The sequence below is a fragment of the Lysobacter sp. P5_B12 genome, from assembly GCF_056400425.1.
Genome location: NZ_JBFULG010000006.1, coordinates 110,357 through 163,674 on the forward strand (window position 1 = coordinate 110,357; position 53,318 = coordinate 163,674).

Here is a 53,318-nt window from a genome sequence, read left to right on the forward strand (position 1 = left end):
ATTCGACGTAATCGCGTTGCGCGCTCGGCGGAAATGCTTCGTACGCCTTGCGCGCCTTCGCGTTTTTCTTCAGCGCCGCAGCCATGTCCTCCGGCAACTGCGGCGGCGGCTTGGGCGATGACGCCTTGCGCACCGGCGGCGTCTTCTCGAGGTTCAACTGCATGGCCTTCTTCAGATGTGCGATGAGCGTCTTCTTCGGCGGCAAATCCTTCACCGAGGTCATCTTGCCGTAGCTGCCCATGCCATCGCGGGGCGCGCCCTCGCCCACGACGAGCGCATGCTTCCAGTAACCGAAGGACACATGCTGCTTGAATGCCGCCATCCCGCAGAGGATGCCGCCGCCGTAAACGAAGGTCGGCATCGACCACTTGATCGTTTCCTCGACGTCAGGGCACGCCTCGTGCACGAGCGCACGCACGCGCTCGAGGATCGGCCGTGCGAAGTCGGCCTGCTTGTCGATGTAAGCGTCGATGCGGGGATCGCGGGTCATGATTGCAAGGGCCATCTGCCGAGGATTTCGTAAGCGCCTTCGGCGCTCGCCATCAATGCGAAGTCGCGGACGCGCCAGGGCAACGGATCGATCGCGTGCGGCGCGGGCGTGCGCGGGTCGCGCGAGATGGTCACGTGCGGCGTGTAGTGGTTTTCGCGGCGCACGGGCGCACCGGTGGCGAAGCATGCGTCGACGAGTGCTTCGTGCAAGGTCTTCAATGCAGGCGGCAGGTGCGAACAGCCGAGCCAGCCGACGCGGTGGCCGAAGCGATCGGCGCGATCCACGACCAGCTCGAATCCCGGCAGCGCGATCGATGCGCCGGCGGCCCGCGCGGCCTGAATCAGCGTGGGTTCGATCGGTGCGGGCAGCGCGTCTAGGAACAACAGCGTCATGTGCAACTTCGCCGGCGCCGTCATGCGGCCGCCCCATCCGGCGTGCAGGCGTTGCGCATGCGCGGCGAGCGCGTCGCGCAGCGACGGATCCGGTGCCAGGGCGAAGAACAGGTTGCGCGTGAGCGGCATGGAAGGAGTATCTTCCGAAACAAGGCACACCAATGGAAGGCCGAAGATCGCATGCGGCGACATTTGCGCAATCCGTGGGTCTGGGTGGTGGCCGCGCTGTTGTTCGCGGTGTGGCTGTTCTGGCCGCGCACCGTCAATTCCCCCGCACCGGGCGAAACGCCGCCTTCGGCGAGCGCGCCCGCGGCCGGCGGTGGTGGTGCTGTCGAGCTTGCGCGCAACGATGCGCCCGCCCTTCCCGCATTCCTCCCGCCCCAGGCGCGCGAAACCATCGCGCTGATCCAGCGCGGCGGGCCCTTCCCGCATGCGCAGGATGGCAGCGTGTTCCAGAACCGCGAACACCACCTGCCCGACAGGCCGCGCGGCTACTACCGCGAATACACGGTCGAAACCCCGGGCGCGGGGAATCGCGGCGCGCGCCGCATCATCACCGGCGGCCAACCGCCTTCGGCCTGGTTCTACACCGACGATCATTACGATTCGTTCCGGTCCTTCGACGTGGCAGGAAGCACGCAATGAGCGATTCGGGCTGGGAACTCGGCCTGGCCGATGCGGACAATGCGGGCGTCTATTTCGTCACGAGCGACGACCTCGATACGCTCGGCGTCGCCGCGCGCGATGCGGGCCTGCAGGTCCGCCGCGTGGACCTGGAAGGCGGCGACAAACGCCAGATCCTGTTGCGCATCGCCACCGCGCTCGATTTCCCGCGCACCTTCGGCCACAACTGGGATGCCTTGTCCGACAGCCTGCGCGATCTGTCGTGGCTGCCCAATGCCGGCGTGGCGCTGTTGTTCGACAACGGCGGCGCGCTCCAGCAATCCGAAGGCGATTCCTTCGACACGCTGCTGGAAATCCTCGAGGAAACCGGCCAGGCCTGGGCCGGGCGCGACATCCCGTTCTGGTCGTTCATCGCGCTGCCCGAATCGGTGTTCGACGAAATCGACGCGCAGGCGTCGGAGTAAGCCTCAACCCGCGTCGAGTTCCATCCAGCGGCCGTAGGCAATGTCCAGTTGCGCCTGGACTTCGGCGAGTTGGGCGTTGTGCGCGATGATCGCCGCGCTGTCGCGCTGGTAGAAAGCAGGGTCGTGCATCGTTTCGGTCAATTGCGCGATCTTCGCTTCGAGTTGTTCGATGCGCGCCGGCAGTTGTTCCAGTTCCTTCTGTTCCTTGAACGACATGCGACGTTTTGTCTGTCCGCCCTGCGACGGCCGTGCAGGCGCACTCCGCGTCGATTGCACCGCCGCCACCTGCGGCCCGCGCTGCCGCACCCAGTCGGTATAGCCGCCCACGAACTCCCCCACTCGCCCGTCGCCTTCCATCACCAGCGTGGACGTCACCACGTGATCGAGGAAGTCGCGGTCATGGCTCACCATCAACAGCGTGCCGGGATATTCGGCGAGCAACTCTTCGAGCAACTCGAGCGTTTCGACATCCAGGTCGTTGGTCGGTTCGTCCATCACCAGCAGGTTCGATGGCTGCGCGAACAGGCGCGCGAGCAACAGGCGATTGCGCTCGCCGCCCGACAGCCGCGTGATCGGCGCGCGTGCGCGCTCGGGCGTGAACAGGAAATCCTGCAGGTAACCGAGCACGTGCTTGCGCCTGCCGCCGATCTCGACGAAATCCTGGCCGCCTGAGACGTTCTCCATCGCGCTCCAGTCTTCGCGCAGGGACGCGCGCTGCTGGTCGAAGTACGCGATCTCCAGCCCCGTGCCCGCCTTCACCGTGCCGCGTTGGGGCGCCAGCTGCCCGAGCAGCAACTTGAGCAAGGTGGTCTTGCCGCTGCCGTTGGGGCCGATCAGGCCGACGCGGTCGCCGCGCAGGATGGTCGTGGAGAAATCGCGCACCAGCGCGCGATCGCCGTAGTCGAAATCCACCTCGCGCGCTTCGATGACCTTCTTGCCGGAAGACTCGCCCTGCGAGACTTCCATCTCCACGCGCCCCATCTGCTCGCGGCGCGCGGCGCGTTCGACGCGCATGGATTCCAGGCGGCGCACCCGGCCTTCATCGCGCGTGCGACGCGCCTTGGTGCCCTGGCGGATCCACGTTTCTTCCTGCGCGAGCAATTTGTCGAAGCGCGCGCTTTCCTGCGCTTCGGCGTTGGCGCGTTCCTCGCGGCGGCGTTGGTAGTTGTCGAAGTCGCCCGGCCAGCTGGTCACGCGGCCGCGATCGATTTCGACGATGCGCGTGGCGAGCGCGCGCAGGAAGCGGCGATCGTGGGTGACGAACACCAGCGCGCCGTTCCAGGACTTGAGGAATTGTTCGAGCCAGTCGATCGACTCGATGTCCAGGTGGTTGGTCGGCTCGTCGAGCAACAACAGATCCGGTGCGCTGACGAGCGCACGCGCGAGCAGCACGCGCCGCTTCATGCCGCCCGACAGGCGCGAGAATTCCGCATCGCCATCCAGCCCCAGGCGGGTGAGCGTTTCCTCGACGCGCTGGTCGAGCGACCAGGCATGCGCCGCTTCCACCTTGGCCTGGATGTCCGCGAGCGCGCGCGCGTCGACGACTTCGGCATGCGCGAGATGATGGAACTGCGCGAGCAATGCGCCCGCTTCTCCCAGGCCCGCGGCGACGACATCGAAGACGGTGCCGACCGCATCGCCCGGCACTTCCTGTTCCAGGCGTGCGACGCGGCGGCCGCCTTCCAGGCGCACTTCCCCGTCATCGGGTTTCAGGTCGCCCGACAGCAACTTCAGCAGCGTGGACTTGCCCGCGCCGTTGCGGCCGATGAGCGCGATGCGTTCGTTGGGTTCGATGGACAGCTCGACGTGGTCGAGCAGCAAGGGGCCGCCGACGCTGTAGTCGACGTTCTGGAGGGCGATCAGGGGCATCCGGCCATTGTAGGTGTTCGGCCCCTTCAGGAGCTGCAGCTGAGCATCGAACAGCCCACCTTGGTCTTCGCCCACTCCGGCCGCTTCTGCGCGAAACGCACGTATTCGGGCTGCTCGTCGTAGGGTTTGCGCATCACCTCGAGCAATTCGGCGACCCGGCTGTCGTCGCCCTGCTCGGCCAGGTCGATGGCTTCCTGCGCGAGATAGTTGCGCAGGACGTATTTCGGATTGATGGCGTCCATGCTGGCGCGACGTTCCTCGGCGGGCCGGCCTTCCTCCTGCAAGCGGGGCGCGTAAAGGTTGAACCAGTCCCAGAGCCCGGGCAGCGCTTCCTCGCGTTTCTCATTGTCGTAGGTCGCGTGCGCGAACAGATCGCCGGGGCCATCCAATTGCTTCTCGATGTCGACGCTCGGATCGAAACGCGACAGCGCGCGATAGAACAGCGTCATGTCGAACTCGCCCACGCGCAGCATGTCCTGCAGCATCTGGTGTTGTTCGATGTCGCTGTCGCGCGCTTGAAGCAGGCCGAGCTTGCCGGCCGTGTTCGCGCGATCCGCGGCCACGTACGCATCCATGTAGCGCTGCAAACCTTCGTTCAGGGGCGCCACGTCTTCACCGAACAAGGGCGAGAGCGCGTGCGCGAGCATCGTGAGGTTCCAGTACGCGATCTTCGGCTGCCATCCGAAGCGATAGCGCCGCCCGCCGGCATCGGTGGTATTGGGCGTCCACTCCGGATCGAAATCGTCGATCCAACCGTAGGGGCCGTAGTCGATCGTCAACCCGAGGATGGACAGGTTGTCGGTATTCATCACGCCGTGCACGAAGCCCACGCGCATCCAGTGCGCCATCAGCGTCGCGGTGCGTTGCGCGATGGTGGCGAACCAATCGCCGTACAACGTGGTGCCCTGCCCGCGCAGTTCGGGGAAATCGCGCGCGATGCAGAAATCCGCGAGTGCGCGCAGGCCTTCGTTGTCTTCGCGCGTATAGGGCAATTCGACGTTGCCGAAACGGATGAACGAGGGGGACACGCGACAGACGATCGCGCCGGGTTCTTCCTTCGGATTGCCGTCGTACAACATGTCGCGCACGACCGATTCGCCGGTGGCGACCAGGCTCAGCGCGCGCGTGGTCGGAATGCCGAGATGGTGCATCGCTTCGCTGCAGAGGAATTCGCGGATCGACGAACGCAGCACCGCGCGGCCGTCGGCGCTGCGCGAATACGGCGTCGGGCCCGCGCCCTTGAGCTGCAGCTCCCAGCGCCGGCCCTGTGCATCGAGGGTTTCGCCGAGCGTGATCGCGCGGCCGTCGCCGAGCTGGCCGGCCCAATGGCCGAACTGGTGGCCACCGTAATTCGCGGCGAAAGGATCCATCCCCGGCAGCAAGGCATTGCCGCCGAAGACCTGCGCGAATGCGGGCGAACGCACGTCGGCGTCGCTGAGCCCCAGGGTCTGCGCCATCTCGCGCGAATACGCCACCAGGCGCGGCGCGGCGACGGGCGTGGGCTTCACGCGCGACCACGCGGCCTCGACCTCGCGGATGCCCGGGCCTTCCCGTGGATCGCCGCGGAGCTGCGCGAGGAACTGGTTGTCGAAGGTCAATTGCATCGCGGCATTGTGCCCGCGCGGGAGAAAGGCCGCGTCAGAACGGCCGCGGCAACCCCAGGAACGGTGCCGCCAGCCACCAGATGCCGACGATGATCGCGCCCCACAGCACGATCTTGAACAGGACGCCGGCGACCTTGAAGGCCAGCCAGATGCACACGATCAATATCAGGATCCCGACCCAGGTCATGCCGACTTCCGCGGTTTGCGATTGCCGCCGAGCTTAGCAGGCGCCGTGTCGACGCCGGTTGCGGGCGGTTCCCAGCCGAAGACGCTGCGTCCGCCGTAAGCGTGCGAATGGCGGCGTTCGTCGGCGATGTAGTCGTCGACGCAGGGGCCGGTCGCGGTGGCTTCCAGCGCGCGTGCCTGCGCATCGAGGCGTCGGATCGCCTGCAGTTCTTCCTCGCGGCCGAGTTTCGCATTGCGCATCGCCGACTTGAGCACGCCGATGGTGTGGTCGTAGACCTTCGTCGGCACCGGGAAGGGATGGCGATCCTTGCCGCCGAGCGCGAGCGAAAAGCGCGCCGGATCGGTGAAGCGGCACGGCGTGCCGTGCAGCACCTGCGCGACCATCGCGAGCGCGCGCACGGTGCGTGCGCCGACGCCGGGCACCTGCAGCAGCTGCGTGAAGTCCTGCGGCCCATTCTCCTGCGCGGCGGCGAGTGCGCCATGGAGGCGGCGGACGACGATGTTTTCGGCGCGCACGTCGTGATGGTCGGGCATCGACAGGTGCGGGAGCAGTTCGCCTTGCGGCGAGGCCGGTTGCACGCGCGTCGGCTCGATGCGCGCCGGCTCCATGCGGGCAAATTCTTCCGCGATCGCCTGCGCACCGATGTCCTGCAGCAGCCGAACCTGCGCCTCTCGCGAGGGCGCCGCACGCCGATCCGCCAGGTTCACGATGCGTCCCTGCCCCGGGCCTTCGATCGCGCTGTGCGGCGCATCGACGAAACTCGCCAAGCCTTCCGACAACCAGTGATAGCGCCGCGCCTGCCCGCGCTCGCCATGCATGCCCTGCTGCACCACCGTCCACTTGCCGTCGTCGGCGACGATGAAGCCATGCAGGTAAAGATCGAACCCATCCTGCACCGCCGCGCTGTCCACCTTCGCCACCAGGCGGCTGGCTTGCGCGAGCGCACCGCCGTCGATGCCGACACGCTCGCCGATGGCCTGCAATTCGGCGGGCGTCGCGCGCGAGTGCTTGCCGCGCCCGCCGCACACATGCAGGCCGAGTTCACCGGCGATCGGCGTCAGGCCGCGCTTCAACGCACCGATGACGCTCGTGGTGATGCCGGAGGAATGCCAGTCCATGCCCATCACCGCGCCGAAGGACTGGAACCAGAAGGGATGCGCCATGCGCCGCAGGAATTCGTCGCGGCCGTATTCGTGCACGATGGCCTGCGTCATCACCGTGCCGAGCTTCGTCATGCGCGATGCGAGCCACTGCGGCACGCGGCCGCCGTGCAGGGGAAGATCGGCGCTGCCGCCACGCCGCGTCATGTGTTGTCCTTCGGCGGGCGCACGCGGAAGGCCAGGCTGATGCGCGGGCCGACGGCGTGTTTGCTCTTGGGAATGCCGTGGTCGTACGTGGATTGCATCGCATGGCTCATCGACAGCAGGCTGCCCGCTTCCAGGTCGATGCGCACGACGTTGCGCGGCGGTTGTTTGGCGCGAATTTCCATGCGGCGCGGAGCGCCGAGGGACAGCAACACGATCGGATGCCCGGGGATCAGCGTCGCGAGTTTGTCGTTGTGCGGGGCGACGCTGTCGTTGCCGTCGCGATAGTAGTTGCAACCCACATGCGTGAAGGGAACGCTGGTGTGTTCGCGGATCGCGGCGTGCGCCTGCGCAAGCGCCGGCGGCAGGTCCGCCGTGCCGTCGAGTGCATAGCCGCCGGTGAGCCGCGGGACATCGACGATGCGGTCGTACATCGGACGGCGTTGCTGGCGCCATTCGATGGCATCGCGCAGTTGGTCGAACCAGTCGGCGGCGCGCGCGGCGTCGATGAAGGCGGGGTGGTACCAGCACCCGCCTTCCGCGTCGTCGATGAGAGTGCGCGGCCCCTGGCTGAACAGGTCGTCCGCAAAATGCGCCGCATGCATGACGGGCATTTTCGCCCGGCGCGTCTCAGGTCGTGAGACGCGCGGGCTTTTCGCCGTTCAGCTGGTTCAGCCGGCCGCGGCCTTCTTGCGCGCCTCGGCCTTCTCGCGGTCGCTCTTGTCCTGCTGGAACGCATCGATGTGCGGCAACTGGCGCAGCACCTTCGAATTCGGATCCAGCGTGAAGCTCTCGTCCGCCTTGATCGGCAGGCTGCCCTGCCCGTTCGCCATGCCGACGGTCTCCACGTGGTCGCCGACGCGCACTTCGACCGGCATCGGGAAGGGCTTGCCGCCCGTCTTCCACTCGAGCTTCAGCGTGTTGCCCGCGCGCGTGGCGACCAGTTCCGGCAACGCCGGCTGGTAGAGATACACGTCGAAGAACCACTGGTAGTCCTTGCCGGTGACCTTGCGCACGGCCGCGATGTAATCCGGCGTGCTCGCATACAAGGGCTTGAAGTTGCCGGGCTTGGGGTCGGTGCGGCCGTAGACCGCCAGGCGCGTCACGTCGAAGAACTGCTTGTCGCCGATGAGGTGGCGGAACGTGTCCATGACCAGCGAGGCCTTGTAGTAGATGTCGTGCCCGGGGCCCTTCTCGTCGCTGTACACGTCCTCTTCGAGCATCGGGCGTCCGGCGACGATCGGATGCTTGTTGGCCAGCGTCGCGCGCTGCTTCATCAGGTTGGCCTTGTACTCCATGTCGCCGCGCAGCCATTGCATGTACAGCGGTTGCATGTACGTGCCGTAGCCTTCGTGCAGCCACATGTCGTCCCAGTCCTTGTTGGTCAGCTGGTTGCCGAACCACTCGTGCGCGAACTCGTGTTCGAGCAGCCAGTCGTAGCCGTATTCGGACTTCTTGTATTCGTTGCCGTAGGCATTGATGGTCTGGTGTTCCATGCCCAGGTGCGGGGTTTCGACCACGCCCATCTTTTCGTCGGCGAAGGGATACGGGCCGATGACTTCCTCGAAGAAGTCCAGCATCGGCGCGAATTCGGCGAACAGGCCCTTCGCCTTGTCGCCCTCGCCCTTGAGGTGCCAGAAGCGCAGCGGGATCGTGTTGCCGTAGCGCGACTTGTAGTCGGCCGACAGCAATTCGTAGGGCCCGATGTTCAGCGCGATGGCGTAGGTGTCGGGGTTCTTCGTGCGCCAGTGGTAGGTGCGCCAGCCGTCCTTTTCGTCCATGCCCACCAGCACGCCGTTGCCCGCCGACACCAGCGGCGCGGGGACGGTGACGAACTGGTCGACCACTTCGGGCTCGGCCTGCGGATGATCGATGCACGGCCAGAACAGATCGCAACCGTTGCCCTGCACCGCGCTGGCGATCCACGGCTCGCCGGTCGGCGCCTTGGCCCACACGAAACCGCCGTCCCACGGCGCGCGTTCGGCGACGTGCGGGAAGCCGTCGTAGACGATGCGCAGCACCGCCGTGCCACCGGCAGCAAGCGGTTTGGCGAGCGGGATCGTCATGCGGCCTTCGGGGTTCTTCCAGCCGGTGACGTTGACGCCATCGACGTCGACGGAGGCGACCTTGTAGTTGCGGTCGAGGTCGACGACGAGTGCATCGACCGGCTTGATCGCACGGAAGGTCAGCGTCGCATCACCGTCCAGGTGCTTGCGCGCGGGATCGACCTTGAACTTCAGGCTCGCGGTTTGGAACACAACCGCTTCCTGCTCCGGGGCGCGCGGCACGCCGGTCTGCAGGGTGAGGGCCGTGAGTTCGGGTTGCTTGGTCGGCGCGGTGTCCGCGGCGAAAGCCGGGGACGCGAGGGCGGCGATGAGGGCGCAGGGCAGCAGGGCGACGCGAAGGGACATGCGCAGGCTCGTGGAGCGATGGGATCGCGCGACGATGCCACACCGGGGGCCGCGTAACCCCCTGCCTCAAGTCACAAAGCGGGTGAAGCAGACCTCAGTGCTGGAACAAACCGGCCTGTTGCGCGTCGGCGTCCCGGACTTCGTCGGCCGTGCGGAACCCGGTGGCGCCCAGGGCGGCCACCAATACGGCGCACAGCGTGGCGCGTGCGGCGATGACGCGCAGCCTGCGGTTGAGTCGACGCGTCATGTTCAAGTCCCCTGTTGCGCTGGGGAGTCAGGTTCCGGGAGCGGCCGTGGGGGCGGCGTGAAGCGCCCTGCCCCCGCCTAGCGCTTGGTCGTGATGGCGCGGCGCAGGTTGTTGCGGGCGCGCGCGTCGAGCCGCGCGTGGAAGAAATCGCCGAGGTAGATGCGTTCGCGCCCCAGCAGGCCCTTCAGGAAGCGCTTGCGATTGATCGCGAACAACCAGCCGGGCACCACGCCGCGATATTCGGCCGTGATCCCGCGGTCGTAAGCGTCGAAGACCGCCGGCTCGGCGCCGAGGATCGCCATGTCGCAATCCAGGAACTGCCGAGTGTCCTCGTCCGGCACATCGCGCGGCGACAAAGTGCCGTGGCGCGCGGTGAGTTCGATCAGCTCCGCGATGCGGTCGACATCCAGCCCCGCCATCGGCCACTGCAGGAGATGTTCGCGCGCAAGGTCCGCCGAGCGGGTTTCGTTGTCCTTCGCACCGGCGACGTAGATCGCGTCGTGATACAGCGCCGCGAATGCCACCTCGCGCGGATGCGCCCAACCGGGGCCGCGCGCGACCTCGTCATAATGCCGCAACACTTCGCCGACGTGGTGCAGGTCGTGGTAGGCGCGCGGCGGCGTGGCATAGGCCTGCGCGATCGCCTGGGCCTGCGCGGGCGGCAGGTCGAAGGGCAACAGTTCGAAGGGAGCGCTCATCGCGATGCACGATGCCAGTGCAGCACCGCTTCGGGCAACCACGGCGCCAGATCGATGTCGAGCGCGTCGTAGGCGCCGAGCGCGTTGCGCACCGCGGTTTGCGCGGCAGTCGCGCGCAGACCGCCAGGGCGCGGGGTCTGCAGCTCGTCGACGCCCAGGGCGCTGGTCCAGTCGAACAGGAGCTCGGCACGGGCGAGCAGCGCCGCGCGCAACCAGGGGCGCAGCGGCGCATGCCGGGTGTAGCCCGCGCCTTCCAGGTCGCGCCCCGCCGTTTCGAGCAGGTCGGACGCACCCCGATACCACTCGCGTGCCCCGCCCGCGTCCTCGCGCATCGTCAGCGGGCGCGGTGCGTTGTGCGCCTCCAGCTCGCGGCGAAATCGCAACTCCAGGCGGCGCGCATCGGGCACCGATTCGGTTTCGATCGTGAAGGCGCGGTCCAGGTCGAACTGCTCGTACCAGCGCGCATGCAATTGCTGCAGGCGCGCGAGCGGATCGCGCGAGAACCCGAGCTTCAGCAGATCCTCGACCACGACCGGCAGGACGTAGAGATGGCAGCGGCCGCGGCTGTGGGTGCGGCCCGCGGGATCGCGGCGGTCGATGGGCATGGCGCGATGTTCGCGCTGCGGCGATGGATGCGGCGTCAGGGCGTGGTCGATGCCGCGCGCCGACGCAACAGTTCTGCCTCGCGTTCGTTGCGCGCGAGCGTGGCGGCGCGTTCGAACTCGGCGCGCGCCTCGTCGAAGCGGCCGAGCTTCTGCAGCAGATCGCCGCGCACGCTCGGCAGCAGGTGGTAGTCGCGCAGTTCGCGCGCGTCGACCAGGGCATCGACCAGGTCCAGCCCGGCCTGCGGCCCGTAGGCCATCGCGAAGGCCACCGCGCGATTGAGTTCGACCACGGGCGAACCCATGCGCGCGGCCAGCATGTCGTACAGCGCGGCGATGCGCGGCCAGTCGGTGTCCTGCGCGGTCGGCGCACGCGCATGGCACGCAGCGAGCGCCGCCTGCAGCGCGTAGGGACCTTCCGCGCCACCGAGGCGCTCGGCGTGGCGCAGCGATGCCAGGCCGCGCTGGATGTACAGGTGATCCCAGCGCGTGCGGTCCTGTTCGAGCAGGAGAATCGGCGTGCCGTCGGGTTTGGTGCGCGCACCGATGCGCGAGGCCTGCAGTTCCATCAGCGCGAGCAGCCCATGGACCTCCGGTTCCAGCGGCGCGAGCGCGACGAGGATGCGGCCCAGGCGCAAGGCTTCGTCGCACAGCGCCGGGCGCATCCAGTCGGCTCCGCTGGTGGCCGCGTAGCCTTCGTTGAAGATCAGGTAGACCACGCCGAGCACGGCGGACAGGCGTTGCGGCAGTTCGTCGCGCCCCGGCGTTTCGAAAGGGACGTTCGCTTCGCTCAGCGTGCGCTTGGCGCGCACGATGCGTTGCGCGATCGTCGGCTCGGGCACCAGGCACGCGCGCGCGATTTCCTCCGTCGTCAGCCCCCCAAGCAGGCGCAGCGTGAGCGCGACCTGCGCGTCGGTCGACAGCACCGGATGGCACGCGGTGAACACCAGGCGCAGCACGTCGTCGCCGATCACGTCGTCGGCGGCGGATTCGGGATCGGCCGCGAGCAGCGCCGGCTGCCAGTCTTCGTCGTGGTCGATCGTCGCCTGTTTGCGCGCGTGCAGGTCGCGTTGGCGCACGCGGTCGATCGCGCGGCGCTTGGCGGTGGCCATCAGCCACGCGCCCGGTTTGTCGGGCACCCCACTGGTGGTCCAGTGTTCGAGCGCGGCGAGGAAGGCGTCCTGCGCGAGTTCCTCGGCCAGGCCGACGTCGCGCACCATGCGCGCGAGACCGGCGATGAGCCGGGTCGATTCGATCCGCCACACCGCGTCGATGGTGCGGCGGACGTGCGCCTGCGCTTGCGTCGATGTCTCCATTGGCGGCGATGACAACACCGCCGCCGCGGTCACGCAACCCGCCGGAGTGTTACCAGCAACCGGCCGTCGTGGGCGTATGCACGTTCTTTTCGTTGAGCGTCATCGTGCCGCACTTGTCCTTGCGCTGGCCGTTCTTCGGCACCGCCCGCAGCGTGTAGGACATCGCCGCCGGCGAACCGGAGGCGAAGGAAACGTCGTACCACTGGCTGACGTCGGCCGAGCACGACGCCGACGGGCCGCTCTGGTAGGTCATCGCGGTGGTGTAGTAACGCTCCAACTGGCCGGCCCACTCGGTGAGGCAGCCCTGCGCGGCGGCGCGACGCGTCTTCAGCGTGGCGAAGCCGTAACCGGCCACCGCCATCGCGGTGAGCGCGGCGACGATGCCGACAGTGATCATCAGCTCGAGCAGGGTGAAACCACGTTCATTGCGTTTCATCGGTCGTCAGTCCTTGAGGATTTCGCGCCACATCACGCGGCGTGGGTCGCCATCGGGCGGGTTGCCGCTGTCCGAACCCATCGAGCCGTCGGTCTTGGAGTAGAACAGGCGGTCGCCGACGAACACGACCTTGGTCGGGCTCGCACCGGTGCTGACCGAGCTCACGCCCACCTGTACCGGCCCGCTCGGCGTGTTGATGGTGATCGTGTCGAGGTTGGTGAAGCTGCCGTCCTTGTTCATGTCGAAGAACGGTTCGGGCAATGCGGTGCCGCTGAAGGCATCCATCGCGTTGATGAAGCCCGAGCCGCCGGCTTCGCACGTCGATGCGGTGGGCGGGATCATCGTCGAGGTGACGACGGAAACGCCCTTCAACTGCGGACGGACCACGACGCGTTCGCCTGCCGTCGGGTTGTTCCAGTCCAGGTACCAACCCTTCTTGCCCGAGGCCAGCGTCCCCACCGGTTCCAGCGCGCGGTAGATGCGGCCGTTCACCGTGGTGGTGCCGGCGATGGTGCGCTGCTGCAACTGCGACTGGGTGATCGTGACGTTCTCGTCGATCAGGCCGTACATCGTCTGCACGGTGTTGTCGTTCACGTCGCCGAGGGTCATGTAGCTGCCCGTGCCGAAGAGCACCCACTGGCGCCCGTCTTCGGGGTTGCGCGCGACGGCCACGCCCGAGGTGATCGGCTGGCCGCTGCGCGTGCGGTACAGCGGCTGGCCGCCGGCGGCGATCGTCCAGGTGGCCGCGGTCGCGCCGGTGAAGTCGAACTTCCACAGGTTGCCGTTGCGGTCGCCGGCATAGATGTAGTCGGTGGTGCCGTTGCCGTCGACGTCGCGGGCACGCGGATCGAACAGCGCGTTGTCGCCGCTCGAACCGGTGTCGATCTTCTTGATCACCGCGCCCGTGGTGAGGTTGACGATGAACAGCACCGAATGGCCGTTGGTGCTGTTGATGCCGTTGCCGAACATCACCGCCTTGGTGTTGGTGGCATCGTTGAGCGTGATGATCTGCGGCTCGTTGGTCACCATGCCCATGTCGCCGCCGTCGTCGCGCAGCTCCCACAGCACGTTGCCGGCAGCGAAGCTCGAGGGCGTGGTCACGTCCAGGCCGAAGATGCCCTTGCCGCCGCGACCGAGCGCGCCGACCAGGTAGTTCTTGCCGGGCGTCTGCTTGTAGTTCGAGACGATGACCGGGCCGTCGACGAAGTACTTGTGGGTGTACTGCGGGTCGCTGAGCGTGGCCAGGTCGGCGAAGTTCAGGCCGGCGGGCACGAAGGCGAACAGCTCGGCACCGGTCAGCGCGTTGAAGGCGTGCAGCATGCCGTCGTTGGCGCCGACGTAAAGCGTCTTGGTGTCGGGCGCGTACATCGGCGAGGAGTTGACGATGTCGCCGAGCAGCGAGTCGCGGTTGCGCAGCGTGCCGCCCAGGCGGCGTTCGGAACCCCAGTCGCCCTTGATGTAGTTGACGTTGTTCGCGCCGGTCACAGGCGCGATGCCGGTGCTGCGCGCCAACGCGGTGGTCTGCGCCGTCGTCGGGAAGGTCTGGCCGGCGGTGCCGTTCCAGGTCCACACGTTGCGGCCGGCGTAGGCGATCTGCGGCGAGGACTTCCAGGCCGGCGTGGCGGCAAGGCCCGCGGCGGTGGCATCCCACGCGCTCATTTCGCCGATCCACTTACCGGAGACGTACGTCGCCTGGTAGATGCGCGAGTCGGTGGTGAACGAGGTCGAGTTGGCGGTCACGTTCGACGCCGAACCCAGGCGCGCGGCCACGGTGGCGAGCGCGTCGACCATCGCCTGCGCGAACTCGCTCGGGTTCTTCGCCGCGACGAAGTTGCCGTGGCCGTTGACCGAGGCGTGCCACAGGTCGTCGATGCGGTCGGCGTCCTCGGTATCGGTCGGGTCGCCCCAATGCTTTGTGCCGTTGGTGATCGAGGTCAGGTCGACGGCCGGGTTGAGGTTGCCCTGCAGGCCGATCGACACGCCCATGGTCACCATGTGCTGCCAGAACGCCGGGTCGGCGATCGAGGTCGGCACGTTGTTGGTCAGCGCGCTCACCAGGTCGCGCTTCCAGTAATGCATCGCCACGTCGGCGAGCGTGTTGCCCTTCGTGTTGGTGGTGCCCGCGAAGTTGTCCTTGTAGGGGCTGGCGATCGCGTAGCTGTAGGACTGCGAGTTCGGGCCGGTGATGGACGGACCCGCGGTGCCGTCGGTGTCGCCGACCGGGCTGTTGTAGCCGCTGTCGTCGTTCCAGTAACCGTCGGTGGTCAGGATCGCGAAGTTCTGGCGGCAGCTGAGCTGGTTGGCGCCCGTTTCAGGGCCCCACGGACCGGTGGCGGAGGTGTTGGAGAAGTATTCGCCCGCGCGTTGCAGCGCGCCCTTCAGCGGCGTGCCGTTGCTCGCGGCGGCGGCATGCAGCGTGGTGAACCAGGTGCTGCGGTTGGTGCCGCTGAACACGCCGTTGTTGGTGCCGACCGGGATGTTCACCGGGCTGCGGTTCCAGATCGAGTCGTAACCCACGCGCAACGAGTTGCCGGCCAGGCGGCTGAAGGCTTCGCTCGCGCCGGCCTTGGCCACCTTGATGCGGGTGCGGTGGTAGGAGTACCAGGTCGCGTAGTTGACCAGCTCCGCCGACAGCGACCGCTGCACGAGCGCGTTGTTGGCGTCGCGGTACTGCGGCGTGGCCGAGGTGCAGTTGATCCAGTCGCTGGAGCCGGTGCCCGTGCCGCAGCGGTTGGACGTTGTGAGCGTGGCGGTCACGCCGACCGTGCGGAAGTTGGAGTCGGCGAAGAAGTTGACGTAATACGTGCCCGCGGTCGGGAAGTCGATCGTGCAGGTTTCCGTATTGCCCTTGCCCGTGGACCGGCAGTCGTAGGTGCCCGTCGACGGCGTGTTGTTGTAACGCAGGTACAGCTCGGCGCCGTTGCCCTTGCCGTCGTCGGCATTGGTGTTCTTGCCGAACTTGCCGCCGGAGGAACTGACGGTCAATTGATCGATGCCCACCGGCACCGTGATCGCGATGCTCGCCGAGGTGCCGTTGGTGTTGGTGTCAGCCGCGGTGGTCGGGAAGCCCGAGACGGTGCTCGTGTTGGCGATGACCGTGCCGTACTCGCTGCGCACGATGTCGCCGCCGGCCGGCGTGATCTGGTAGCGCCAGTACGAACCGGTGGCGCCCAGGTTCGTCGCGCCGTCCTTCGGCATGTAGAACGTGCGCGTCGAGGAGCCCAGGTTGGTGGCGCTGCTCAACTGGCTGTCGTCGGACCAGGCGCTGGAATACGTCGTGCCGCTGGTGTAACGCGTGTCGTCGGCCTTGATCCACGCCTGGTAGGTGATGCCCGGGTTGTAGTACAGCGTGTTGCGCGCGTACGTGGTGAGCGCGATGTTCACCGGGCTCACCGCGGGCACTTCGCTCGAGCTGTTGGCGCCGGGCATGAAGTCCCAGGCCATCGAACCGGAGTCGTCGAGGATGAACCGCACGTTCGCCGGCGGATACGCGGTGCCCGACTGCAGCGGCACGTCCGGGATCGTGACCGCCACGCTGGGCAGCGCGATCAACGTCGTGCAGAAGGCGAAGACCAGCGCGGTCAGGCGCGAATTCTTCGTGCGGGGTTTGACGGTCTGGGCAACCATGGCCATGACTCCGTTCAGGGCACTGCGTAATTGGTCTGGAGCATCACCGAAGAGCGGTCGTTTGCTTCGCTCAACGCGGTGATGCGGTATCGGCTTTCGAAGCCCGTGCACACTTCATTCGGATCCTGCGAGACGCACTGGCCCGGGGATTCCACGTCCGTCGCCAGCAACTCGACGATGTACTTGGCGCCCACCGACTGCGTGCCCATGTCGATGTCGACGTTCCGCGCGCTGTTCCATGCCGCCGCCCCGGGCGCCCAACGCGGCGCATCGGTCGCCAGCGGAATCGCGCACAGGCCGTTGAGGCAACCGCTGCCGGGCAGCGTCGGCTTCTGCGCGGCGAGCTGTTCGCCCTGGCGCAGCGCGGCTTCGGCGGCCTGGAAACTGGAACTGCGGTCGGCCATGTTCGCGCTCATGCGCTCTTCCATCAGCGTCGAGCGCAGGCTGACGATCGCCAGCATCGACATGACCAGCAGCAGGATCAGCACCACGACCAGCGCGATGCCGCGCTCGCCGTTGCGGGAAGGAATCGAAGGAATGCGGTTCATGTCAGTCGGTTCCGCAGGGTGACGGTGTGTTCGAGACGGCGGGTGATGTGTTCGCCGGACGGGGTGTCCTCGTCGACTTCGACGTCCAGCACGATGCGCACGGCGACCACCGCGTCGGGCTGCGCCCACTGGAAGGCGGTGACCGAGCCGGCGGGCACGTAGTCGTTCGCGCCGGCGAGCAGGAAGCTGAGCTCCATGTCCTGCACGCCGTCGGCGATTTCCTGGATCTGCACGCTCGGCGCGCCGTTGGTGTTCACCACCGTGGCTTGGTAGAGCGAGCGGCCGCCGCGCGGGTTCACGCCGATGTACCAGCGCGACATGTGCACGTGCGCGATCTGAGAGAGCGCGGGATACGGATAGACGTTGCCGGGCGAGGAGCACAGCGTCGGCGAGGCGTACAGCAGGCCCGTGGTGCAGTTGCCGGGCACGAAGCTGCCGTTGGCGACGTGCTGCAGGGTGTCGGTCGTGCCGTTGGACGCCGCCGTGATCTGGAGCAGGGCCGCCTGCTTGAAGTCGCAGACCAGCGCGAGGTCGCCGGTGCGGAACCCGTGGTTCACGGTGCCGACCTTGAACGTCGCCGTACCGGTGTTGTGCGATACGACGGTCACGCTGTCGCTCAGGCCGGACTTGAGTTCGACCGCATCGGTCCCCGCGATGCGCGCCGGGCTCGTGGTGCCGAAGGAATCGCCCGGGAACGCCGTCGCGCCGTCGAATCCCTTGATGCGGTTGTCGAAGTTGAGCCACCAGTTGCTGCTCGAGCGCAACACGTTGGCCACCTTGAGGTTGGCCTCGCACGCGGTACCGGTGGACTCGCGCATCTCGCGCGACATCACCTCGTAGGCGGTGCGCACGTTTTCCTGCACGCGACCCAGGTGTTCGCTGGTGGTGTAGACCTGCTTGTTGGCGAGGAACATCGCCAGCGCCGCGGAGGTGACGATCAGGCCCAGCACGAGCGAGATCATCAGCTCCACGAGGGTGAAGCCCAGGGCGGCGCGCGGGGAAGCGGGAGTGGCGTGTCGGATGTGCATGGGCTTCCTCACAGCTGCGTCGTCGTCTTGACCGGTTCTTTCGACAGGCCGCCGGCGCGCGAGTCGTCCCACGAGACGGTGATCGTGCATTCGCGCGCGGTGCAGTTGATCGTCCCGCAGGCGTTGGGGCCGAGGACGTCGTTGCGCCGCATCGTCTCCATCCAGTGGTGCAGGTCGTTGGCGACGATGTCGCCGGTGTTCGGCACGGCGCAGGTTTCGGGGATGTTGTAGTCGCCCTTGATCGCGCGGTCGTCGTTGGCGCGCATCGCGTCGAGGATCGCGTAGGTCTGCGCGACGGCCTGGCTGCGCTCCAGCGCGCTCTGGCTGTTGCGCAGCGCGGTGAGTTGCATCGCGGCGATGCCGAGCAGGCCGAAGGCGAGCACGACGACGGCGATCAGGACTTCGACCAGGCCCACGCCACGCTGGGCGCGCGGCGAGGACGGGCATCGGTTGGATTGGATGCGATTCATCACGGAGGATTCCCGGGGGCGTTTGCGCAGTCGGCGTCGGTGTCCACGCGCGTGACCGACATGCGGCTGCCGACACCGATCTCGATGCGGCGGCGGTTTTCGGCGGGGTGGCCCGTCGGCAGGCACAGATCGATGCGCGCCTTGAGCATGTCGGCGTTGGGCGGCGTGCGCGCGAAGCCGTCGGCGCGGAAGGTCACCTGGCTCCCGTTGGCGGTGGCCAGGTTGGTGCTCGCCAGGATCCTCACGTTCGACGGCAACACGCTCTGGCGCACCAACTTGTCGGTGCCGGTGTTGTAGAGGTCGTTGGCGTTTTCGTCGACGTAGGTGATGAACCCGGTCGCATCGCCGGCGTTGGCCGGTGCGCAGGTCGGCGTCGACGATGTCGGATTGCGGCTCAGGCACACGGTGGTGCGGTGGTTGAACCGCATCGCCTCCATGCGCGCGGTCTGCAACGAGGTCAACAGCTCGTTGGACGCACCGGCCAGGCGGTTGTTGTTGATCGTGGCCTGGAACTGCGGCACGGCCACGGCCGCCAGGATCGCGGCGACGATCACCGTGACCATCAGCTCGATGAGCGTGAACCCGGCCGCTGCCATGCGCGGCGCGAATACGCGTCGACGTACTTGAAGGATCTCCCCCACGCTGCCTTCCCCTTCGAGGCGAGCTAGTGGGCGCTATTAAGCCTGCGGCCCGATCCCGAATGGAAGAGTTTGCGTCTCCACTGATCAGTCCTGTGACGACCGTTCGTCACTCCACGGCCGCTTGATCCCCTGCCGGCAGCCCTGCCCCGTGTGAATCCGTGGCGGGCGTCCGGACACGGATCACGACCCAACCGATGAGCGCCGCGCCGGCCGCGCACGCCGCGCCGATCACGAACGCCAGGTGGTATCCGCCGTTGAGCGCGGCGACCGGAGCCAGGCCCGCGGCCTGCAGCGACTGCGTGCGCGCCGACGCCAGGCTGGCGAGCACGGCGAGCCCGAGCGCACCGCCCATCATGAAAGACGTGTTGACCAGCCCGGAGGCCAGGCCCGAATCGGCCGGCGACACATCGCTCATCGCCGCGAGCAACACCGGATTGAACGCAAGCCCGGCGCCGATGCCGAGCAGCACCATCCCCGGCAGCACGTGCGTGGTGAAGTCGCCTTCCACCGGCGCGGCGGCGAAACAGGCGAGCCCCGCGGCCGCGAGCAACAGCCCCACCGCGAGCGGCCCGCGGATGCCGAAGCGCATGACGATCTTCGCCGACAGCCCGAGCGAGAACGCGGCCATGATCAGGTTCGCCGGCAGGAACGCGAGCCCGACCTGCATCGGCCCGTAACCGAGCACCAGTTGCATGTAGAGCGCGGAGAGGAAGAACCAGGCGAACATCGCCGCGGCCCACAACACGCCCACGACGTTGGCGGTGGCGACGTTGCGGAGTTTGAACATCGCCAGCGGCATCAGCGGTTCGCGCACGCGCGCTTCGATGACGAGGAACGCGCCGAGCAACACCAGCGCCGCGGCGAGCAGGCCGAGCGTCGTCGGCGAAGTCCATCCCGCTTCGTTGCCGCCGACGATCGCGTACACCGCGAGCATCATGCCGACGGTGACGGTCACCGCGCCTGCGACGTCGAGCTTGCCGCCGGCCGCGTGCCCGCTGCCGCCGGGCAACAGGCGCAGGCACAGCGCGAAGACGATCGCGCCGATCGGAATGTTGACCAGGAAGATCCAGTGCCAGTCGAGCGCGCTGGTGAGCAAACCGCCGAGCAACACGCCGACGCTGCCGCCGCCCGCGCACACGAACCCGTAGACGCCCATCGCCTTCGCGCGATCGACCGGTGCGTGGAAGAGCATCATGATCAGCGACAGCGCGACCGAGGTGACCACCGCGCCGCCGAAGCCTTGCACGGCGCGTGCGATCACCAGTTCGGTTTGCGAAGACGACAGGCCGCACCACAGCGAGGCCAGCGTAAAGGCCACGATGCCCGCGAGGAACAAACGCCGGTGCCCGTACAGGTCGCCGAGCCGCCCGCCCAGCAGCAGGAAGCCGCCGAAGGTCAGCAGGTAGGCATTGACGACCCACACCAGCGAGGCGTCGGTGAACCGAAGGTCCTGTTTGATCGACGGGAGCGCGACATTCACGATCGTCGAGTCGAGCACGATCATCAGCACGCCCAGGCACAACACCATCAGGGCGATCCAGCGGCGACGGGCATCGAGTTGCATGCGGGGATCCTGTCTTGCGTTATTGGCGTTGCGCGTTGCGCGCGGCCGCTTCTTCGAACAACTGCTTCTCGCGATCCTTCAATTCCTGCGGCATCGCGTCGCCGAAATCCTCGGCTTCGAACAGCGGGCGGATCTCGATGTCCGAGTCTTCGTTCGGCATCGGATTGGGGCAGCGCTTGACCCACTCGATCGCTTCTTCCATCGAACGGACCTGCCACACCCAGAACCCGGCGACGAGTTCCTTGGTTTCGGCGAACGGGCCGTCGCTGACGGTACGGCTCTTGCCCGAGAAGCGCACGCGCGCGCCGTCCTTCGAAGGCTTGAGGCCGTCGCCGGCGAGGAGGATGCCGGCCTTCACCAGCGCCTCGTTGTACGCGGTCATGTCGCGCAGCAATTCTTCGGTGGGCAGGGCGCCGGCTTCGGAACCGGGGGTGGCTTTGACGATGACCATGACGCGCATGTGCGGACTCCTTAGTTGGGGGTTACGCCAAGGACGACGAACGGGGGCGAGGCGGATCGACAGGGATTCGGAAAATAGCGCGCAAAAAAAGACGGCGGCCTTTCGGCCGCCGTCCCGGTGTCGCTTGTTGCCTTGCCGACCCGATTAGTGGGTCGCCGGGGCGCCAGCGGCGTCGGCAGCCGTCGAAGCGGCGGCCGGAGCGGCGGCGGTCGACGCGGCCGGGGCCGTCATCGAAGCGGCCGGCATCGCCGTCGCCGGCATCGCCGGGGTCATCGGCGCAGCCGGGGCGGCCATGGTGGCCGGGGCAGCGACGGTGGCCGAAGCGGCCGGGGTGGCTTCTTCGTTCTTCTTGCAGCCAACCAGGGCCACGGCGATCAGCGCGCCACAGGCCAGGGCGAGCTTGGTCTTCGTTTCGTTACGCATGGAGTCCTCCTCGTCCGGGCACTTCGCCCGAGGGTCAATCTTGCAGGAATACGGGATCTGTCGTGATGTTCGCGTTGTCCCCCGCGGGTCATGGCCGCTTCCACCCATGTCCGGCCATGCAAGCGTCGAACCCATCCTCGCGCGGTTTACCGGCATCGAGGTCGCGGGTCTTCGCATCGCAATCGGCCTGCGCGGTGTCGAAGGGCGTGGCGCCTTCGCCGGTCCAGCCGCGCTGATGAGCGCAACCGCAGGCGAGGGACGCAACGACCAGGGACGACAACACACGCAAGCGCATCGGCGGACACAAGGTAAGCGGCCGGCGCGCATCCTGCATGAAACCGCGCGCATTTGTAATCCCCCTCCCCCCACTATTTCGTCCCTTGCGCCCCTTTGGCACGAAAATCGCGTCGAATCGCATGCATTCGACCCGTCCGGCGGCGCGTTCGACCGGCCGGATCGACCCGACCGGCGCAGCAATTGCGCAATCCGGGCCCTCATTGACCCGGCAGGTGTTCGGTCCCCACGACCTCGCGCACCGCCAGCGACTCCCAGATCGCCACCACCAACAACGCGCCGTTCGCAAGCACGGCCAGGTGCAGCGGCGACAGCAGGTGCGCCGCCGTCGGCCATGCGAGCACGGCGAGCAGCGCCAGGCCGACCAGGTGCGAGAGCGGCGGTGCCCGGCGGTCGTTGGTGATCCATTTGAACGACGCGTTGCCGACCAGGTAGAGGATCGGCCCGCCGAGCACGATCGCCAGGCCGAGCGAGCCTCCCTCCTGCGGATGCGCGATCACCAGTTCGTCCGCGACCGCGCACGCGATGATTCCGCCGACGATCAGCACGTGCACGTAGGTGTAGGCCGAGCGCGCTTCGCGGCCGGGATCGTCCGCGCGTTCGATGCGTTTGGTCGCGCGCTTGGCGCCGGTGTCGAAGTAGATCCACCACAACAGGATCGTGCCGAGCACTGCGTTGGCGAAACCGATGGAGGTGTCCAGGTGCCAGTCGCGCGAGGCGAAGGTCATGCCGGTGACGAGCAGCGATTCGCCCAGCGCGATGATGATGAACAACGCGCAGCGTTCGGCCAGGTGCGCGCCTTCGACATCCCAATCCTCGATCGTCGAGCGGCCCAGGCCCGGCACCCAGAAATACGAAATCGGCGCGAGCGATTCGATCGCCAGCGCGAGCGCCCACCACCCCAGGCGTGCATCGTGCGTGGTCATCGCACCGGCGATCCAGCACGCCGAAAACACGATCGTCCACACCAGCAGGCGTTGGAAGTTGCGCCGGCGATGCAGCGGCTCGGCGCGCACGGCCCACAGGAAGAACAGCGTGCGTCCGATCTGCAAGGCGGTGTAGGACAGCGCGAACAACACGCCGTGCGCGTCGAAGGCTTTCGGGATCGCAATCGAAATCCCGAGCCCCGCGAGCATCAGGGCCAGCAACGCCACGCGCACGGGAATGCGCTCCGGATCGAGCCAGTTGGTGACCCACGAGGTGTCGATCCACACCCACCACACGCCGAGCAGCAGCAAACCGACGTGCATCAGGCCGGTGAGCGAGAGATCGCCGACGAGCGTGTGGGACAGCTGGGTGACCGCGAAGACGAAGACGAGGTCGAAAAACAGCTCGACCATCCCCACCTTGCCGCTGTCGGCGGCGTCGCGCGAGCGCAACAGGGACGGACGGCGTTGGCGCATGCGGCGGGCTCGCGGTCGGGAGGCCGTCGATCATGCCGGAGCACGCGTGGCGGGCACGCTCACGGCACGCGCGCGACAATCCTTTCGAACCCGAGGTCCCCATGACATCCGACGCCCACGCCCTCGCCGATTGGCTGCACGCGCATCCGCGCGTGTTCGTGCTGACGGGCGCCGGGTGCAGCACCGCGTCGGGCATCCCCGACTATCGCGATCGCAACGGCGCTTGGAAGCGGAAGCCGCCGGTCACGTACCAGGCCTTCCTCAACGAGCCCGCCACGCGTGCGCGCTACTGGGCGCGCAGCCATGCGGGCTGGCCGATGGTCGCGCGCGCGCGGCCCAACGCCGCGCATCGCGCGCTGGCGGCGCTCGAACATGCCGGCCGCGTCGCGCGGCTGGTCACGCAGAACGTCGACGGATTGCATCAGCGCGCCGGCAGCCGCGCGGTCATCGATCTGCACGGGCGCATCGATGCCGTGCGTTGCCTGGCGTGCGGCGCCTTGTCGTCGCGCGAGGCGGTGCAGGCGCAGCTGGCCGCGCGCAATCCCGAATGGACGCACGCCGTCGAAGCCGCGATCGCACCCGACGGCGATGCGGACCTGGATGCGATCGATACGACGACCTTCGTCGCGCCGCACTGCGATACGTGCGAAGGCTTGCTGAAACCCGACGTCGTGTTCTTCGGCGAGAACGTGCCGCGCGATCGCGTCTTCGACGCGCAGGCGGCCTTGCAGGCGAGCGACGCGATGCTCGTCGTCGGTTCGTCGCTGATGGTCTATTCGGGTTACCGGTTCGCCGTGCGGGCCCGCGAAGCTGGTTTGCAGCTGGCGATCCTCACATCGGGCACGACCCGCGCCGATGGCATCGCGACGCTCAAGCTCGACGCCGACAGTGGAGAAACTCTCGGCAACGCCTTGAATCTGTTGGGAATCGAGAGCGGCGGCGTCGCCGCCTAGCCCGATCCGCCCCATGACTTCCTTCATAGACAAAGTGTTCTAGACAACTCGGTCTAGGCGGCGTAGCGTGCCCACATCGCCCCAAGCACGCCCCTCCCGATGACCGACCGCAAGCCCACCGCCGCCGAACTCGACCTGCTCAACACGCTCTGGCGCATCGGTCCTGCGACCGTCAAGGACGTGCACCAGGCGATGCAGGACGAAAAGCCCAACGTCACCTACGCCAACGTGCTGCGCCTGGCGCAGGTCATGCACGGCAAGGGCTTGCTGGTGCGCGACGAAACGCAGCGCTCGCACGTCTACGCCGCGGCGCAGGCGCAGGACGCACTGCAGACGCACCTGCTCACCGACTTCATCCAGAAAGCCTTCGCAGGCTCCGGAAAGGGACTGGTGCTGGCCGCATTGAACGCCCACGTCTCCGACGCCGAGCGCGACGAGATCCGCAAGTTGCTGGACGCCACCCAGGACGAGGGAACGCGCGATGCATGACTTCATCGATCGACTGATTCCCGCGATCGGCCAGGCGCTCGTCGATTTTACCTGGCAAGGCGCGCTGATCGGCGCGTTCGCTGCAGTGTTGTTGCGCGGTGCGCGGCAATCGAAACCGCAGGTGCGTTACGCGATCGCGTGCCTGTCCCTGCTCGCGTGTGCGCTGGTTCCGCTCATCAGCGTGTTGCGGACGCTGCTGGATTCCACGCCGGAAACACTTGGCTTCACGGCGCAGGTTTCCGACGGCACCGTCCTCACCATCGGCGGCGACAACGCACCGATCGATTGGCAAACGCGCCTGGCCACGATGCAACCGATGATCGTCGCGCTGTGGGCCGCGGGCGCGAGCGTGTTCTGCCTGCGCACGCTGTTCGGCGTTGCCTGGGTGCAGCGCATGCGTCTTTCGCCGCAACCGCCGTTGCAGGCGCGCTGGCAGGCGACGCTCGATGCGCTCGCACTGCGATTCCACCTGCGCGGCGTTGCGCTGCGCCTGGTCGAGTCGCTGGACTCGCCGGTCGTCGCGGGATTCTGGCGCCCGGTCGTGTTGCTGCCGATGTCGGTTGCGCTGCGCATGCCCGCCGACCTCGTCGAAGCGCTGCTCGCGCATGAACTCGCACACGTGCGTCGCCACGACTATCTCGTGAACCTGCTGCAGCGCGCGGCCGAAGCGCTGTTGTTCTTCCATCCCGTCACGTGGTGGCTCTCGCATCGCATTCGCGTCGAACGCGAAGTCGTCGCCGATGCGATCGCCGCAGACGTCATCGGCGACGGGCGCCGCCTCGCGGTCGCGCTCGCCACGCTGTCGGACCTGCACGCCACGCGTCCCGCCCTGCCCCACCTCGCGCATGCCGCCCACGGAGGCCTCCTGATGTCCCGCATCCAGCAATTGCTTCGCCCGCAACCGCGTCATCGCCTGCCCGCCGGGCGGGTCGCGCTTCCCGTGATCGGCATCGCCGTCGCGTGCATCGCCTTCTATGCGCAGGCGCAGATCGGGCAGCAGGCGCCCGCTGCCGCGCCCGCGGCCCATGCCGCGCCGGTGGCTGCACCCGTTGCAGTGGCCCCGGTGGCGCCGGCCGATGCCGCCGACGCGGCAGAGCCGGCCGAACCCGCGGATGCCCCGGAAGCCGCGGAGCCGGCCGAAGCGGCGGAACCTGCGGAGGCCCCGGAAGCCGCGGAGGCGCCCGAGCCGGTCGCGCAAATGCACAAATACGGCCACGACGCCAACGCGTGGGCCCTGGTTCGCAAGGGACGCGATGGGTATTCGATGTCCGGCTCGACCGACGACATGGACGACATCGCCGCCGCCAGGCGCAGCCTGCAGCGGGACTTCATCTGGTTCCGCCGCGATGGCAAGGCCTACGTGATCGACGACCCGTCGATCGTCGGCCGCGCCCAGGCCGCGTGGAAGGACAGCGAGGCGCTCGGCACGCGCATGTCCGCGCTCGGCGACCAGATGGATGTGCACGGCAAGAAGATGGAAGCGCTCGGCGCGCAGATGGAAAAACTGTCGAAGACGCACATGCCCTCGCCCGAAATGATGGCGGCGCAGGAGCGCGTGGCGGCGCTGGGTCAACAGCAGATGGAACTCGCCGGCCGCCAGCAGTTGCTTGCGATGAAGCAACGCAAGGCCGATACCGACGCCGAAAGCGAAGCGCTCGACAAGCAGATGGACGAGCTGAGCCGCCAGATGGACACCATCGGCAACCAGATGGAAGCGCAGAGCAAGGTCATGGAGCGTGAGTCGCAGAAGCTCGAACGCAACCAGGCACCGATGGAGCGCATCAGCGCGCAGATGGAAGAAGCCTCCAAGCCGATGGACACCCTGGGCAAGCAGATGGGCGAACTCGGCAAGCAGCAGGAGAAGCTCGCCAAGAAGGCCGAGAAGGACTTGGACGAGTTGATCGGCGAGGCGATGCAGAAAGGTTTGGCCAAGCCAGCGCCCTTCTCGCGTTCTACCCAATAACTCGCACGGCCTTCCCACGGGGCAAAAAAAAAACGCCAGCCGCGAGGCTGGCGTTTTCCTTTTTTTCAGGCAGAGCGTGGATCAGGCGCGCGAATCGCGACGCCCACCCGGCTTGCCGGCCGCACTGCGATGCTGCTTCGGACCGGCATGCGCGTGACGCGGCTGCGCCGTCGCCGGCTTGCCGTGCGGACGATGGCCGCGCTGCGGACGCTGCGTCGGCTTGCCCGCGTTGAACGGCGCCGCATCCAGGCGGATCGGACGGCTCGGCTCGAAGCCGCGCACCGGGTCCATCTGGATCTCGGCTTTCAACATGCGCTGGATCTGGCGCAGCAAACCGCCTTCGTCCGGCGACACCAGCGAGAGCGCTTCGCCCGTCGCACCGTTGCGACCAGTGCGGCCGATGCGGTGCACGTAGTCCTCGGCGACCATCGGCAGGTCGTGGTTGATCACCAGCGGCAGGTTCGGGATATCGAGTCCGCGCGCGGCGACGTCGGTGGCCACCAGCACGCGGGCCTTGCCCGACTTGAACTCGTTCAGGGCACGCTGGCGCGCGGCCTGGCTCTTGTTGCCGTGGATCGCGACCGCCGACAGGCCGGCCGCCACGAGCTGTTCGGCCAGGCGGTTGCAGCCGTGCTTGGTCTTGCCGAACACCAGCACCTGCTCGGTGTGGCGCTTGGCGAGGATGTCGATCAGCAGGTCGCGCTTGCGCGCGCCGTCGACCGGATGGGCGCGGTGCACGATCGTTTCGGCGATCGTGTTCTGCGCCGCCACCTGCACCTGCTGCGGCGACTTCATGAACTCCAGCGCCAGCTGCTTGATGTTGGACTCGAACGTGGCCGAGAACAGCAGCGTCTGGCGGGTGGCCGGAACGCGTGCGAGGACGCGCTTGATGGCCGGCAGGAAGCCCATGTCGAGCATGCGGTCGGCTTCGTCCAGGACGAGCAGTTCGACCGCATCGAGCTTGGCGGTGCCGCGCTCCAGGTGGTCGAGCAGGCGGCCCGGGCACGCGACGAGGATGTCCACGCCGCGGCGGAAGGCATCGATCTGCGGCTGCATGCCGGCGCCGCCGTACAGCGTGGTCACGTTGAGGCGCAGGTGGCGGCCGTAGGCCTTGATGCTGTCGCCGACCTGCACCGCGAGTTCGCGGGTGGGGACGAGGATCAGCGCGCGCGGCTTGCGCGGGCCGGTGGAAGCGGCGGGCTTGCCTTCGGAAAGGCGATGCAGCAGCGGCAGGCCGAACGCGGCCGTCTTGCCGGTACCGGTCTGCGCGCCACCGAGCACGTCCTGGCCGCTGAGGACCAGCGGAATCGCTTCGGCCTGGATCGGCGTGGGGGTGGTGTAGCCGTTGTCGGCGAGCGCGCGCAGCAGCGCGGGCGAAAGCCCGAGGGTTTCGAACGTCATTTGGAGCTCCGATGTGAAGCACGCCGCGCATGGCGGCGTGCACTCGAAGCTTTCCCTGATACCGCGCTGTCGAGTCAGTTTTGTGCGCCCCGGCAGGTAGCCGGCGCGTGTCGCGCGACGAAAGAGGTACGGAGTTGGGTCCGCCAAGATGGGACCCGGGGGCCGGGAAAACGCTACGGCCGTGCGCGAGCGGGGCGAACCTTAACACGGTCCGGCGCCCAAATCAGGCCCGGGACCCAAAAAAAACGGCGCCCCGGAGGGCGCCGCTTCAGAAACCCGGTTCTGATGCCGGGCGTTCGATACCGGTTTACTGGTACTTGTTGGTGCCGATGGTGCGCGAGTACGAGCTCTTCCAGAGGATGTCGCGCTCGACCTTGCTGGACCAACCGGTCAGCGTGAAGGGCGTGCGGCTGCGGGCGCCCAGTCGCGTGTAGTTCTGGTACGACAGGTTGCCGCTGTGGGTCACGCCCGAGGTGCCGGTGTTGTAGACCACGCCGGTCGCCGAGTTGTAGCGGATCGTGTTGTTCGTGACCTTCAGGCTGCTGATGCCCGTCGTGCTCATGCCCAGGCTGCCGTTGCGTTCCATGGTGCACCCGGTGATGGTGATGCCCGAGGACCGCTTCCACATGTTGATGCCGTACTTGTTGTTGTTGTTCATGCGGCAGTTCTGGATCAGCACGCTGGAGCACGTACCACCTTCGTCCGGCTCGATGTCGATGCCGCACTCGGGCGAGGTGCCCTTGGTGTAGCTGAATTCCGAGTCGTAGACCTTGATGTTGCGGCAGTGCGTGAGCGACAGGCCCTGGCGACGATTGTTGGTCGAGATGATGTTCGCGATGACCACGTCGTTCGCGCTGCCGCCGATGCAGACGCCATCGCCGGTGCACTTGGACACGCGCAGGTCGCGAATCGTCACGCGGGTGACGCCGCCACCGATGGAGATGCCGTGGCCCCATTCGCTGGTGCCCGAACCGTAGTGGTGCGTGTCGCGGTCGCCGACGAGCTGGCCGCCGGAGACTTCGACGTCCGAGCCGCCGCTGATCAGGATCAGGTAGTGGCGCGACAGCGAGGAGGTCTTCGCCTTGAGGATCGCACCGGAGGAAAGCTTCAGGTGCATCTTGCTGCGCAGGCGGATCTTCTTCGACGTATCGATCATGTACGTGCCGGCCGGGATCGTGACCGTGCCGCCGGTGGTGGGCAGCGAGTTGATCGCGGCCTGGATGGCCGAGGTGTCGTCGTGGCTGCCGTTGCCCACGGCGCCGTAGTCCTTGACGCTACGGACCGCGCTGCCGCGCGAACGGCTCGGGGGAGTCGTCAGGGCAAAGGCCGGCATCGACACGCCGCCGATGACCAGCGGAGCGGCGAGGACGAGCGAGTTGCGGAGAAATTCGCGACGAGGCATTCCTGCCTCGCGCACATCGTGCACGAGATTCGTGTTGTTCAAGGTCTGAGCCCCTTTCGTTGGCGGGTCGACAATTGCGCCCAATGAGCAGCTGGTCGACCAAGACAATGGAAGTGAAGAGAAATACGAGACCAATCACGCTGGAGCGTCGTTGTGTTTGTCGACGTCTCGTGATGGCGTGGACGGACTGTACACGTCGAGCGTTTCGTTTCACCCCCTCATCACCCATCCAAACACGATCTGCGCATTCACGTTGTTAGCGGTTCAGACGAATGACGAAGACAACGCATGAATGCGATTTCGATTAACACGCAGATAACGTTTGACCGCATTTTTTACGGCTTTTTTCCAAGAAATCTGTGCGCTGCAACATCCATGCCGTCGCTGCTTGCTGCTCAGTTCGTCCGTCGCGTACCGCAGAGCGCACAACGCAGCGCGCATGCCCTCATGCGCGAAGACGGCCGCAACGCACGCACGCCGACGTTCGTTCGTAAAGTCTGCCACCCCATCCCGCGCGAGCCCCCCGTGCGCATCCATCGTCTCAACTGCATCAGCACGCGCCCGTTCGGCGGGCGACTCATCGATGGCACCACGCACGGCGTGCTCACGCGCGGACGTTGCGTCAGCCATTGCCTGGTCGTGGAGACCGGTGAAGGCCTGTTGCTCGTCGATACGGGCCTGGGCATGGGCGATGTCATGGATCCCGAACGTCGCCTCTCGCCCGCCGCACGCAGGCTCTTCGCGCCCGAGCTGCGCGCCGAGATGACCGCCGTGCGCCAGATCGAAGCGATGGGCTTCCGCGCCGACGACGTGCGCGACATCGTGCTCACGCACCTGGATTTCGACCAGGCCGGCGGCCTCGACGACTTCCCGCACGCCCGCGTCCATGTCTTCGAGAAGGAAGTGGAGTACGCCACCGCGCAGGCGAGCTGGCGCGCGAAGCAGCGGTATCGGCCGATGCAATGGTCCACGCGCCCGCGCTGGATCCAGTACGACGCGTTGTCCGAAGCCCCGTGGAAAGGCATGCCTTGCGTGCGCGACCTCGTCGGCCTGCCGCCGGATGTCATCGTCATGCTGCCCTTGCAGGGCCACACGCCCGGGCATGCGGGCGTGGCGATCAGCGCGGAGAACGGCTGGCACCTGCACTGCGGCGATGCGTACGCCGACTCGCGGGAGATGAATGTCGATCCGCACAGCCGCCTGGGCATGCAGCTGTACGAGAAGCTCACCACCACCGACCCCGCGGCCTTCGCGCAAACGCAGCAACGCCTGCGCGCGATGCGCTACAAGCATCCCGACGTGATCCTCAATTGCGCGAAGGACCCGCGCGAATTCGAGCGCCTCGCAGGACGCGCCGCGCACTTGCCGGCAGATCCCATCACGCCCCTGGCGCGCGATCCGTACGTCGAGAAGATCGTCCGCAAGCGCGCGGGCCCCGCGCTCCAGGAACCGACGCCCACGCGGGCGCCGACGGGACTGGAAGTGGTCCACCACGATCCCACGACATTCGATCTGGAACCCTTTGCGGCCCCGCGCGGGAACGCGCCTCCGCAACCGAGTTCCTGATGGCGGCACGCAAGGACGCAAGCCTTCGCATCGCGACGTTCAACGTCAACGGCATCCGCTCGCGCCTGCCGCACTTGCTGCGCTGGCTGGAAAAGGAATCCCCGGACATCGCGTGCCTGCAGGAATTGAAGGCCGCCGACGAAGGCTTTCCGATCGACGCGATCCGCGACGCCGGCTACGGCGCACTGTGGCTCGGGCAGCGCTCGTGGAACGGCGTGGCGATCCTCTCGCGCGGCGGCGACCCCATCGAAAGCCGCCGCGGTTTGCCCGGCATGCGCGAGGACACGCACAGCCGCTATATCGAAGCGGCCGCGCACGGCGTCATCGTGGGCTGTCTCTATCTGCCGAACGGCAATCCCCGGCCGGGCCCGAAGTTCGACTACAAATTGCAATGGTTCGATCGCTTCATCGAACACGCGCAGGCCTTGTTCGACAGCAAGCATCCGGTGGTGCTCGCCGGCGATTACAACGTCGTGCCCACCGACGCGCTCGACATCTACGACCCGACGCACTGGCGCAAGGATGCGCTGCTGCAACCGGAGAGCCGCGAACGTTACGAAGCCCTGCTCGCGCAAGGCTGGACCGACGCGCTGCGCACGCTGTATCCGGAAGAGAAGATCTTCACGTTCTGGGATTACTTCCGGAACCACTGGCCGCGCAACGCGGGCCTGCGGATCGATCACCTGCTGCTGAACAGCGAACTCGCGCCGCGCCTGAAGGCCGCCGGCGTCGATCGTTGGGTGCGCGACCTGGAAGGCGCGAGCGATCACGCGCCGACGTGGATCGAGCTCGGTGCGAAGAAGGTCGTGAAAAAGGTCGTGAAGAAGGTCGCGACGAAGAAAGTCGCCAAGCGCAAGGCGTAACCCTCCCCCGCTCCGCGCAAGGGAGGGCAATTCCGCTATTTGAAATTGAGCTCACGCAGAAGTTCGTCGCCCAACAACGTACGCATCACCACGCGCTTGCCCGAGGCTTCATCCGCCTGCCGCACGTTCAACTTCGTCACCTTTTCCTGGATCGGCTGCATCTTCTTGTCCATGCCGTCGAGCATGGCCATGTTCGGATACGTCACGACCAGGTACAGGTCCGCTTCCTGCGGGTTGTGCGCCTGCGCGCCGTACACGTGGTAGTCCAGGACATAGCCGGCCTTCTTGGCCTCTTCCATCACCGGCCGCCAGTTCTTGCTCAGGTAGTCCATGTAGTTCTCGAACTGCCCGTCCACCACCTTGATGGCGGAGACGTTGGTGACCGTGCCCTCGGTATAGGCGCTGTCCTGCGCGAAGGCGGGAACTGCGACGAGCGACAACAGCATGGCGAAAAGCCACGCGACCTGGCGTTTCATGTGTTTCTCCTGTGGTGCACGCAAACCCCTGACGCAGCACTCAACGCGGGCAAGCGGCCGTATCGGACACAGGCGAACTCAGCCGTCGGCCAACAGCCGCTTCATCGGGATTTCACCGTGGAGGCCGGAACGTCGGCCGCAGCCTGCCGCCCCCGGACCCCATCGATGATCAGCGCCGCCGACATCCTTTCCGCCCGCATCCTCGTCGTCGACGACGACCTCGATGCCTTGCGCACGCTGCAACAGGTGTTGACCAGCGCCGGTTACACGTCGGTGGCCTGCACCACCGATCCGCATGCCGTGCCCGAACTGCATCGCGAACAGGATTTCGACGCGATCCTGCTCGACGTGCTGATGCCCGGCATGGATGGTTTCGAAGTGATGGAAGCGCTCAAGCCATGCGAGCGCGACGGCTACCTGCCCGTCCTCGCACTCACGGCCGAATCGGGCCATCGCACCCAGGCCTTGCGCTACGGCGCGAAGGATTTCCTGCGCAAGCCCTTCGATCCGGAGGAATTGCTGCTGCGCGTACGCAACCTGGTCGAGGTACGCCTGCTCTACAAGGAACGTCGCATCGCCACGGTGATGCCCGCGGCCGCCTGACCGGCGCGATGCCCGAAACCAGCTGCGGAATCTTGCTGTGGCGTCGCGACGACGACGCCGTGCGCGTGTTGCTGACGCATCCGGGCGGCCCCTTCTTCCGCAATCGCGACGAGGGCGCGTGGACGATCCCGAAAGGGAAACCCGAAGGCGACGAGATGCAGCAGGCCACGGCGCTGCGCGAATTCGAGGAAGAACTCGGATCACCGCTGCACGGCGCGCTGCATCCACTCGGGCAGATCACCCAGCGCGGCGGCAAGCGCGTACACGCCTTCGCGGTCGAAGGCGATTTCGATGTGACGCAATTGCGCAGCAACACCTTCGAAATCGAGTGGCCGCCCCGCAGCGGCCGCGTGCAAACCTGGCCGGAAGTCGATCGCGCCGCTTGGCTGACCTTCGATCAAGCGCGCATCAAGCTGCTGCCTTCGCAATGCGCGTTCCTCGACCGCCTGGACGCCGCACTCAGGGAAGGGATGCCAGGAACTGTTCCGCCCGCCTGAGCGCTTCGCTGCCTTCGGGAGTGTCCAGGTCGAACTGATACTCGTGCGGCAACACCGGCTTGTGGTCCGCCGGCCAGAACAGCGCGTCGACATGCACGCCCTGCGCGCGCAACGCATCGGCGAGCAGATAGGAATGCGCCTGCAGCGGATCGGCGTTGCCCACCGAAACGAACGCGGGCGGGAAGTCCTTCGTCACGAACCGCGCGACCGAGTACGTGGCCATGCGCGGGTTATTCCAGAAATCCTTGCGCCCCATGTAGGCCCACATCACCGAGCGGATGAACCACGGCGGCTTGCCGCCGGCTGCCGTGCGCGTCAGCGCCGCGTCGAACGGGCCGCAGAACAGCAGCACGCCGACGATGCGCGCAGGCTCGACGACGGGTTGGATGCCCATCTCGCGCGCGTACTCCGGCGAGGTACTGAGGTTGGCCAGTTGCGCCGCGATCTGCGCACCCGCCGAATCGCCGCCGAGCACGAAGCGATCGCGCCCCATGCCATAGCGCGGCGCATTGGTCGACAACCATTGCAGTGCGCGATTGGCCTGTTCCACCGGCACCGGGTAACGCGCCTCGGGCGCGCGCGTGTATTCGATGCTCGCCACGCCGTAGCCTTTCGAGGCGAGGATGCGTGCGTAATTGGCGACCTCCGACTTGCGGCCGGCGACGAAGCCGCCGCCGTGGATCCAGACGATGGTCGTGCGCGGCGGTTTGCCGGCGGGAACGAACAGGTCGAGCCTGGCGTCGGGATCGCGCTCGTCGTATCCGACGTCGCGCATTTCGTTGATGCCCGAAGTGGGCACGTGCTTTTCGAGCTTGCGCGCCGTTTGCGCGCCGCCGTAGTCGAACACCGCGCGGATCGCGAGCGCCGAAGGCCACGGCGAGAGCCACGACCAGGCCACCAGCGCGAGGAGCACGCACAGCCAGATCAACAGCGTTGCCTTCACTCCCCTGCGCTTGCGTGCCTCCCTGGCCATCGACTTCCCCTTCAGCGCAGTTGACTGTCCTTGCTTCCGCGGCGGTTGTAGCCGCTGAAGGCCTGCTCTTCCTCGTCTGCCGCTTCCTGGCAGGGCACGCACAGGCGCACGCCGGGCACGGCTTCGCGCCGCGCGTCGGGAATGCGTGCGCCGCATTCTTCGCAATGTTCCAGCGACGGCCCTTTCGGCATGCGATCGCGCACGCGCTGGACGCCGTCCTTCACGGTGGCATCGATCTGGTCGTTGACGGCGTTGTCGCCCGCCCACCCGGTGGCCATGCACCGCTCCTTCAATCGCAAGGGACGCAAGAGAATACGCGCGGACAAATGAATGCAACGCGCCCGTGATCGCCGCGTAACGACCGCCCGTGCAAATTCACGCCTCCCCCACCCGACGGAGCCCCCGCCATGGCAGTTCCCTACATGCCCTCCGGTTATCACTCGCTGACCCCTTCGGTCGTCGTCGACGATGCGAACAAGGCGATGGACTTCTACAAGAACGCCTTCGGCGCGAAGGAAACCTATCGCCTGCCGATGGGCGACAAGGTCGCGCACGCGGAAATGGACATCGACGGCTCGCGCTTCATGCTCTCCGACGAATTCCCCGAATGGGGCGCGCTGTCGCCCAAGTCGCGCGGCGGTGCCACCGGCGGCATGCTCATCTATGTCAAGGATGCCGATGCGGCGATCGACAAGGCCGTCAAGGCCGGCGCCACCGTCGTGCAGCCTCCCGAGGATCAATTCTGGGGCGACCGCATGGGCACGGTGGTCGATCCCTTCGGCCACAAGTGGATGCTCGGCACGCACAAGGAAGAAGTGCCGAAGGAAGAAATGGAACGGCGCGGCAAGGCGTGGCTGGAAGACATGAAGCAACGCACGAACTGAAAAGCACCATGACTTACGACACGGTCGCGTCGATCGCTTAAACCAAACCGCACGACGCCTCATCCATCTCCGGGACCGATGGCACGGTGCGCCGTGCCCTCGGTATTGCACTCTTTCGCAATTGTCCGGGGGTTTGAGATGCGTCGTTCCGATCGCCTGCGTGGCGCACTGTTATGCGCGGCCCTGTTGCCGCTCTCCATCGCCGATGCGCTCGCGCAGGAGGCCGCCGCGCCGCCGGACAAGCCCACCATCGAAAACGCCGCGCGCACCTACACGCCGGACGACTTCAAGCGCTTCGCGCCCAACAACGCGCTGGACATGCTGGAACAGGTGCCCGGCTTCGTCATCCGCACGCAGGTGGTCGAACGCGGCCTGGGCCAGGCCACCGGCAACGTGTTGATCAACGGGCAGCGCATCTCGGCGAAGTCGAACGATGTGCTCAGCCAGTTGGGCCGCATTCCTTCGGGCAACGTCGTGCGCATCGAGATCGTCGACGGCGCGACGCTCGACATCCCCGGCCTCTCCGGCCAGGTCGCCAACGTCGTCACCAAGGCCGCCGGCATCAGCGGCCAATGGGAATGGCGCCCCGACGTGCGGCGCGATTTCACCAATCCGCAGCTCACGCGCGGCAATGTCTCGGTCAGCGGCGCCGCGGGGCGCATGGACTGGACGGTCGGCTTCACCAACAACGCCAACCACAGCGGCGCCGGCGGCCCCACGGTGATCTACAACGCCGATGGCACGGTGCGCGAAAACCGCAACGACGAATGGACCGGCGAGAGCGATGCGCCGACGCTCAGCACACAATTGGCGTGGACCACCGAAAGCGGCGGCAAGGGCAACTTCAACGGACGCTACCAGCGCCTGATCTTCGATTACGTCGAAAACGGCATCCGCGTCGGCGACCCCACCGTGCCCGACCGCTTCCGCACCGTGCTCGAGGACGAAGGCGGCTACAACTGGGAACTGGGCGGCGACTACGAGTTCAAGCTCGGTCCGGGGCGCCTGAAGTTGATCGGCCTGGATCGCTACACGCACGATCCGCTGGTCGACACGGTGTTCGACGACTATCTCGATGGCGACATCACGCCCACCGATGGCGCGCGCTTCCGCCGCATCGGCAACGAAACCGAACGGATCGCGCGCAGCGAATATCGCTGGAAGGGCTTCGGCGGCGATTTGCAGGTGTCGGGCGAATACGCGTTCAACAAACTGGAAAGCGCGTCGACGCTGTCGCTGGCCAGCGGCACCGACGATTTCGTCATCGTGCCGCTGCCCAACGGCACGGCCACGGTGCAGGAAGACCGCTACGAGCTCATGACCAGCTACGGCCGCGAACTTACGCCCGACCTGCAGCTGCAGGTGAACCTCGGCGGCGAGTACTCGCGTCTCGAGCAAGTCGGCGCAGGCGGCCTGACGCGCACCTTCCGCCGCCCCAAGGGCCTGGTGTCCTTCGCGTGGAAGCAGTCCGAAAACATGGACTGGAACTTCAAGCTCGAACGCCGCGTGGGCCAGCTGAATTTCTACGACTTCATCGCTTCGGTGAACCTCACCAACGACCAGGCCAACGCCGGCAACCCCGACCTGGTCCCGCCGCAGACCTGGGAGTTGTCGGCCGAAGGCAACCGCAAGCTCGGCGCATGGGGCACCACGACGTTGCGCGTGTACGGGCAGCGCATCGACGACATCGTCGATACGATCCCGATCGGCGTGGATGGCGAAAGCCCGGGCAATCTCGAAGAAGCCACGCTTTACGGCTTCGAGTGGAAAGGCACGATCAACATGGATCCGCTCGGTTGGAAGGGCGCGAAGTTCGATGTGACCTGGCAGATGGAACACAGCAGCGTGCAAGATCCGCTGACGTTCGAAGACCGCCCGATCAGCAACAACCTCGCCGAACTCGCTTCCATCGCGCTGCGCCACGACATCCCGAACACCGACTGGGCCTGGGGCGGCGCGATCGATTACTCCTACTACGAACTCGACTACCGCCTCACCGAAGTCGGCCGCCAGTGGGAAGGCCCGATCTGGGGCAACCTGTTCGTCGAACGCAAGAACCTCCTCGGCATGACCATCCGCCTGCAGGCGAGCAACCTCGGCGATGCGATGTCGATGTGGGACCGCACGGTGTACGTCGATCGCCGTACGGGCCCCATCGATTTCCACGAGATGCGCAATCGGACGATCGGTCCGATCTACAGCATCACGTTCAGCGGGAAGTTTTGAAGCCGGCGGGACGTTTCAAGCCGCCGCCTGCTTCCCGCAATCGGCGTCCATGTCCTCGATCTGGCGCACCTCGCACTCGACGTTCCATTCGTCGCCGTGCACTTCGAGGAAACGCTCGGTCAACTTGATGGCTTCGGCCATCGAGTCGGCCTTGAGGATGGCGAAGCCGCCGATCACTTCGCGCGTTTCGGTGAACGGGCCATCGGTGCGGCTGAGCTTGCCGTGGTTGTTGCGCAGGCGGACGCCTTCGGCCGTGGGGCGCAGGCCGGCCGTATCCAGCAGCACGCCCTTGGCCATGAACTCCTCGATGAGCTTGCCCATCTCGGCCATCAGGCGCTCGCTGGGGACCTGGCCATTGTTTTCCTGCACGCGGACGGTGGAAAAGAAACGCATGGTGGAACTCCTCGTTGGGGTGGGATGGAAAGGACGGCTCCAGGGGAAGGCCTGCCCGTTTCATCCCATTCGACGAATGGGGAGGACGCGGATCGACACGCGCCCCGAAATTATTTTTCGCCCCGCACCCGGCGCCAGACCTCAAGGATCGCCGCGGCGCTCCGGGCGGAGTCGTCGGCCGTCGTGGCCCAGTTGGAAACCGAGATGCGCATGGCGCCCCGGCCCTGCCAGGTGGTCCCGGCGAGCCAGCAGGTGCCTTCCTCCTGCACGCCGGCGATCACGCGCCGGGTGAGCTCGTCGTCATCGCCGAAGCGCACCAGCACCTGGTTGAGGACCACGTCGGTCAGGATCTGCACGCCCGCTTCGGGTGCGAGGGCCGCGGCCATCTCGGCCGCACGGGCACACAAGCCATCGACCAGTTGCGCGATGCCTTCGCGCCCCAGCGCACGCAGGTTCGCGTAGACCGGCACGCCGCGCGCGCGGCGGGAGAAGTCGGGGACCCAGTCGACGGCGTCGCGTTCGGGGCCCTTCGTCTGCACCAGGTAGGCGGCCGCCGTCGTCATCGCCGCACGATGGTCCTCGCGCGATTTCACCAGCGCCACGCCGCAGTCGTAGGGCACGTTGAGCCATTTGTGCGCATCGGTGGCCCAGGAATCGGCGAGTTCCACCCCATCGACCAGCGCGCGCGTCGCGTCGTTCGCACTTGCGCGCGCCCATAGACCGAACGCGCCGTCGATGTGCAGCCATGCACCATGCGCGTTGCAGAGCGCGCCGATTTCGCGCAGGGGATCGAACGCGCCGGTGTTCACGTTGCCCGCCTGCGCGCAAACGATGGTCGGGCCTTCCAGCGTGGCCAGCACCGCACGCAATGCCTCAGGTTCCATGCGGCCCTGCGCATCGGACGGAATGCGCCGGATGCAGCGCGTGCCCAGGCCGAGATAGCGCAACGCGACATCGATGGTGATGTGCGATTCGGCGGAGGCCACGACGTTGATGCGGGGCGCACCCTGCAGGCCATCGGCTTCGACATCCCAGCCCACGCGCCGCAACACGCCGTGGCGCGCGGCGGCCAGGCACGTGACGTTCGCCATCTGGCAGCCGGTGACGAAACCCACGCCGCAATCGCGCGGCAGGTCGAACACGTCCAGCAACCATTCGCCCGCGACTTCCTCGACGACCGAGACCAGGGGCGAGATCACGTAGATGCCGGCGTTCTGGTCCCACGTCGATACGAGCCAATCGGCCGCGAGCGACACCGGCGTCGACCCGCCGATCACGAACCCGAAGTAGCGCGGCGAATTGCAGGCCACCGCGCCGCGGGGCGCCTGCGATGCGAGCAGGTCGAGCACGGCTTCCGGCGCTTCGCCTTCGATGGACAACGGCGCGCGCAATGCGGCCATCAGTTCGTCGCGGCTTGCGGTGGAACCGACGCGGCGTTCGGGCAACGCGTGGAGATAGTCGAGCGCGTGCGCGTGGGCGCGCGCGAGCAGATCGTCGTAGGGCGCGGTCATGTCCGGTTTGCCTCGATCACGTAGTCGCTCATTCCGTCGGCCAGTTCGACTTCCCCGAGGAACACCTTGCCCGCCGCATGTTCCTGCGCGAGCAAAGCGGCCTCTTCGGCGTTGTGGCTGCGCACGATGATGTCGATGTTCGGATTCAATGTTCGCGCGACTTCCGACATTTGCCGCACGCTGAAAGTATCTGGCGTCGCGACGATCAGCCAGCGCGCCCCGGTGATGTGCGCCTGCACGAGGGTCGCCGCTTCGGAGGCATCGCCCGAGACGGCCGCGAACCCCTGTTCGCGCAGTTGCTCCACGCGCTCGCGGTTCTGCTCGGCGACGACGACCGGAATCCCGCCCGCGGTCAATTGCTGCGCGATGCGCTTGCCCACGCGACCGTAGCCGACGAGGACCGCATGGCCGGAGAGGTATTTGGCGTCCGTGGTCATCGGGAGCGCGGCCATCGGGTCGGCCGGTTGTTCCAGACGCCGCGCGAGGGCCGAGCGTTTGCGGATCGCCTTCTGCAGCGGCTCGATCGCGGCGAACAGCAGCGGATTGAGCGCGATCGAAATGATGGCGCCGGCGAGGACCAGGCTGTTGCCTTCCTTCGGCAACACGCCGAGCGACACGCCCAGACCCGCGAGGATGAAGGAGAACTCGCCGATCTGCGCCAGGCTCGCCGATACGGTCAGGGCCGTGTTGAGCGGATAGCGCAGCAACAACACCAACAGCGCCGCGGCGAGGGTCTTGCCGAACACGATGATCGCCACCACCGCCAGCACGCGCAGCGGTTCCTGCACGATCACCATCGGGTCGAACAACATGCCGACCGAGACGAAGAACAACACCGCGAAGGCATCGCGCAGCGGCAGCGACTCCTCGGCCGCGCGATGCGAGAACTCCGATTCGCGCAGCACCATGCCCGCGAAGAACGCGCCGAGCGCGAAGGACACGCCGAACAATTCCGCCGCACCGAACGCGATGCCCACCGCGCACGCCACCACCGCAAGCGTGAACAGTTCGCGCGAGCCGGTCTGCGCCACCCACCACAACATGCGCGGCAGCACTTTGCGGCCGGCGACCAGCATCACCACGAGGAAGGCGGTGACCTTCAACAACGTGATGCCCAGCGCGAGCCACAGGTTGGCGCCGCCTTCGGGTGTCGCCGTGCCGCCTAGCGCGCCGGCAATCGGCGGCAACAGGACAAGCACCAGCACCATCGCGAGGTCTTCGACGACGAGCCAACCCACCGCGATGCGGCCGTTCATCGAATCCAGGACGCCGCGCGCCTCCAGCGCGCGCAGCAACACCACCGTGCTGGCCACCGACAGGGCGAGCCCGAAAATGATCGCCGCGCCCCAGGACCAACCCCATTGATGCGCGACCAGCGCGCCCAGGCCCGTCGCCGCCGCGATCTGCAGCACCGCGCCGGGCAGTGCGACCTTGCGCACGTCGAGCAGGTCCTGCAACGAGAAATGCAGGCCGACGCCGAACATCAGCAGCATCACGCCGATTTCGGCGAGTTCGGCCGCAAGGCCCGTGTCGGCGACGAATCCCGGCGTGAAGGGCCCGATCAGCACACCCGCAAGCAAGTAACCCACCAACGCCGGCAAGCGCAGGCGCGCGGCGATGAAACCGAGGATCAACGCCGCGCCGAACGCGGTGGCCAGGGTCGAGATGAGTGTCAGGCCATGGGGCATCGTGCAGGGGATCCTCGGTTCACGCGCGACTCACGCAGGCTAAGACTCTACAACCTGAACGCGACAAAGGCTTCACGCGAATTCTCAGAATCGATTCAGCGCTACGGCCGCCAACTGCACACAGTTCCACCAACCCACAGGTGTGCCATGCGTTTCGAACGGAATGTCATCCTCGCAGGCGCCATCGGCCTGGTCCTCGCCGGTGGCCTGGTCGCGCCCGACGCGTCGGCGCGCCAGAACGACAAGCAGCACCAGGATGCGGAGAAGGAGAAGGAAAAGGCCAAGCATCCGCCGCAGAAGGCGCATCAGGACGCGCAGAAGCACAACGACGATGCACGCCGCCAGGCCGAGCAGCGCCAGAAGGCGCAGCAGCATCAGCAGGCGGAACAGCGCCAGGCGCAGCAGCGCGAGCAAGCGCAGCATCAGCGCGAACAGGCGCAGCATCGCGAGGCCGAACGTCGCCAGGCCGACGCACGTCGCGACGCCGAGCATCGCCAGGCGCAACAGCGCAATGAAGCCCTGCATCGCCAGGCCGAAGCTCGCAACGAGGCGCAACGTCGCCAGGCCGAAGCGCGCCGCGACGCGCAGCATCGCGCCGACCTCGAGCACCAGGCCGATCGCCGACAAGCGCAGCAACGCAACGCCGCCCACCAGCGCCAGGTCACCGAAGCGCAGCGCCAGCGCATGATCCAGATGCAGCGCCAGCGCGAGGTCGACTATCGCAACTACATGGCCGCGCGTCGCGTCGCCGAACAGAACCGCATCGCCGCGCTCCAGGCGCAGCGTCGCTCGCAGCAGTACGCCTACCAGCAGTGGTACTGGCAGCAGCAGCTCGCGCAGCAGCGACGCCTCGCCGAGCAGAACTATGCGCGCGATGCGTATTGGAACGCGCCGGTGTCCTATCGCTATGTTCGCGATGGCCGCTATTACGACGCCAACCGCTACCAGGCCGACCTGCTGCAACAGGCCGTGCGCGAGGGCTACCAGATGGGCGTGCGCGCCGGCATGGCCGACCGCCGCGACGGCTGGCGCAGCGACTGGCGCAACAACTTCGCCTACCAGGATGCGAGCTACGGTTACAACGGCTATTACGTCGACCGCAGCGAGTACAACCACTACTTCCGCGAAGGCTTCCAGCGCGGTTACCAGGATTCCTACGGCAACGACTATCGCTACGGGACCTATTACGGCAACGGCGACAATTACGACTACGGCAACAACAACGGCAACGACAACATCGCGGTCATCCTGACCAGCGTGCTGCAGTCGATCCTCGGCTTGCAGCAGTACTGACGCTCAGTCGTCTTCGTCTTCGAAGACGTCGTCGAAGCCCACGGTGGCGACTGCATCCTCCTGCGGATCCACGGGATCCAGGAGGGTGTAGTCGTCTTCTTCGCGCGAGCGGATGCGGCGCGACACCGGATAAGCCTCCAGCGCCGGCTGCGGCATGCGCGCGAGGAAACGCTGGGGAAACCATGGCCCTTCGATCCAGTCGGCGATCTTCGCCGCTTCGACGAACACCGGGCCATCGGGCACGAGCGGCGGCGGAATCGCCGCATTGCCCGCGGTGAGCACCGCGAAGGAATACACGTGCGGTTCTTCGCGATGCCAGTGATCCCACAAGCCCGCCGCGAACAACACCTGCCCCGCTTGCGACTGGATGAAATACGGCTGCGCCGGCGACACGCTGCGATCCCACTTGTAGTATCCGTTCAAGGGCACGATGCAGCGCCGCTGCTCCCATGGGCGCTTGAAGATGCGGCTGCGCGGCGCGCGATCCAGGCGCGCGGTGACCGTCGTGTACTTCGTTTCCGGCAGCTTCGACCAACTCGGGATCAGGCCCCAATCGAAGTCTTCGACGACGAGCCCGTCGCCGCGATCGAGCAACACCGCCGCGGGTTTGCGCACCGCGATGTTGAAACGGTCGGGGCACGCGGCAAGCGCCGACACCAGCGCGGCGGGCAAGCCGCGCGGGAAACTTTCTTCGGAAAAGGACTGCACGAATCGGCGCATGCGACCGATCCTCCGCCGTCGCATGTCTTCGCAGGGTGGCGCGGCAAGCTCTGCAGTAAAACTGCAAACACGCATTCACGTGGGGACAACGTGGCGCGGCGCTGAATCTCCCACCCCGCAGCACGTTCCTGCACGCCACCCCCGGAGCGTCGCATGGTCGTCCGTCGTGTCATCACCGGATTGTTGTTCGCGAGCGCGGCCTGCGCGCCCGCGTTGGCCGGCAACGGTGCGCTCAATGTCGGCGCCAACGTCGTATCGCACCGGCCCGCGGTGCAGGCGCAAGCCGACTTTCCCCTGCCCGCCCGCAGCCAACGGCTGACCTCCAACGCCTTCGGCGGCAGCTGGTTCGTCCCCGCCGCCATGGAAACGACGGCGGCGTTCTATCGCAACGCCATGGTGCAGCGCGGCTATCGCGTCCTGACCGACGACGCCCGCGCCGATGCCGTGCACCTGCACTGGGAACGCGGCGGCGAACGCGTCGAGATCCGCCTGCAGCCCGTCCTCGGCGACGACGCCGCGACGCGTCTGATCTTCAGCGCGAACGCCGGCTGATCCAGAAACGTCCGTCACCGAATCCCCGGCAGACCGGCTAACGTCGAGCCTCCCCCGACACAGGCGCTGCGCATGCGTTGTCCCCACTGCCCCGACGCGACTTTGCTGATGACCGACCGCCAAGGCATCGAGATCGACTACTGCCCGCAATGCCGCGGCGTGTGGCTCGATCGCGGCGAGCTCGACAAGCTTCTCCAGCGCGCCTCCAGCACCGTTGCAGCACCCGCACCGCAAACGCCGCAGCCCGCGTATGCGCCGCACCCGCACCACCCGCACGCCCAGCCCTACTACAAGAAAAAGAAGCACTGGCTGAGCGAGATCTTCGACTGATCCATCCCACAACAGGAGTGCGACATGGCCAATCCGGTCGGCTGGTTCGAGATTTACGTCCAGGATCTTCCTCGCGCGAAAGCCTTCTACGAAGGCGTGTTCGGACGGAAGCTCGAGAAACTCAACGCGGGCGACGAAGGCGAAATGTGGGCCTTCCCCATGCAACAGGACGCGCAGGGCGCGGCCGGCGCGCTCGTCCGCATGCCGAGCGTTCCTTCCGGCGGCATGGGCACGCTGGTGTATTTCATGTGCGAGGACTGTGCGGTGGAAGCCAAGCGCCTGGTGGAACGCGGCGGAAAACTCCACAAGGAGAAGTTCTCCATCGGCGAGTACGGCTTCATCGCCCTGGGCTTCGACACCGAAGGCAACATGATCGGCCTGCACTCGATGAAGTGAGCCGGCTACCGGAACCGCACCGCCGGCCGCAAGGAGTCTCCGCAGGCGCAGGGCCCGTCGACGCAATACCGCACCGCGCCCTGCAAGGCCGCCAGGCAGCCGGCTTCGTCGATCGCGGTCGCGGCGATCTCCACTTCGCCCGCGGGGTCGCGCAGCCAGATGATGTCGCGCAGGAGGTCGGGCCGCAGCACCACGCGCCCCACGCGCGCGCTATGCCCCCGGCGCAAGGCCCAACACACCTGCGCGACATCGACCGCTTCGACGCCACACACGGCCGTATCCCTCAGTTCGACCGCGCGGCGACGGCGTCGAACACCTCCGACGCGAGCGCCTGCCGCGCGAGGCACACCAGCAAGGTGCGCGCGCGCGTGGATGCATCCACCTCGCGCTCGTCCAGGTCGCGCGCCGCGAACCGCGCCATCTCGCGCAACCATTCCGAGGTCTGCGATTCGATCAGGCGCTCGATCCACCCGGGCCCGCCGTGATCGAGCAAGGTCGCAACGACTCCTGCCGCCGCGGCGAGCGCTTCCTCCGACGAACGACCCGTCAGCAGGAAGACGGCGCGCAGGCTCTTGAGCGCGTTGTCGCTGGCGCGGACGAAATCGGGGCGGTCATCGACGTCTTGCATGGCACGGGCCTTCCATCGGGGGTGATGGAAAGGTGCGCCTGCAACGCGCCCGCGTCAGTCGTCCCTTGGGGCAACCGGGCGCAAGCCGAATGAAGTTGACTGGGTAGGACGAATCCTAGGGGGCGGTGGACTAGGTGCCCTTGCAGGCTTCTCGCACCATTTCGTCGAGCCGTTGGAGCAAATCGTATGTCCGCGCGAGACCGACCATGCGCAATGTGTTCTCCCGATGCACCTTCGCGGCTTCACATTGCGCGCGCGCCTGGTCGTAGTTCGCGGAGGATGTGAACGTCGAACGCGTCTGGCCGTTTTCCGCCAGTTGCGACATCACGCGCGCCTGCCGTACAGCATCAAGTTGCTTCGCTCGCGCAGCCTCCACATCGCCCCAAGTGTCCGGCCGCGCCGCATACGCCCCACGCGTCGCCTCATCGGCCGCGCACTGGAAACTCTGGTAGGCAATCGCGCCCCCGGTCCCGACGCACTTGTAGACCATCGGCGTCGAGTCGGCGGGGAACATTTCATCGGTGGGCATTTCAGTAGATGGCGCAACTTGTGTCACGAGCGGCGTCCGCTCCGAATGCCCCGCCGTCTCTGCGCCGCGCGCCAACATGCCGCGCACGAACAGGAACACGAGTGCACCAAGCACCGCGAGCAACCACCAATGCAACGCGCTCGAACGCGACGAGCCGCGCTGCGGCCGCGCATCAGGGCGCACCGAAAACTTCAGATCGGCTGGATCTTCCACACATTTCCCCAACGGGCGTCCCCTTCGCCCGTACGGGACGCTACGTCAACGCGTGGCCGAATTCAAATCGCGATTCAACGAAGGCGCGACTACCGCCCACCATACGCAAGTCCATCCATCATCTCCGCGAACCGCGTCCAATCGATGCGCTTGCGCAGATGCCGGTTCGCGCCGCGCCAGTAGATCGACCCGCGGCCGACTTCGAGCTCGCCGAGTTTTTCGCGGCGCACGAATACCTCCAGGCGCAACGCCGACTTCGCCTTGACCAATTCCACGTTGGTCAATTCGGCGCGCACTTCGTGCTTGCGTGCAGCAACGGTCTTGGTCGTGCGTTTGCGGATGGCCATGGCGCTCCCTCCTCGTGGGCGCCGCGATCCTACTCCCCGGCGCGCGAAGGCCCCACGCACAGGGCGCAGTGGCGCCCGCGACGCGTGTTCTCGATGCGGCCCAGCGTGTAGATCCACGCACTGATCCCGCCCCAGACCAGGGCTTCGCTCACCGCGTAATGCAGTGGGCGATCGCGCAGGACGTGGGACAGGAAGATCAGCGGCGCGGTGACGGCAAAGGCGGCGAGCAACCAGCGGAGCCAGGGCATGTCGGGTATTCCGGTCAGGAGTCGATGACAGGGACGCCCGCCCGCGCCGGATGTGACCGCCCTACTTCAGCGCCGGCAACAGCTTCTCGGTGAACAGCTTGAAGGTCAGCAGGTGCGGCTGGCGTTCGTTGTAGTTGGTCGTCGTGATGACCACGACCGCCTGTTTGTCGGGCACGAGGAACAGCGTATTGCCGCCCGTTCCGGCCATCGCCGGATAGGTGTGGACCTGGTTGCCGACCGGCACCTTCATCAGCCACCAGAGGTAACCGTAGTCCGCCTCCTCGCGCGCGCTGGCTTGCGCGCTCAGCGACGCCTGGACCCACGCCGCCGGGACGACCTGCTTGCCGTTCGCGCGCCCACCGTCGAGGTACAGCTGCCCGATTCTCCACAGGTCACGCGTGCGCAAGCCGAGGCCGCCGCCCGCCTGCGCCAGGCCGAGCGGCGAGAACTGCCACTGTGGCGCTTCGATTCCGATTGGCGTGAACAGGCGCCGCTGCGCGTAATCCTGCAACGGCTCGCCGACGGCGGTCTGTATGGCTTCGCCCAGCGTCGTCACGCCCGCGGTGCAATAGCGGAAGCTGCGCCCATGCGGCGCATCCTTCGGTTTGGGCATCCACGCCGGAAAGCCCTGCACCGGCAGGTCCGCCCAGAACTGCACCCAATCCTCGACGAGGTACATGCGTTCTTCGTTGCCGCGCGAGAATTGGTTTTCGTCGTCGCACTCGACGAGCGCGGACATCGTCAGCAGATCTTCGACGGTGATCGCTTCCTTGCGCGGATCAGGATTCTGCATGTGTTGCCTGCGCGCGGGCGGCAGCAAGTCGAACACGCGCGCGTCCTTGCCGCGAATCTTGCCGTCTTCGATCGCCAATCCTGCGAGGATGCCCGCGACCGTCTTCGTCGCCGAACGCGTGTTGCGCCGCGCCTGCGCGCCGCCTTCGTCGAAATAATGTTCGTAGACGATCTTCCCATCCTGCGCCACGAGCACGCTCGTGATCGCCTTGAAGTCGCCGTTCTCCACGGCGCGGGTGGCGGGCGCGAAGGCGTCCTGCGCCTGCGCGGCCAACGGAAACAACGCGCACATCGCAACCATCAAGGGCCAACGCGACATCGACGATCTCCTCCAAGGAAGATCGCAGGCTAGCACCGCCGAATCAGCCGTTCTTGTATCCGCGCAACCTCGCCGCGCCCCAACGCCAAGCGCCGGAAGGCCCCAGGCGTCATGCCGAACTCGGCGACGAAACACCGATGCAGGTGGCTCTGGTCGACGAACCCGAGCGCCGATGCCGCCTCCACCACCGGGCGTCCGCGCGCGATCGCGGACAAGGCGCGATGCAGGCGTCGCTGCCGGATCCAGTCGCTCGGCGCCTGCCCGAAGCGCCGGCGGAACATGCGCGCGAGATACACCGGGTGCAGGTCCACGAGGGCCGCCAGTTCGCGGATCGACGGCGGCGCGGCAAGCGCATCGTCCAGGCGTTCGACCACGCGATCGAGCACCGCATCGGCGCGCGTGCTCGCACGTTGCGCTTGTCGATCCGCGAGCAGCTCGCCGAGAATCGATTCGACCGCCAACGGAGAAGTCGCCTCCCATTGCCACAATTCCGGCAGCAGGCGCATCGCACGAGCGAGTGCCTGGCGATCGAGACGCACGGGAGCGTCAGGCGTTTCGATTCCCTGCGAAAACCGCTGCCACGCATCGAGCGGCATCGTCAGCGTGAGAAACAAACCGTCGAGCGACTTGAAGCGATCCCGATGCTCGGTCCCCGGCGGATTGAAGATCAGCGCAGGCTCCACGCACACCGCCGGCATCCCGCGCGCATCGCTTGCGTAGGGGCCGGCGAGCAACAGCACCAGGTGCATGTCGTCGTGCTGGTGGTGATGGATGTCGTGCTCGGGAATCGTCGGCCGCAACTGCGCGAGCGCAATGTCGGCCGTCGCCTGCTGGCGGACGCAGTGGCCCAGGACGCCGAGGGAAATGGGGGATGGCATGGCGGCTCGTGTTTTAGCACGCCCGGGCGACGATCTACATCGCGATTCCGCCTTCCAGCTTCGAAGGCGCCGGCAATGCGATCTCGCCGAGCATCTGGCGCAGGTCGAGTTCGACCTCCTCGCAGATCCTGGTGATCGGCACGTCGTTCGCGCCGCCTTCGAAGGGGTTCTCGGTGCTCGCGCCCACCTCGTCGAGGGACACGTACATCCACGAGATGATCAGGCTGAGCGGAATCGCCAACCATACCGCGTACTGGCCGGCCCAACCGCCGATGGTGGTGCCGAGCCGCGCCAGCTCGCTGATCATCCCGAAGGGCAGCAACACGGCCAGGATCTTGACGAAGATCGAATGGATGAACGCGAATTGCCGCGGATACGGGTAGTTCTTGATGCGCTCCACCTTGCCCTGCAACTCGCCGAATTCGCGCGTCGCGCGTTGCACCTCGGCGAATGCATTCGCGGGAATCACGCCCGCGTCCAGCAATCGCTTCGCATCGGCGCCCTGCATCGCCAACACCTGCCACGGCGGGTTGCGCGCTTCGAGCACCAGCGCGGCTTCCTCCGGCGACACGAAGCGCGAGAGTTCGAACGTCAGCGACTGCGCGTGCTCCGGCACGGTGTAGTACTTCTGCCATTCGATGAAGTTCGCCTTGTCGTGCTGCTCCCACGGCTTGTGCTTGCGCAGTTCGTGGCGCAGCGCGGCGAGCCATGCCAGGTGGCGATTGATGAGCGCCCTGGCGGCGTCCGCGTCGGGCACCAGGTCGCGGCAACTCGCACCGAAGGTGCGGCTGCTGCTGGCGATCGAGGCCCACAACAACTGTGCATCCTGCATGCGGCCGTAGGTCTGCAGGTTCTTGAACCCCGCCGACAGCGCCACCGTGGTGCCGAGCAGGAAGACGATCGCGAAGGGAATCTGCAGGAAGCGCAGCCCCGCCACTTCGTACAGCAACACGGGCACCGTGCTGACGATGAGCAGCACGTAGATGCTGCGCCGCGTCCACAGCAGGAACTCGGACACCGTGTAGGAGCGTTCGATCAGCATGGCGACCTCACCCGATGCACCCGTCGCGCATTTTACGCACTCTCCGCCGGACCCGGGCGGCACAGGGCCTTCGCCGTTTCGTAGTAGTCCTCGAGGTTCGGCTTGTCGGGCAGCTGGAACTCGAGTGTGCAGACGCCGTCGTCGGCGGTGTGCACTTCGAATGCATCGCCCGTCGGGTCCTTGGTGAGGAAGATCTCGCCGCCGTCGGTGACGACCGTGACCAGTCGCTTCTTGCTGTCGAGCACGGAGGCACCCGCCGGCGCGGGCCTGCCGTCGGGCAACGTGGCCTGCAGCAACACACGGCGCGCCTTTTCGACCGCGAACGGCAGGTACTGCACCGAACCGCGGCCGGCTTCGACTTCCTGGCGGCCGTTTTCCACCGTGATGTTGCGCGGCAGGGTCTTCGGCACGAGGTCGATCGCGCTCACTCGATACGCATTGAGTTGCGGCACCACCGCATGACCGCGCCAGTCGGTCCACACCGGCCCGGCAGGCGTGCTGACCTTGACGCCGGCCACGTCCCCCACCGACACGATGGCGAAACTGTCCTTGATCGCGTACGGCGAGAGCGTCACGCCGCCGCCGTGCAGCGCGACGCCACCGCGCAGACCGTAGTTGCCCGAACTGTCGCCGTGGGTGCCTTGCGAGTAACCCATGTCCAACTGCGTGTAACGCGGGAGCATCGAGACGTCGGCGCGCGCGTTGGTCTGTTCGTATCGCGTGTTGTGCTCGGCCGACAGGCGATATCGCAGCGTCTCGCTGACGCGATCGTCGACACTCATCGTGTAGCGCTCGTCGTTGCCGCGGCGGTTCATCGTGGTGGTCATGGTGCGGCTCGGTGATCCCAATGGGATGCGGACGTTGATGTAGAAGGCGTTGTCGTCGGTCGATGCCGCGTCGTGGTCGAGACTCCACTCGGCGTTCGCCGAGATCGAAACGCGGCCGAATTGCTTGCCCCACGACGCGGTGAGGCGCCGATGGTCGATGTCCCGGAAATCCTTCGTCTGCGTGTACGCCAGGCCCATCGCGCCCCGGCCCAGGCCGGACCAGCTCGCACCGAGGGAGTACGTCGACTCGCTGCGATCGGCCGGAGGCACGGTGGGGTCGACCGTCGTGTCGAGCAGGTCGCGGTAGTGCTTCGAGCGTTCGAGGATCGACGCATTGAGACTGAAGCGATCGGCCAGTCGTTGCTGGAGGGACAGATTCAACTGCCCACCCGACACGCCTTCATTGCTTGCATGCGTGAGGATCGTCTGTCCGTTGAGCGTGGTGGCCTTGCGCAGACGCGCGAATACGCCCAGGCCCAGCGCACCGTAGCCCTCGCCCAACAGCGCGCCACCGGACACGGTGCCCGCCTTCTTCATCGCCCACGTGCCGCTGCCGCTGATCACCCAGGGTTTCGCATCGCCACCACCATGGGTGTCGCGCACTTCGCCGACGGTGAGCGAATACCCGGTCGGGATCGCCGTCGCGGTGGACGCGAGCGACGCGGCGGGCACGGAGAACTGGCGCTCCGAATTGTCGGCCTCGGTCACCGTGACCTGCAGCGTCGAGAGGTTGTCGAGCAGCGGCAGGTTCGTCAGGGAGAACGGACCAGGCTGCACGATCGTCGAATAGACCAGCATTCCCGATTGGCGCACGTCCACGCGCGCGTTGGTCTGCGCGATGCCATCGACGCTACCCGGCGCGCCCACCGATAGATGCGTTTCCGGCAGCAACTGCACGCCGGTGACCAGAACGCCCGGAAGCGCGGCGTTTTCCATCGTGACGTCGCCGATCTGCAGCAGCGAGCGCGCATCGACCAGCGTGCGCTGTGCATACGCGTGGCGTCGTTCGAAAGCGCCGGTACCGTTGGCGTCGGTGTAGGACTGCGCGCTGCGCACCATCCAGTCGCCGGTATTCAACCCGACCTCGGTATTCGCGACGAGGTTGTCGCTGGTGCCCCCTCCGAAATCGGAACGACTGCCGAAGACTTCGTAGTTCAACAACGCGCCGGTGCCGCCGCGTGCGAAGGGAATGACGGCGCGTTTGTCCGGAATCAGCGCGTCCTGCGGAACGACCAGGCCGATTTCGCCGATTCCTGGCCGCAAGTCGACCTGCGCGGTCGGATGCGCGTCCTTCAGACGCATGCATCCGGCTTGCGCATTGCCTTGCGCAAACGGCTTGAGACCGGCGGCTTCGACCACCGTTGCATCCAGGCACAGGTTGCCCTTCGAATCGAAATTCGCGACGGTCTTCTTGCGCTTGACGCCGTTCACGACCAGCGAAACCTGGTGGTCGCCGGGCGTGAAGCGTTGCGCCTGCTTGAGGTAGTCGGCGAGCCCGGGATCGAAGCCGCGCTGCTTCAGCAGTTCGGTGTCGAAGTTCGCGACCGCGGCGTCGGCACCTCCGTCGGCCGCGAGGGCAAGGATCGAAGCTGCGATCACTTCAGCGGCGCGTCGTAGTCGTCGGTGATGTAGCCGTAGACGGTGGCGGGCTGGATGCGCACCTTGTCGGCGGCGGCAGAAGATGCGGCGTCTTTGAGCGACATTTTCAGCTGTTCGCCCGGAAGGACATAGGCGCGCGGCAGTGTGCCGATCGCATTGCCGGGAAGCAGGCGTACTTCCTGGCCCATGCGCACGACATAGGGGCTGTCGTTGCGCACCGTCAGTTCATCGCCCGTGCGCGACCAGGCCAGCAGCGTCCAGGGATCGCTCCGCTTCGGAAGCCCCGCGGGATTGATAAGCACCGGCAGGTTCTGGCGCACGCCGATGCCGATGCGCATCTGGCCGGGTTTGCTGTCGTCGCGATCCGGCACGCCTTCCAGCAACACACGCTTGAGGCGCTGTGTCTTCAGCGGCTCCTTCGTCTGCAGGATGAAACGCACCATCTGGGTCTTGCCCGCTTCCACGCGCGTCACCATCGGTTCGACGCGGAGCAGCTTGTCCTTGTCTTCGGGCGTGTCCTGCAAGGTCACCAGCAGGAGCGAAGCGCGCTTGTCGCTGTTGGTGACGATGAGACTGGCTTCGCGGTCGGCCTCATCGACGATGACGACCGAGGTTTGCGGCACCATGCCATCGGCGCGGGCCGAATCGATTGCGAAGGCACACGCGATGACGAGCACGGTGGTCAGTCCCACCAGGCAAGTACGGGAAAGTGACGGCACGGGGCGAATCCTCGGAAAGACACCAGCGCTCCCCTGTCGACCCGGGGACGCAAAGGCAGCGGCCCGTAGGCCGGGCCGCTGCAAAAACGCGTTACAGGTAGATGATTTCCAGGGTCGCGCTGCCGTCGACCGGCGCATCCGTCGTGAGTGCCAATGCGGGGAGGGTGTCGATCCCCGGTTCGACCTGGAGGTCGAAAGAGGCGGTCGTGACCGCCACCGGGCGGGCGCTCGGCACGCCGAATGCGCGATAGCGCGCAGTGGTGACGTCGTTGTTCTTCCGCCAGTACGCGGAAGGGGTGAGGGGGATCCACGTGACCAGGTCGTAACTCTCGACCACCGACGAGGGGGCGCCATCGACCATCGGGTTGGCCATCACGAGATGGAATCCGCCGATCGGTTTGCCGGCCGTGGTCAAGCCCATGCCGTACGCCATGGGCGTGGCGCCGAAGTCGGGGCCCAACGTCGCGGCCCGATTGTCCGTGGCGGTCAGCGCAATGACGGTCGGCCCCGTGCAAACCACATGCGTCGGGACGGTCACTCTCGGCCTGAGGGTCGGGCCCGAACTGGACAGCGCACTGGTGGGAATCTGTCCGATATCCGCGACCCCGCCATTGCCCAGCGTGATCGTGCACGCGCCGGGCACGAGCGTGCCGCTGATGGCGATATCGGCCGTGCTCTGGGCCATGGCCACCGGGGCGGCGACAGCGAGCAACGCCGCAGCCAGGAAGTTGCTACGCAGCTTCATGAGTAAGCTCCAAGAAGGGAAGGACGGCGGCGACGATACCGTCCCATCCACTCTCGTCCGGCCCGAAAAGGCTGGATCGCCTGAAGACAATTCAGACGGAGGCCACGCGCACCGGCACGGGCTTGGTTCGCTCGATTCCGAACGCGGTGTA

59 protein-coding genes (2 of these 59 running past the window's edge) are annotated in these 53,318 nt (G+C 66.8%); 15 read left to right on the top strand and 44 right to left on the bottom strand.

Annotated features, from left to right (window positions below):
* On the bottom strand, positions 1–490 hold the 5' portion of the coding sequence (locus tag AC1DOM_RS11135; RefSeq protein WP_498963240.1) for a YdeI/OmpD-associated family protein. The gene continues 107 nt to the left of window position 1, outside the view; only the first 490 of its 597 coding nucleotides appear in the window; its start codon is at positions 488–490; its stop codon lies off the left edge, out of view.
* Positions 487–1,011, bottom strand: a complete 525-nt coding sequence (gene thpR, locus AC1DOM_RS11140; protein ID WP_498963242.1) for an RNA 2',3'-cyclic phosphodiesterase — start codon at positions 1,009–1,011, stop codon at positions 487–489. Before thpR ends, AC1DOM_RS11135 begins: the two co-directional genes overlap by 4 nt.
* 63 nt (positions 1,012–1,074) lie before the next feature.
* Here thpR and AC1DOM_RS11145 point away from each other — a divergent pair, with 63 nt between their 5' ends.
* Together AC1DOM_RS11145 and AC1DOM_RS11150 are read left to right on the top strand one after the other, a co-directional pair.
* Entirely contained in the window at positions 1,075–1,527 is a 453-nt protein-coding gene (locus AC1DOM_RS11145) for a guanyl-specific ribonuclease (RefSeq protein WP_498963478.1), read from the top strand.
* Positions 1,524–1,970, top strand: coding sequence for a barstar family protein (locus AC1DOM_RS11150; protein WP_498963244.1), 447 nt, complete (start codon positions 1,524–1,526; stop codon positions 1,968–1,970). The genes AC1DOM_RS11145 and AC1DOM_RS11150 overlap by 4 nt, the downstream gene beginning before the upstream one ends.
* A gap of 3 nt (positions 1,971–1,973) precedes the next feature.
* On the opposite strand, the gene AC1DOM_RS11155 is transcribed toward AC1DOM_RS11150, so the two are convergent.
* The 21 genes from AC1DOM_RS11155 to AC1DOM_RS11255 form a co-directional block, all read right to left on the bottom strand.
* Complete coding sequence (locus tag AC1DOM_RS11155) at positions 1,974–3,839, bottom strand: ATP-binding cassette domain-containing protein (protein WP_498963246.1); 1,866 nt, start codon at positions 3,837–3,839, stop codon at positions 1,974–1,976.
* A 26-nt stretch (positions 3,840–3,865) separates the two neighbouring features.
* Positions 3,866–5,443: a protein adenylyltransferase SelO gene (locus AC1DOM_RS11160; RefSeq protein WP_498963248.1), complete on the bottom strand. Its 1,578-nt coding sequence runs from the start codon at positions 5,441–5,443 to the stop codon at positions 3,866–3,868.
* Between the two features lie 34 nt (positions 5,444–5,477).
* Complete coding sequence (locus tag AC1DOM_RS11165) at positions 5,478–5,630, bottom strand: hypothetical protein (protein WP_498963250.1); 153 nt, start codon at positions 5,628–5,630, stop codon at positions 5,478–5,480.
* Positions 5,627–6,937 carry a DUF763 domain-containing protein gene (locus tag AC1DOM_RS11170; protein WP_498963252.1) on the bottom strand — a complete coding sequence of 437 codons (1,311 nt, stop codon included), beginning with the start codon at positions 6,935–6,937 and terminating at the stop codon, positions 5,627–5,629. Before AC1DOM_RS11170 ends, AC1DOM_RS11165 begins: the two co-directional genes overlap by 4 nt.
* Positions 6,934–7,539 carry an alpha-ketoglutarate-dependent dioxygenase AlkB family protein gene (locus tag AC1DOM_RS11175; protein ID WP_498963254.1) on the bottom strand — a complete coding sequence of 202 codons (606 nt, stop codon included), beginning with the start codon at positions 7,537–7,539 and terminating at the stop codon, positions 6,934–6,936. The genes AC1DOM_RS11170 and AC1DOM_RS11175 overlap by 4 nt, the downstream gene beginning before the upstream one ends.
* A 66-nt stretch (positions 7,540–7,605) precedes the next feature.
* A complete protein-coding gene (locus AC1DOM_RS11180; protein ID WP_498963255.1) occupies positions 7,606–9,345 on the bottom strand; it encodes a M1 family metallopeptidase in 1,740 nt (579 codons plus the stop codon).
* A gap of 94 nt (positions 9,346–9,439) precedes the next feature.
* A complete protein-coding gene (locus tag AC1DOM_RS11185) occupies positions 9,440–9,592 on the bottom strand; it encodes a hypothetical protein (protein ID WP_498963257.1) in 153 nt (50 codons plus the stop codon).
* Between the two features lie 77 nt (positions 9,593–9,669).
* Positions 9,670–10,290 (bottom strand): HD domain-containing protein, encoded by a 621-nt coding sequence (locus tag AC1DOM_RS11190; RefSeq protein WP_498963259.1) that lies wholly within the window; start codon positions 10,288–10,290, stop codon positions 9,670–9,672.
* Positions 10,287–10,895, bottom strand: a complete 609-nt coding sequence (locus tag AC1DOM_RS11195) for a GIY-YIG nuclease family protein (RefSeq protein ID WP_498963261.1) — start codon at positions 10,893–10,895, stop codon at positions 10,287–10,289. The genes AC1DOM_RS11190 and AC1DOM_RS11195 overlap by 4 nt, the downstream gene beginning before the upstream one ends.
* A gap of 35 nt (positions 10,896–10,930) precedes the next feature.
* Positions 10,931–12,208 carry an RNA polymerase sigma factor gene (locus tag AC1DOM_RS11200; RefSeq protein WP_498963263.1) on the bottom strand — a complete coding sequence of 426 codons (1,278 nt, stop codon included), beginning with the start codon at positions 12,206–12,208 and terminating at the stop codon, positions 10,931–10,933.
* 49 nt (positions 12,209–12,257) lie between these two features.
* Entirely contained in the window at positions 12,258–12,644 is a 387-nt protein-coding gene (locus tag AC1DOM_RS11205; RefSeq protein ID WP_498963265.1) for a type IV pilin protein, read from the bottom strand.
* A gap of 6 nt (positions 12,645–12,650) precedes the next feature.
* Complete coding sequence (locus AC1DOM_RS11210; RefSeq protein WP_498963267.1) at positions 12,651–16,271, bottom strand: PilC/PilY family type IV pilus protein; 3,621 nt, start codon at positions 16,269–16,271, stop codon at positions 12,651–12,653.
* 14 nt (positions 16,272–16,285) lie between these two features.
* Positions 16,286–16,819: a pilus assembly PilX family protein gene (locus AC1DOM_RS11215; RefSeq protein WP_498963269.1), complete on the bottom strand. Its 534-nt coding sequence runs from the start codon at positions 16,817–16,819 to the stop codon at positions 16,286–16,288.
* Complete coding sequence (locus tag AC1DOM_RS11220; protein WP_498963271.1) at positions 16,816–17,847, bottom strand: PilW family protein; 1,032 nt, start codon at positions 17,845–17,847, stop codon at positions 16,816–16,818. The genes AC1DOM_RS11215 and AC1DOM_RS11220 overlap by 4 nt, the downstream gene beginning before the upstream one ends.
* 8 nt (positions 17,848–17,855) lie before the next feature.
* Positions 17,856–18,317, bottom strand: coding sequence for a type IV pilus modification protein PilV (gene pilV, locus AC1DOM_RS11225; RefSeq protein ID WP_498963273.1), 462 nt, complete (start codon positions 18,315–18,317; stop codon positions 17,856–17,858).
* Positions 18,317–18,913, bottom strand: coding sequence for a GspH/FimT family pseudopilin (locus AC1DOM_RS11230; RefSeq protein ID WP_498963275.1), 597 nt, complete (start codon positions 18,911–18,913; stop codon positions 18,317–18,319). The genes pilV and AC1DOM_RS11230 overlap by 1 nt, the downstream gene beginning before the upstream one ends.
* 151 nt (positions 18,914–19,064) lie before the next feature.
* Positions 19,065–20,522: a DHA2 family efflux MFS transporter permease subunit gene (locus AC1DOM_RS11235; protein WP_498963276.1), complete on the bottom strand. Its 1,458-nt coding sequence runs from the start codon at positions 20,520–20,522 to the stop codon at positions 19,065–19,067.
* 19 nt (positions 20,523–20,541) lie between these two features.
* Positions 20,542–20,982, bottom strand: a complete 441-nt coding sequence (locus AC1DOM_RS11240) for a YciI family protein (RefSeq protein ID WP_498963278.1) — start codon at positions 20,980–20,982, stop codon at positions 20,542–20,544.
* A 144-nt stretch (positions 20,983–21,126) separates the two neighbouring features.
* Positions 21,127–21,405 carry a hypothetical protein gene (locus AC1DOM_RS11245; RefSeq protein WP_498963280.1) on the bottom strand — a complete coding sequence of 93 codons (279 nt, stop codon included), beginning with the start codon at positions 21,403–21,405 and terminating at the stop codon, positions 21,127–21,129.
* A gap of 88 nt (positions 21,406–21,493) precedes the next feature.
* Positions 21,494–21,739: a hypothetical protein gene (locus tag AC1DOM_RS11250; protein ID WP_498963282.1), complete on the bottom strand. Its 246-nt coding sequence runs from the start codon at positions 21,737–21,739 to the stop codon at positions 21,494–21,496.
* Positions 21,740–21,899: 160 nt separating this feature from the next.
* Complete coding sequence (locus AC1DOM_RS11255; RefSeq protein WP_498963284.1) at positions 21,900–23,102, bottom strand: low temperature requirement protein A; 1,203 nt, start codon at positions 23,100–23,102, stop codon at positions 21,900–21,902.
* 101 nt (positions 23,103–23,203) lie between these two features.
* Between AC1DOM_RS11255 and AC1DOM_RS11260 the strand changes: the two genes are divergently transcribed.
* From AC1DOM_RS11260 to AC1DOM_RS11270, 3 genes are all read left to right on the top strand, one after another.
* Complete coding sequence (locus AC1DOM_RS11260; protein ID WP_498963286.1) at positions 23,204–24,055, top strand: NAD-dependent protein deacetylase; 852 nt, start codon at positions 23,204–23,206, stop codon at positions 24,053–24,055.
* 99 nt (positions 24,056–24,154) lie between these two features.
* Positions 24,155–24,544 (top strand): BlaI/MecI/CopY family transcriptional regulator, encoded by a 390-nt coding sequence (locus tag AC1DOM_RS11265; RefSeq protein WP_498963288.1) that lies wholly within the window; start codon positions 24,155–24,157, stop codon positions 24,542–24,544.
* Positions 24,537–26,507 carry a M56 family metallopeptidase gene (locus tag AC1DOM_RS11270; RefSeq protein ID WP_498963290.1) on the top strand — a complete coding sequence of 657 codons (1,971 nt, stop codon included), beginning with the start codon at positions 24,537–24,539 and terminating at the stop codon, positions 26,505–26,507. The genes AC1DOM_RS11265 and AC1DOM_RS11270 overlap by 8 nt, the downstream gene beginning before the upstream one ends.
* Positions 26,508–26,588: 81 nt before the next feature.
* On the opposite strand, the gene AC1DOM_RS11275 is transcribed toward AC1DOM_RS11270, so the two are convergent.
* Both AC1DOM_RS11275 and AC1DOM_RS11280 read right to left on the bottom strand, forming a co-directional pair.
* Complete coding sequence (locus tag AC1DOM_RS11275) at positions 26,589–27,908, bottom strand: DEAD/DEAH box helicase (protein WP_498963292.1); 1,320 nt, start codon at positions 27,906–27,908, stop codon at positions 26,589–26,591.
* A 307-nt stretch (positions 27,909–28,215) separates the two neighbouring features.
* Positions 28,216–29,310, bottom strand: coding sequence for a right-handed parallel beta-helix repeat-containing protein (locus tag AC1DOM_RS11280; RefSeq protein WP_498963293.1), 1,095 nt, complete (start codon positions 29,308–29,310; stop codon positions 28,216–28,218).
* 447 nt (positions 29,311–29,757) lie between these two features.
* Between AC1DOM_RS11280 and AC1DOM_RS11285 the strand changes: the two genes are divergently transcribed.
* The gene (locus AC1DOM_RS11285; RefSeq protein ID WP_498963295.1) at positions 29,758–30,876 is read left to right on the top strand and encodes an MBL fold metallo-hydrolase; all 1,119 of its coding nucleotides are present in this window, start codon (positions 29,758–29,760) and stop codon (positions 30,874–30,876) included.
* The gene (xth, locus tag AC1DOM_RS11290) at positions 30,876–31,739 is read left to right on the top strand and encodes an exodeoxyribonuclease III (RefSeq protein WP_498963297.1); all 864 of its coding nucleotides are present in this window, start codon (positions 30,876–30,878) and stop codon (positions 31,737–31,739) included. Before AC1DOM_RS11285 ends, xth begins: the two co-directional genes overlap by 1 nt.
* A 35-nt stretch (positions 31,740–31,774) precedes the next feature.
* Here xth and AC1DOM_RS11295 read toward each other — a convergent pair whose 3' ends face one another.
* Positions 31,775–32,215: a hypothetical protein gene (locus AC1DOM_RS11295; protein ID WP_498963299.1), complete on the bottom strand. Its 441-nt coding sequence runs from the start codon at positions 32,213–32,215 to the stop codon at positions 31,775–31,777.
* Between the two features lie 165 nt (positions 32,216–32,380).
* On the opposite strand from AC1DOM_RS11295, the gene AC1DOM_RS11300 reads away from it, so the two are divergent.
* Positions 32,381–32,818, top strand: a complete 438-nt coding sequence (locus AC1DOM_RS11300) for a response regulator (RefSeq protein WP_498963301.1) — start codon at positions 32,381–32,383, stop codon at positions 32,816–32,818.
* An 8-nt stretch (positions 32,819–32,826) separates the two neighbouring features.
* A complete protein-coding gene (locus AC1DOM_RS11305) occupies positions 32,827–33,315 on the top strand; it encodes an NUDIX hydrolase (RefSeq protein ID WP_498963303.1) in 489 nt (162 codons plus the stop codon).
* Here AC1DOM_RS11305 and AC1DOM_RS11310 read toward each other — a convergent pair.
* Entirely contained in the window at positions 33,278–34,288 is a 1,011-nt protein-coding gene (locus AC1DOM_RS11310) for an alpha/beta hydrolase (RefSeq protein WP_498963305.1), read from the bottom strand. The genes AC1DOM_RS11305 and AC1DOM_RS11310 overlap by 38 nt on opposite strands.
* A gap of 11 nt (positions 34,289–34,299) precedes the next feature.
* Entirely contained in the window at positions 34,300–34,566 is a 267-nt protein-coding gene (locus AC1DOM_RS11315; RefSeq protein ID WP_498963307.1) for a DksA/TraR family C4-type zinc finger protein, read from the bottom strand.
* Between the two features lie 129 nt (positions 34,567–34,695).
* On the opposite strand from AC1DOM_RS11315, the gene AC1DOM_RS11320 reads away from it, so the two are divergent.
* Both AC1DOM_RS11320 and AC1DOM_RS11325 read left to right on the top strand, forming a co-directional pair.
* Positions 34,696–35,172: a VOC family protein gene (locus AC1DOM_RS11320; protein WP_498963309.1), complete on the top strand. Its 477-nt coding sequence runs from the start codon at positions 34,696–34,698 to the stop codon at positions 35,170–35,172.
* 138 nt (positions 35,173–35,310) lie between these two features.
* Positions 35,311–37,398, top strand: a complete 2,088-nt coding sequence (locus AC1DOM_RS11325) for a TonB-dependent receptor plug domain-containing protein (protein WP_498963311.1) — start codon at positions 35,311–35,313, stop codon at positions 37,396–37,398.
* Between the two features lie 15 nt (positions 37,399–37,413).
* Here AC1DOM_RS11325 and AC1DOM_RS11330 read toward each other — a convergent pair whose 3' ends face one another.
* From AC1DOM_RS11330 to AC1DOM_RS11340, 3 genes are all read right to left on the bottom strand, one after another.
* The gene (locus AC1DOM_RS11330) at positions 37,414–37,791 is read right to left on the bottom strand and encodes a YciI family protein (protein ID WP_498963313.1); all 378 of its coding nucleotides are present in this window, start codon (positions 37,789–37,791) and stop codon (positions 37,414–37,416) included.
* A 110-nt stretch (positions 37,792–37,901) separates the two neighbouring features.
* Entirely contained in the window at positions 37,902–39,302 is a 1,401-nt protein-coding gene (locus AC1DOM_RS11335) for a pyridoxal phosphate-dependent decarboxylase family protein (RefSeq protein ID WP_498963315.1), read from the bottom strand.
* On the bottom strand, positions 39,299–40,990 hold the full coding sequence (locus AC1DOM_RS11340) for a cation:proton antiporter domain-containing protein (RefSeq protein ID WP_498963317.1): 1,692 nt from the start codon (positions 40,988–40,990) through the stop codon (positions 39,299–39,301). Before AC1DOM_RS11340 ends, AC1DOM_RS11335 begins: the two co-directional genes overlap by 4 nt.
* A gap of 147 nt (positions 40,991–41,137) precedes the next feature.
* On the opposite strand from AC1DOM_RS11340, the gene AC1DOM_RS11345 reads away from it, so the two are divergent.
* On the top strand, positions 41,138–42,283 hold the full coding sequence (locus AC1DOM_RS11345) for a hypothetical protein (protein WP_498963319.1): 1,146 nt from the start codon (positions 41,138–41,140) through the stop codon (positions 42,281–42,283).
* A gap of 3 nt (positions 42,284–42,286) precedes the next feature.
* On the opposite strand, the gene AC1DOM_RS11350 is transcribed toward AC1DOM_RS11345, so the two are convergent.
* Complete coding sequence (locus tag AC1DOM_RS11350; RefSeq protein WP_498963321.1) at positions 42,287–43,003, bottom strand: SOS response-associated peptidase; 717 nt, start codon at positions 43,001–43,003, stop codon at positions 42,287–42,289.
* Positions 43,004–43,156: 153 nt separating this feature from the next.
* Here AC1DOM_RS11350 and AC1DOM_RS11355 point away from each other — a divergent pair, with 153 nt between their 5' ends.
* The 3 genes from AC1DOM_RS11355 to AC1DOM_RS11365 all read left to right on the top strand — a co-directional run bounded on the left by AC1DOM_RS11355 (position 43,157) and on the right by AC1DOM_RS11365 (position 44,281).
* Positions 43,157–43,555, top strand: a complete 399-nt coding sequence (locus AC1DOM_RS11355; protein ID WP_498963323.1) for a hypothetical protein — start codon at positions 43,157–43,159, stop codon at positions 43,553–43,555.
* Between the two features lie 72 nt (positions 43,556–43,627).
* Positions 43,628–43,885: a TFIIB-type zinc ribbon-containing protein gene (locus AC1DOM_RS11360; protein ID WP_498963325.1), complete on the top strand. Its 258-nt coding sequence runs from the start codon at positions 43,628–43,630 to the stop codon at positions 43,883–43,885.
* A gap of 24 nt (positions 43,886–43,909) precedes the next feature.
* Positions 43,910–44,281 (top strand): VOC family protein, encoded by a 372-nt coding sequence (locus tag AC1DOM_RS11365; RefSeq protein ID WP_498963327.1) that lies wholly within the window; start codon positions 43,910–43,912, stop codon positions 44,279–44,281.
* 5 nt (positions 44,282–44,286) lie between these two features.
* Here AC1DOM_RS11365 and AC1DOM_RS11370 read toward each other — a convergent pair whose 3' ends face one another.
* From AC1DOM_RS11370 to AC1DOM_RS11425, 12 genes are all read right to left on the bottom strand, one after another.
* Positions 44,287–44,553, bottom strand: a complete 267-nt coding sequence (locus AC1DOM_RS11370) for a hypothetical protein (protein WP_498963329.1) — start codon at positions 44,551–44,553, stop codon at positions 44,287–44,289.
* A gap of 11 nt (positions 44,554–44,564) precedes the next feature.
* A complete protein-coding gene (locus AC1DOM_RS11375; RefSeq protein WP_498963331.1) occupies positions 44,565–44,909 on the bottom strand; it encodes a hypothetical protein in 345 nt (114 codons plus the stop codon).
* A gap of 130 nt (positions 44,910–45,039) precedes the next feature.
* Positions 45,040–45,537 carry a hypothetical protein gene (locus tag AC1DOM_RS11380; protein WP_498963333.1) on the bottom strand — a complete coding sequence of 166 codons (498 nt, stop codon included), beginning with the start codon at positions 45,535–45,537 and terminating at the stop codon, positions 45,040–45,042.
* Between the two features lie 203 nt (positions 45,538–45,740).
* Entirely contained in the window at positions 45,741–45,998 is a 258-nt protein-coding gene (locus tag AC1DOM_RS11385; RefSeq protein ID WP_498963335.1) for a hypothetical protein, read from the bottom strand.
* Positions 45,999–46,027: 29 nt separating this feature from the next.
* A complete protein-coding gene (locus AC1DOM_RS11390) occupies positions 46,028–46,246 on the bottom strand; it encodes a hypothetical protein (RefSeq protein WP_498963337.1) in 219 nt (72 codons plus the stop codon).
* A 61-nt stretch (positions 46,247–46,307) separates the two neighbouring features.
* Entirely contained in the window at positions 46,308–47,357 is a 1,050-nt protein-coding gene (locus AC1DOM_RS11395) for a serine hydrolase domain-containing protein (RefSeq protein ID WP_498963339.1), read from the bottom strand.
* Positions 47,358–47,386: 29 nt separating this feature from the next.
* Positions 47,387–48,235 (bottom strand): AraC family transcriptional regulator, encoded by an 849-nt coding sequence (locus AC1DOM_RS11400; protein WP_498963341.1) that lies wholly within the window; start codon positions 48,233–48,235, stop codon positions 47,387–47,389.
* Between the two features lie 34 nt (positions 48,236–48,269).
* Positions 48,270–49,277, bottom strand: a complete 1,008-nt coding sequence (locus tag AC1DOM_RS11405; RefSeq protein ID WP_498963343.1) for a bestrophin family protein — start codon at positions 49,275–49,277, stop codon at positions 48,270–48,272.
* 32 nt (positions 49,278–49,309) lie between these two features.
* Positions 49,310–51,703 (bottom strand): fimbria/pilus outer membrane usher protein, encoded by a 2,394-nt coding sequence (locus tag AC1DOM_RS11410; protein ID WP_498963345.1) that lies wholly within the window; start codon positions 51,701–51,703, stop codon positions 49,310–49,312.
* Positions 51,700–52,422, bottom strand: a complete 723-nt coding sequence (locus AC1DOM_RS11415) for a fimbria/pilus chaperone family protein (RefSeq protein ID WP_498963347.1) — start codon at positions 52,420–52,422, stop codon at positions 51,700–51,702. The genes AC1DOM_RS11410 and AC1DOM_RS11415 overlap by 4 nt, the downstream gene beginning before the upstream one ends.
* A gap of 91 nt (positions 52,423–52,513) precedes the next feature.
* On the bottom strand, positions 52,514–53,167 hold the full coding sequence (locus AC1DOM_RS11420; protein ID WP_498963349.1) for a DUF1120 domain-containing protein: 654 nt from the start codon (positions 53,165–53,167) through the stop codon (positions 52,514–52,516).
* 91 nt (positions 53,168–53,258) lie between these two features.
* On the bottom strand, positions 53,259–53,318 hold the 3' end of the coding sequence (locus tag AC1DOM_RS11425) for a cytochrome b (RefSeq protein ID WP_498963351.1). It continues 1,233 nt past the right edge of the window; only the last 60 of its 1,293 coding nucleotides appear in the window; its start codon lies off the right edge, out of view; the stop codon is at positions 53,259–53,261.

What these genes read in the sequence shown, in the direction of transcription:
- AC1DOM_RS11245 (WP_498963280.1), bottom strand. Translation starts at nt 21,405, where the DNA reads ATGCGTAACGAAACGAAGACCAAGCTCGCCCTGGCCTGTGGCGCGCTG.
- AC1DOM_RS11205 (WP_498963265.1), bottom strand. Translation starts at nt 12,644, where the DNA reads ATGAAACGCAATGAACGTGGTTTCACCCTGCTCGAGCTGATGATCACT.
- pilV (WP_498963273.1), bottom strand. Translation starts at nt 18,317, where the DNA reads ATGAATCGCATCCAATCCAACCGATGCCCGTCCTCGCCGCGCGCCCAG.
- AC1DOM_RS11190 (WP_498963259.1), bottom strand. Translation starts at nt 10,290, where the DNA reads ATGAGCGCTCCCTTCGAACTGTTGCCCTTCGACCTGCCGCCCGCGCAG.
- AC1DOM_RS11395 (WP_498963339.1), bottom strand. Translation starts at nt 47,357, where the DNA reads ATGTCGCGTTGGCCCTTGATGGTTGCGATGTGCGCGTTGTTTCCGTTG.
- AC1DOM_RS11320 (WP_498963309.1), top strand. Translation starts at nt 34,696, where the DNA reads ATGGCAGTTCCCTACATGCCCTCCGGTTATCACTCGCTGACCCCTTCG.
- AC1DOM_RS11295 (WP_498963299.1), bottom strand. Translation starts at nt 32,215, where the DNA reads ATGAAACGCCAGGTCGCGTGGCTTTTCGCCATGCTGTTGTCGCTCGTC.
- AC1DOM_RS11280 (WP_498963293.1), bottom strand. Translation starts at nt 29,310, where the DNA reads ATGCCTCGTCGCGAATTTCTCCGCAACTCGCTCGTCCTCGCCGCTCCG.
- AC1DOM_RS11375 (WP_498963331.1), bottom strand. Translation starts at nt 44,909, where the DNA reads ATGCAAGACGTCGATGACCGCCCCGATTTCGTCCGCGCCAGCGACAAC.
- AC1DOM_RS11390 (WP_498963337.1), bottom strand. Translation starts at nt 46,246, where the DNA reads ATGCCCTGGCTCCGCTGGTTGCTCGCCGCCTTTGCCGTCACCGCGCCG.
- AC1DOM_RS11300 (WP_498963301.1), top strand. Translation starts at nt 32,381, where the DNA reads ATGATCAGCGCCGCCGACATCCTTTCCGCCCGCATCCTCGTCGTCGAC.
- AC1DOM_RS11345 (WP_498963319.1), top strand. Translation starts at nt 41,138, where the DNA reads ATGCGTTTCGAACGGAATGTCATCCTCGCAGGCGCCATCGGCCTGGTC.
- AC1DOM_RS11250 (WP_498963282.1), bottom strand. Translation starts at nt 21,739, where the DNA reads ATGCAGGATGCGCGCCGGCCGCTTACCTTGTGTCCGCCGATGCGCTTG.
- AC1DOM_RS11420 (WP_498963349.1), bottom strand. Translation starts at nt 53,167, where the DNA reads ATGAAGCTGCGTAGCAACTTCCTGGCTGCGGCGTTGCTCGCTGTCGCC.
- AC1DOM_RS11170 (WP_498963252.1), bottom strand. Translation starts at nt 6,937, where the DNA reads ATGACGCGGCGTGGCGGCAGCGCCGATCTTCCCCTGCACGGCGGCCGC.
- AC1DOM_RS11260 (WP_498963286.1), top strand. Translation starts at nt 23,204, where the DNA reads ATGACATCCGACGCCCACGCCCTCGCCGATTGGCTGCACGCGCATCCG.
- AC1DOM_RS11155 (WP_498963246.1), bottom strand. Translation starts at nt 3,839, where the DNA reads ATGCCCCTGATCGCCCTCCAGAACGTCGACTACAGCGTCGGCGGCCCC.
- AC1DOM_RS11285 (WP_498963295.1), top strand. Translation starts at nt 29,758, where the DNA reads ATGCGCGAAGACGGCCGCAACGCACGCACGCCGACGTTCGTTCGTAAA.
- AC1DOM_RS11210 (WP_498963267.1), bottom strand. Translation starts at nt 16,271, where the DNA reads ATGGTTGCCCAGACCGTCAAACCCCGCACGAAGAATTCGCGCCTGACC.
- AC1DOM_RS11325 (WP_498963311.1), top strand. Translation starts at nt 35,311, where the DNA reads ATGCGTCGTTCCGATCGCCTGCGTGGCGCACTGTTATGCGCGGCCCTG.
- AC1DOM_RS11220 (WP_498963271.1), bottom strand. Translation starts at nt 17,847, where the DNA reads ATGCACATCCGACACGCCACTCCCGCTTCCCCGCGCGCCGCCCTGGGC.
- AC1DOM_RS11265 (WP_498963288.1), top strand. Translation starts at nt 24,155, where the DNA reads ATGACCGACCGCAAGCCCACCGCCGCCGAACTCGACCTGCTCAACACG.
- AC1DOM_RS11270 (WP_498963290.1), top strand. Translation starts at nt 24,537, where the DNA reads ATGCATGACTTCATCGATCGACTGATTCCCGCGATCGGCCAGGCGCTC.
- AC1DOM_RS11200 (WP_498963263.1), bottom strand. Translation starts at nt 12,208, where the DNA reads ATGGAGACATCGACGCAAGCGCAGGCGCACGTCCGCCGCACCATCGAC.
- AC1DOM_RS11165 (WP_498963250.1), bottom strand. Translation starts at nt 5,630, where the DNA reads ATGACCTGGGTCGGGATCCTGATATTGATCGTGTGCATCTGGCTGGCC.
- AC1DOM_RS11160 (WP_498963248.1), bottom strand. Translation starts at nt 5,443, where the DNA reads ATGCAATTGACCTTCGACAACCAGTTCCTCGCGCAGCTCCGCGGCGAT.
- AC1DOM_RS11365 (WP_498963327.1), top strand. Translation starts at nt 43,910, where the DNA reads ATGGCCAATCCGGTCGGCTGGTTCGAGATTTACGTCCAGGATCTTCCT.
- AC1DOM_RS11175 (WP_498963254.1), bottom strand. Translation starts at nt 7,539, where the DNA reads ATGCATGCGGCGCATTTTGCGGACGACCTGTTCAGCCAGGGGCCGCGC.
- AC1DOM_RS11215 (WP_498963269.1), bottom strand. Translation starts at nt 16,819, where the DNA reads ATGAACCGCATTCCTTCGATTCCTTCCCGCAACGGCGAGCGCGGCATC.
- AC1DOM_RS11180 (WP_498963255.1), bottom strand. Translation starts at nt 9,345, where the DNA reads ATGTCCCTTCGCGTCGCCCTGCTGCCCTGCGCCCTCATCGCCGCCCTC.
- AC1DOM_RS11330 (WP_498963313.1), bottom strand. Translation starts at nt 37,791, where the DNA reads ATGCGTTTCTTTTCCACCGTCCGCGTGCAGGAAAACAATGGCCAGGTC.
- AC1DOM_RS11335 (WP_498963315.1), bottom strand. Translation starts at nt 39,302, where the DNA reads ATGACCGCGCCCTACGACGATCTGCTCGCGCGCGCCCACGCGCACGCG.
- AC1DOM_RS11315 (WP_498963307.1), bottom strand. Translation starts at nt 34,566, where the DNA reads ATGGCCACCGGGTGGGCGGGCGACAACGCCGTCAACGACCAGATCGAT.
- AC1DOM_RS11275 (WP_498963292.1), bottom strand. Translation starts at nt 27,908, where the DNA reads ATGACGTTCGAAACCCTCGGGCTTTCGCCCGCGCTGCTGCGCGCGCTC.
- AC1DOM_RS11230 (WP_498963275.1), bottom strand. Translation starts at nt 18,913, where the DNA reads ATGGCAGCGGCCGGGTTCACGCTCATCGAGCTGATGGTCACGGTGATC.
- AC1DOM_RS11195 (WP_498963261.1), bottom strand. Translation starts at nt 10,895, where the DNA reads ATGCCCATCGACCGCCGCGATCCCGCGGGCCGCACCCACAGCCGCGGC.
- AC1DOM_RS11405 (WP_498963343.1), bottom strand. Translation starts at nt 49,277, where the DNA reads ATGCTGATCGAACGCTCCTACACGGTGTCCGAGTTCCTGCTGTGGACG.
- AC1DOM_RS11235 (WP_498963276.1), bottom strand. Translation starts at nt 20,522, where the DNA reads ATGCAACTCGATGCCCGTCGCCGCTGGATCGCCCTGATGGTGTTGTGC.
- thpR (WP_498963242.1), bottom strand. Translation starts at nt 1,011, where the DNA reads ATGCCGCTCACGCGCAACCTGTTCTTCGCCCTGGCACCGGATCCGTCG.
- AC1DOM_RS11185 (WP_498963257.1), bottom strand. Translation starts at nt 9,592, where the DNA reads ATGACGCGTCGACTCAACCGCAGGCTGCGCGTCATCGCCGCACGCGCC.
- AC1DOM_RS11385 (WP_498963335.1), bottom strand. Translation starts at nt 45,998, where the DNA reads ATGGCCATCCGCAAACGCACGACCAAGACCGTTGCTGCACGCAAGCAC.
- AC1DOM_RS11310 (WP_498963305.1), bottom strand. Translation starts at nt 34,288, where the DNA reads ATGGCCAGGGAGGCACGCAAGCGCAGGGGAGTGAAGGCAACGCTGTTG.
- AC1DOM_RS11355 (WP_498963323.1), top strand. Translation starts at nt 43,157, where the DNA reads ATGGTCGTCCGTCGTGTCATCACCGGATTGTTGTTCGCGAGCGCGGCC.
- AC1DOM_RS11340 (WP_498963317.1), bottom strand. Translation starts at nt 40,990, where the DNA reads ATGCCCCATGGCCTGACACTCATCTCGACCCTGGCCACCGCGTTCGGC.
- xth (WP_498963297.1), top strand. Translation starts at nt 30,876, where the DNA reads ATGGCGGCACGCAAGGACGCAAGCCTTCGCATCGCGACGTTCAACGTC.
- AC1DOM_RS11240 (WP_498963278.1), bottom strand. Translation starts at nt 20,982, where the DNA reads ATGCGCGTCATGGTCATCGTCAAAGCCACCCCCGGTTCCGAAGCCGGC.
- AC1DOM_RS11400 (WP_498963341.1), bottom strand. Translation starts at nt 48,235, where the DNA reads ATGCCATCCCCCATTTCCCTCGGCGTCCTGGGCCACTGCGTCCGCCAG.
- AC1DOM_RS11360 (WP_498963325.1), top strand. Translation starts at nt 43,628, where the DNA reads ATGCGTTGTCCCCACTGCCCCGACGCGACTTTGCTGATGACCGACCGC.
- AC1DOM_RS11255 (WP_498963284.1), bottom strand. Translation starts at nt 23,102, where the DNA reads ATGCGCCAACGCCGTCCGTCCCTGTTGCGCTCGCGCGACGCCGCCGAC.
- AC1DOM_RS11150 (WP_498963244.1), top strand. Translation starts at nt 1,524, where the DNA reads ATGAGCGATTCGGGCTGGGAACTCGGCCTGGCCGATGCGGACAATGCG.
- AC1DOM_RS11305 (WP_498963303.1), top strand. Translation starts at nt 32,827, where the DNA reads ATGCCCGAAACCAGCTGCGGAATCTTGCTGTGGCGTCGCGACGACGAC.
- AC1DOM_RS11350 (WP_498963321.1), bottom strand. Translation starts at nt 43,003, where the DNA reads ATGCGCCGATTCGTGCAGTCCTTTTCCGAAGAAAGTTTCCCGCGCGGC.